We start from the raw sequence: 49179 nt of genomic DNA, 5'->3' as shown, positions 1-49179 counted from the left end.
CGCTCGTCCTGCGGGGACACTCCGCCGTGTCCCCACCCCAACAGCACACTCCCGACCAGGGGCGGGGCCTTGGCCGACGGAAGAGCAGGGGCACTCCACGCTCCCGACCCACTGGGGCGCGCTTTCGGCCGTCGGGGGGAGCGGGGGCACTGCGGGGCGTCCCCGCAGGACGAGCGCGCAACCACGGCTCAGCAGCCGGGATGACCCTCAGTGCGCGAGGACGAGGAGACGCCCCGGAGGGACACCGCGGACCGGCCCGAGGAGCGAAACCCCGCCCGGGGGAACCAACCCAGCCCCGCCGGCGATTGAGGCGCAGGGCGGAGCCGAGGGGCGAGACCCCGCCCGGGGACACCACCCCAGCCCCGCCGGCGATTGAGGCGCGGGGGCCGGGGCCGAGCCTCGGGGAACGGAGGAAGGGCGGGGCGGGGAGAGGCTCCGCGCAGCGGCACCCGGCCCGCTACCGGCCGAGGCCGGTCCAGGCAGGGTGACGGGGATCATCCGCCCGAACCACCGCGTCGGCGGCCGACGCCGGGTCCGTCTCGGCCTCGTAGCGGGCGAACGCCGGCACGGTCCACCGCGCGGACTCCTCGGTACGCCGGGCCAGCGCCCCCGGCGACAGCCGGATGTGGACGCTGAGGTCGAAGGGGAACCAGTGCCCCAGCAGCAGCGGCCCGTGCACGATCAGGACGCCGCCGGGCGGGAGTTCGACGTACGGACTGCGCGTCGCGCGGTCGGTCACCGGGTCCCAGAGGTCGGGCAGCACCCGCCCGCTCCCACCGGGGTCCGTCGGGCCGAACACCTCCCGCCAGAGCGCGGCGGTGTCGTACCAGCCGCCGAGGTACGAATCCACGTCCTCGCGCCCGAACTCGAACCGCAGGGAGGCAGGCCGCAGGAACCCCTCGGCCGGCACCACCAGCGCGGACCGGCTGCGCAGGCGCAGTGCCTCGGCGAGGTGGCCCGCGAGGACACCGGTGTCGGCGGCGGGCGCCCCGTCGATGCCGACCCGCTGCCAACCGTCCCGGTCAGGGGTGTCGTCGAGGTGGCCGGCGAGCCGTTCGGCCATCCGCTGCCAGGTGATCGCTTCCAGCTGCACGAGTCCATTGTCAGCGAGCGTGCCCGCAGCAGACCGCCCGGGTGGCCGCGGGTGGGGGCGGGGTGGGTATGGAGAAGGGTGTGCCCTCGGGGAGCGCGGGGGTCACGTGGAGGACGACCGGTTCGACGCCGAGGTTGTGGCCCAGGTGGATGTGGTGGATGCCGGCCGGTTCGACGAAGGTGGTCCCCGCCGGGTGTACCTCGACCGTGCCGTCGTACAGGACCCGGGTCAGGATTCCCGCCAGGACCACGGCATCGAGCCGGACCCGGTGGAAGTGCCAGCCGGTGCAGCCTCCCGGCGGGATGACGATCTCCCGGCCCGGTGGCCTCGGGGTGGCACGTGGCCGTGCGGTCCTCACCTGCAGTGCGGCCATGTGCCCTCCTCCGTGGCCCGGTTGTGGGCCGCCGCCTCACGGTAGAAGGGCGACACGGGGTCGAGGAAGGCTTGGTGAAACATCAACCTCCGCTCCTTGTCAGGTGATATGAGGGCCCTCAGGCGGTATCACACCTGTATGAGCCTGGTGGTGTTCGAGTCCGCGAAGCAGATCCACTGCGCGGAGTGTCGGCAGGGCCCCCTGCGGCACCTCGTGCGCGAGGCCGGCGTGCCGCGCTGCCTGGATTGCGCGGATCTCGGGCATCTGGTGTACCTGCCGCGCGGGGACGCCGCGCTCACCCGCCGGTCCCGCGAGGCCAGTTCGCTGTCGGCCGTCGTCGTCCGCTTCAACAGGCGCCGCCGCCGCTACGAGCGCCAGGGGCTGTTCGTCGAGGATGCCGCGCTGGCCGACGCGGAGCGCTCCTGCCTCGCGGACGCCGAGGCACGCGCCCGGCGCCGGGAGCGCGACCGGGTGCGGCGCACGGGCGAGGACATCCGGTTCACGGCGGCCTTCGCCGCCGAGATCGTGCGGCTGTTCCCCGGCTGTCCGGCCGACCGGGCCGTCGCGATCGCCACGCACGCCTCGCTCCGCGGCAGCGGCCGGGTGGGCCGCACGGCGGCCGGCCGGGCCCTCGACGAACTGGCGGTCTCCGTCGCGGTGCGGGCGGCCGTACGGCACACGGACACCGAGTACGACGCCCTGCTGATGGCGGGGGTCCCGCGGTTCGCGGCCCGGGCCCGGCTGGCCGCGCGGATCGACGCCATCCTGGACGGGTGGCGTACACCGCCTAGTTGAGGCGGAAGCGACGGTAGAGGAGCACGCCGCCCAGGAGCAGGGCTCCACCGCCGGGCAGCAGGTAGCCGACGCCGTCGGACCCGGTGTGGGCGAGCGCATCGGTGTGCCGGGGCGGAGCGGGCGGGGTCACGGGCGGCTGGGTGGCGGGCGGCTGGGCGGGCTTGCCGGGGCCGGGCGTCGCACCGTTGACGGAGGTGTTGCCGTGGGAGGCGTTGCCGACGCCGACGACGTTCACGGAGTTGCCGCTGACGTTCAGCGGGAGGTCGACGGGGAGCTGGAGGCCGTTGCCGGACAGCACACCGGGTGAATCCTTTCCTCGCCCATCGGCCGAGGCACCCCCGCCGTTTCCGGCCCCGGGTTTCGAAGGATGCGATGGCCTCGGCTCCGGATGCCCGCCCCCGCCCCCGGGCTCCTCGTTGGCACAGCGGTTCCCGGCGGCCGAGTTGAGTACGCCGACCACGCTCACGGTGTTCCCGCACACGTTCACCGGGACGTGCACGGGCAGCTGTACCAGGTTCCCCGACAGCAGCCCGGGCGAGCGTTCGGCCCGACCGCCCGCCTCCGCGTCGGCATGGGCGAAACCGCTCACACCCGCGACCGCCAGCCCACCTCCCGCAACCACCGCCGCGATCAAGCCATTCCGACGACTGTGACGCATCAGTTTCCCTGCCTTCCGGAGGAGTCAGCGGGCGCTGCACCCGCACCGGAGACAACGCTCTGAACCCATTCGGGTTATAGAGCCGGTAGGCATTTCACTCCATCGTGTACTGGGTAGTGCCTATTTCATGACCGATCGCCCTGTGCTCCTCCTCGATGTGGACGGCCCCCTCAACCCGTTCCGGTCGCTCAGTGCCGGCCTGCGCGGATACACGAGCCACCGGATGAGGCCCGACGTCTGGCTGGCCTACCGCGACCCGGATTCCCGCAAGGCCCGCCGCGGCGCGCGGGTCCGCCTCCACCCCACCCACGGGGCGCGGTTGCTGGCCCTGCCCTTCGAACTCGCCTGGGCCACCGCCTGGACCCACCAGGCCAACACCCTCATCGCCCCGCACATCGGACTACCCGGTGATCTGCCCGTAGTCGAATGGCCGGAACTCTTCGCCGACGACCCGGACGGCCTCTCCTGGAAGACCCGCGCCCTCGTCGACTGGGCGGCCGGCCGGCCCTTCGCCTGGGTCGACGACATGATCACACCCCTCGACCGTGCCTGGGTCGCCGCCAACCACCCCGCCCCGGCGCTCCTCCTGCGCATCCACCCCCGCCGCGGCCTGCGCGACCGCGACTTCACCACCTTGACCCACTGGGCCGCCGGGCTCAGCGCAGGAGGGCGGTGACCGGGTCCGGGGCGGGGCGGCCCGTGGGCCACCAGTCCTCGTCCATGAGGCGGGACTCGTAGGGGTACCAGAGAGCGTCGCGGCCGAGGCGGAGTTGGCGGTTGTCGCGGGTGAGGCGGTTGCGGTCGGGGCGGAAGGAGCCCTGGGCGGCGGCGAGGAGGGCCGGGCGGGCGCGGTCGAAGGGGCCGGCCGGGGGGTCCCAAGGTTCTTCGAGGGCGGCGAGGGCGGGGCGGCCGCCCTGCCGCCAGGCCGCGGCGGCCCGTGCGAGGTCGGTGGTGGTCCGGCCGGTGGCGCGGGCCAGGTCCCGGTAGAGGGTGCGGGCGGCCCCCGTGAGGCCGGCCGTGGGGTGCGCGGAGGCGAGGCGGACGGCGTCCTGCCAGAGGGTGAGCCCGGCGATCGGGTCCTCGCCGGTGGTGAGGAGGGCCAGGGCGCGGGCAGCCGCGTCGGAGGCGAGCTGGTCCAGGGCGAGCGGGTCCGGGGCGGCGGGGTCGGCCGGGTAGGCGGGCGGCAGGCCCGCCGCTGCGGGTGCGGCGAGCGGCGCGGGCAGCGGCGGCAGGCCGACCCGTGCGAGCGCCGCGCGGGCCGGGACGCCGGGGAAGTCCGGTGCGGAGTCGGGCTGTTCCCGCGCGGCGTGGGCGGCGCTGCGGCGGCCGAGCTCGTCGAGCAGCTCCCGCTCGCCGCGGCCGCGCAGGAGCAGCAGGACGAACGGGTCCGCGTCCAGGAGGCGGGCCGCCCGGTAGCAGAGGGCCGCCGCGTGCTTGCACGGCGGACGCCCGAAGTCCGGGCACGAGCAGTGCGGGACGAGCTCGCCCGCGCCGGGCAGGACGGAGTCCGCGAGCGACTGCGGAACCTCCCGCTCCAGCAGCGCGGCGAGGGCCGCCGGGTCGGCCGCGACGGCCTCCAGCAGTTCCCTCCACCGCGTGTCGTCGAAGGCGGGCAGGGACAGCTCGGTGCGGTACGGGCGGGCCCTGCTGCCCCGGACGTACGCCACGATCCTGCCCGGGGTCACCGTGACCGCATCGACGTGCCCTTCCTCGGCGTACGTACGGCCCCTGGCCAGTCGGGCCGCGTCGGAGGACGCCCCTTCGAGGGCCGACACCCAGGCCCGGCCCCACCAGCTGACGGCTTCCACGCCGGCGGGCACGGTCTCGAAGGTGCGACGGCGGTCGTCGCGCGCGGTGATCATCCGGGCCTCCGCAGGGAGACGAGGTCGGCGAGCTCCCGGTCGGTCAGCTCGGTCAGCGCCGCCTCGCCGGAGCCGAGGACGGCATCGGCCAGCGCCCGCTTCGCCTCCAGCATTTCGGCGATCCGGTCCTCGACGGTGCCCTCGGCGATGATCCGGTGGACCTGCACGGGCTGGGTCTGCCCGATCCGGTAGGCGCGGTCGGTTGCCTGCTCCTCGACGGCCGGGTTCCACCAGCGGTCGAAGTGGATGACGTGGCCGGCCCGGGTGAGGTTCAGGCCGGTGCCCGCCGCCTTGAGGGAGAGCAGGAAGACCGGGACCTCGCCCGCCTGGAACCGGTCCACGAGCTCCTCGCGGCGCGGCACCGGGGTACCGCCGTGCAGCAGTTGGTGCGAGATCCCCCGGGCCGCCAGGTGCCGCTCGATGAGCCGGGCCATCGTCACGTACTGGGTGAAGACCAGCACCGAACCGCCCTCGGCGAGGATCGTGTCCAACAGCTCGTCGAGCAGGGCGAGCTTGCCCGAGCGGTGCGGGATCCGGGGCTGCTCCTCCTTTAGAAACTGCGCGGGGTGGTTGCAGATCTGCTTGAGCGAGGCCAGCAGCTTCATGATCATGCCGCGTCGTTCCATGCCCTCGCTCGACTCGATCACGGCCATCGCCTCGTCCACCGCGGCCTGGTAGAGCGAGGCCTGCTCGCGGGTGAGCGAGACCGGATGATCGGTCTCCGTCTTCGGCGGCAGCTCGGGCGCGATGCCCGGATCGGACTTCTTCCGGCGCAGCAGGAACGGACGGACCAGCGCCGCGAGCCGGGCGACGGCCGCCTCATTGCCGCCGTCCTCCTCCTGCTGGTGCTCCACGGGGCGGGCGTGGCGGGCCCTGAAGGTGGTGAGCGGCCCCAGCAGCCCCGGCGTGGTCCAGTCGAGCAGCGCCCACAGCTCGGACAGGTTGTTCTCCACCGGGGTACCGGTCAGCGCCACCCGGGCGGGCGCCGGGACCGTGCGCAGCGCCTTCGCCGTCGCCGAATGCGGATTCTTGACGTGCTGGGCCTCATCGGCGACGACCATGCCCCAGCCCTGCTCGGCCAGCAGCGGGGCGCTGGCGCGCATCGTGCCGTACGTGGTGAGCACGAACCCGCCCGCCGGCGCGGTCAGGTCGTCGAGGCTGCGGCTGCCGCCGTGGAAGCGGCGCACGGGCGTGCCCGGGGCGAACCTCTCGATCTCCCGCTGCCAGTTGCCCAGCAGCGAGGCCGGGCACACCACGAGCGTCGGCTCGGGGCGGTCCCGGTGCAGGTGCAGCGCGATCAGCGTGACGGTCTTGCCCAGGCCCATGTCGTCGGCGAGGCAGCCGCCGAGGCCGAGCGAGGTCATCAGGTCCAGCCAGGCCAGGCCGCGCGCCTGGTAGTCGCGCAGGGTGGCCTTGAGCGCCGAGGGCTGCGGCAGCGGAGCCAACTCCCCCGTCAGCCGCTCCCGCAGGGCGGCCAGCGCCCCCACCGGGACGGCCTCCACCGGCTCTCCGTCGACCTCGGCGGTCCCCGTCAGCACGGTGGCCAGCGCGTCCACCGGATCGAGCAGACCCAGCGACCGCTTGCGCGCCTTGCGCACCAGCTCCGGATCGACCCGCACCCACTGGTCCCGCAACCGCACGACCGGCCGGTGCGCCTCGGCGAGGGCGTCCATCTCCCCCGGGGTCAGCCGGTCGCCGCCCAGCGCCAGCTCCCAGGAGAAGTCGAAGAGGTGGTCGGCGTCGAAGAAAGCCGTGCCGTCGGTCGCGGATCCGGGCGCGGTGGACCGTATGACTGCGGTCGCGGACAGCGTACGAGCCAACTCGCGCGGCCAGTGGACCAGGACCCCGGCGCCCGCCAGCCGACTCGCGACCACCCCCAGCAGGTCCTCGAGCTCCGGGTCGGACAGGGCGAGGGCATCGGGAACGGGCTGGTCGAGCAGGCGCAGCAGTGGCGGCCACACGCGGGCGGCCCGGCGCAGCGCGAGCACCGCGTCGATCCGCGCGCGCGGTCCGAACCCGGCGGCCGCCGTGCCCGCCCACAGCTGCGCAGCATCGGTGACCAGCGTCGGATCGGCGAGGCTGTGCACCTGCACGACGGCGGCTCCGGCACGGCGGGTGTCGTCTCCCTCGGCCTCGTCGAAGAGGCTGAAGGAGGACAGGTCGAGCCGGAGCGAGATCCCGACGCCGGTATCGGACCCGGCCGCGACCTGCGCGGCCCACTCCTGCATTCCGGCCACTCGCTGCGGCTCCCGGGCGGCGAACGGCCGGCCCGCGGCCACGGCGGCCGCCGGTGTGCGGGGCAGGCTGTCGGCGACGGCGTCGAGGAGGGCGCGGACCAGTGCCTCCGGCTCGGGAAGCTGGAGCGGGCGGCGGCCGGCCAGCGGTGTCGCGTACCCCTCGTACGGCAGCGCGGCGGCGACCGCACGGAGGTGGTCGACATCGGCGGCATCGAGCGGCCCGGCACGCCAGGCGTCGACGCCCTCGGGGGTCAGCCCCGGCAACAGGCGGCCGCGCGCGGCGAGGGTGAGGGCCTGAGTGGCGGCGGTACCCCAGGCACGGGTGGCGGGATGCGCGGCGGGGCTCCGGGGCGCATACGCGAGGAGCGGCAGGGCGGAGGCCACGGAGAGGGTCACCGCGGGCACCGTCCGGCTGCGGACCCCGTCACCGTGCGGGCGGACGACGGTGAGCGGCATCGGCGCACCCGCGGCGGGCAGCGGGTCCCCATCGGGTGCCCAGAAGGCGAACCGGCCCTCGCGGGGGACGGCGGCGGGCAGGAAGACGGCGGCGTGACGCAACAGCGCCCGCGCGGACGCCTGCGGCTGCGGCTGCGGCTGCGGCTGCGGTGTCACGACGTCCCCCTCCCTGTCGAGCCGGTGTAGAGCAGACCGAGCCATGGCGATCTCTCCTGCCGACGAGTCTAGGCGCGGGCACTGACAACGCCGCTGACCTGCGGATCAGCGCCCCCAGCGGCCCTGTTCCGTCGCGTATCCGTACACCGGCCGACCCGTCGCGGCGCTCGTGCGCAGCGGCCTGCCGCCGCCGTCGTCGATGCGGAGGGTGCCGGAGCCGGACGGGCCGGTCCACCGCAGGTCGAGGGACCAGTCGCAGTCGCAGCCCGTGGTGGTGGCCTCCACCCGCAGGACGACCGGTTCGGCCGCCGAGACCTTCATCGGGAAGGCGGGTGCCGGGACCGGCCCCCCGGCGTCGTTCCCGGCGACGGGCCGCACCAGCGGGCGGGGCGCGTCCAGGTTGACGGCGAACACGGCCGGGGTGAGCCCCCCGCCACAGCCCTGCGACATCTGGTAGACGTTCCAGGCCGGCGGGGTGCGCCGCGCGGCAACCCGCACCTCCAGGTCTTCCAACACCACGGCGCCCATGCCCGCACCCGTGCCGTGCACGGTGACCTCCACGATCTGCGTCCCGGCGTGCACGGCCCGCTGCACCGCCGCCCAGGCGGGCGCGTCCGCCTCCACGGGCGGCGCGGGCACCGCCCCGGGCCCCCGCTCGATGAGGTACGCGTGGTCGCATCCGGCGGCCCACACGTGCGAGCGCACGGCCGCCTTGATCGGCACGGGAGCGGGCGCGGGGGCGCTGGACCCCGGCCGGGAAGCCGGCGGTGACCCCGGGCCCGAAGCGGGTGCGGACGCCTGCGGTGACCCCGACAGGGACCCCGACAGGGACCCCGATCCCGGCGGGGGCTCCGCCATCGACGCCGACGCCGATGGCGACGGCGCCGCCGAGCCCGACGCGGACGCGGATGCCGCCGGCGGCGCCGACACGGCCGGGGCCGCCCCCCACCCGCCCACCGCCACCGCCGCGACGGTCACCGCCAGCGCGGCCGCCGTCGCACCCACCGCCCCGAACACGACGACCCGTCGCCGATACCAAGGGCCCCGCACCCCCGGCCCCGGCTCCGGCTCCGGCTCCGGCTCGGGCACCGACACCGACGCCACGACGACCGTCGCCCCCGGCTCCGCGAGACGCGCCGGCTCGGCGAGGCGCGCCGGCTCCGCCCCCGCCCGCCGCCGCGCGTCCGCCAGCAGCCATGCCCGGTGCAGTTCCACCGCCTCTCGCGCCGACGCCCCGCAGGCCCGCGCGAAGCGGTCCACCACCGCGAACTCCACCGGCAGCGCGTCCCCGTTGCAGTAGCGGTGCAGGGTCGACGTACTCGTATGCAGCCGACGCGCCAGCACCCCGTAACTCAGCCCGGCGCGTTCCTTCAGCTCCCGCATCAGCCGTGCGAAGTTCTCCGCTTCGCCCGTCCCGTGGCTCCGTTCCATGCAAGGGGTGTTCCCCCAGGTTGGGAGCCGTACGGGCATTCCAGTGTCCCGACTTCGCCGCAATCCGTCGCCCCGCCGCCCTCCCGGGGAAGAGCCTCGTACACGAAGAACGAACGAGACACGAAGCACGAGACACCAAGCACGAAGCACCCACGGGGAGACCGCACATGTTTCGAGACAACGCAGTCCGACGCACCGCCGCCGCCCTCGCCGCGGCCGCCGCCCTCCTGCTCACCCCGGCCCTGGCCACCACGGCCGCCACGGCCGCTCCCACCGCACCCCGGTTCATCGACGGCACCGACCTGCCGCCGCACCCCACCTCGCCCTGGTACGCCGACGAGGTCGTCAAGGGGCTGCCCGAGTTCCCGCCGATCTGTCTGGAGGGCGGGCTCCCGGCTGCCGGCAGCCGGCACCGGCGCTTCGGCACCGAGTTCGACACCGGCGCCATGCAGCTCTCCGTACGGTCCGCCACGCCAGCGGCCGCCGCCAAGCTCGTCCGCACCCTGGAGCGGCAGGTCGCGGCCTGCGCCGCCGACTGGCTGCGGGCCACCCCGGGCGGCACCGCCTCCTGGGAGGACTACGGGACGCTCCCCGTCGAGGAGGGGGCGCACGTCTACGGGGTCCACACCTCGCTCCCCGAGTCCGAGCCCGGCGTCCACCTCTTCGGAATCGGACGCGACGGCTCCACCGTGACCGTCGTGCAGTGGGGTCAGATGGGCAACCTGTCCGACGCCCCGGTCGCCGATTTCCGCCGGACGACCACGACGGCCGTGAACAAGCTCAACCCCTGAGGCGGCCCGCGGCACGCCCTCGGTGGGACCATGGAACCGAGAGGCGATGACCATGCGTTCCGGGAACGAGCCGGTGACCGCCCGCAGTCCGTTGCGGCTGCGGCTCTGGTTGAGTGTGTGGGGCCTGATCTGGTCCGCCGCCGGGGCGGCCGCCTTCTCGCTGGCCGGCCGTCCCGGGTGGGCGGCGGCGTGCGCGGCGGTCTTCGTCCTGGCGGCGGTGGACATGGTCGTCGTCGTCCGGCACATCCGCCAGGGGCCGCATTACCAGCCGGGCAGGGACATCCCGCCGTACGAGCCGCCGCACGAGCGCTGATGACCTCGGAGACACCGAGACAGGTCGAGACCGGCCAAGAGGGGCCGAGAGGGGCAGGGACGGGCTCAGTCCTCGAAGCCGGCCGCTTCCAGGTACTCCGGCTGCGGGTCGAGCGCCGCCGCCAGCCGGAAGTGCTTGCGCGCCTGCTCGGGCCGTCCGGAGCGCTCGTGGGTGCGGGCCAGCGCGAAGTGGGCGAAGGCGTTGTCCGGCTCCCGCTCCAACACCAGCTCGAACTCCAGCTCCGCCGGTCGCAGTTGGGCCGCCGCGAAGAAGGCTCGGGCCCGCAGCAGCCGGGCCGCCGTATTCTCCGGGTGGGCGGCTATGACCGAGTCGAGCAGCTTCACCGCACCGCGCGGGTCGCGGGCGGCGAGCAGCTGCTCGGCTGCCCGGTAGTCGATGACGTGGGTCTCGGGACTGGCCGGCGGCGTGGGGCGCGTGGTGTCGGACACGGAGTGTTCCTTCCCTCTACGGGCGCGTTCAACGCGCCGGCCCCTGCCGCTATTCCATGCACACGTCAGGCGGCGCCGTCCGTGCCGGTCTCCGCCCCGGCCCCGGCGGCCGCCGCCGCCCGCGCCATGAGCTCCTCCCACACCTTGCGCACCTGCGGTTCCAGCGCCTCCAGCGGCCCGTCGTTGTCGATCACGAGGGTCGCCACCGCCAGCCGCTGCTCCCGCGTGGCCTGCGCGGCCATCCGGGCCTTGGCCTCCGCCTCCGGCATACCGCGCAGTGCGGTGAGCCGCGCCAGCTGCGTCTGCGGCGCCGCGTCCACGACGACCACCAGGTCGTACAGCGGGGCCAGGCCGTTCTCCGTGAGCAGGGGTACGTCGTGCACCACGATCGCGTCGCCCCCCGCGGCGGCCTCCAGCTCGGCCGACCGGGCCCCGACCAGCGGGTGCACGATCGCGTTCAGCGTCCGGAGCTTCGCCGGGTCCGCGAAGACGACGGAACCGAGCTTCGGCCGGTCCAGTGTCCCCTCGGGGGTCAGCACGGACTCCCCGAAGGCCTCCACGACCGCGGCGAGCCCGGGAGTGCCGGGTTCCACGACCTCCCGCGCGATGCGGTCGGCGTCCACGACGACCGCCCCGTACCCCGCCAGCAGCCGCGAGACCTCGCTCTTGCCGGCACCGATTCCGCCCGTCAGGCCCACTTTCAGCATGCCCGCAGCCTAGACCCCGCCCGTACCGCGGCCACAGCCCCTACGAAGGTCACCCCTCGCCCTCGCGCTCCGCCAGGAACCGCTCGAACTCGCGGCCGATCTCGTCCGCCGACGGGATCTCCGTCGGCTCGGCGATCATGTTTCCCCTGGTCTCGGCCCCGGCGGCCGCGTCGTACTGGTGCTCCAGCCCCTGCACCAGGGTGACGAGCTCCTCGTCGCCCTCGCGGATCTGCCGGTCGATCTCCGTCTGTGTGCGGTGCGCCTCGGTCCGCAGCGCGTGCGCCACCGCCGGCAGGACCAGGCCGGTCGCCGCCGTGATCGCCTCCAGCACCGTCAGCGCGGCGTCCGGGTACGAGGACCGGGCGACGTAGTGCGGTACGTGCGCGGCGACACCCAGCACGTCGTGCCCGGCCTGGGACAGCCGGAACTCGACCAGCGACTCCGCGCTGCCCGGCACCTGCGCCTCGTCGAAGGGGCTGACGTGGCCCGGCATGAGGTCGGTCCGGTTGCCGTGCGGGGTGATGCCGACGGGGCGGGTGTGCGGGACGCCCATCGGGATGCCGTGGAAGTTGACCGAGAGCCGGACCCCGAGGCGCTCGACGATCTGCCGTACTGCGACGGCGAAGCGCTCCCACTCCACATCGGGCTCCGGGCCGGAGAGCAGCAGGAAGGGGGCTCCGGTGGCGTCCTGGACGAGCCGGACCTCCAGCCGGGGCTCCTCGAACTCCGTCCAGTGGTCGCGCTGGAAGGTCAGCAGCGGGCGGCGGGCCCGGTAGTCCACCAGCCGGTCCGCGTCGAAGCGGGCCACCACCTGGTGGGGCAGGGTGTCCAGGAGCCGCTCGACGATCTGCTCCCCCGCCTCACCCGCGTCGATGTACCCCTCGAAGTGGTACAGCATGACCAGCCCGGCCGAGTCCTGGGACAGCGCCAGGTCGGCCACCGCCAGGCCCTTGGCGTCCCATTCGTACAGACCCTGTGGATCAAGCACCGTCACCACTCCTCCCTCGCAGCGTTCTCTCAAAAGGAACGCCCAAGGAGGCCCCACCATTCCCCAGTTGGGCACGCAATGGGCAGGCAATGGGCACGCAATGGAACCCGAGGGGAACGCGACGAGGCCCGCCCCCCGAAGGGGACGGGCCTCACCGTTCAACTCAACCAGCTCGGCTCACGCCCGGAGGCGTGATGCGCGCTGCGATCAGCTCTGGCCGCCGGCCAGCTTCTCGCGGAGCGCGGCCAGGGCCTCGTCCGACGCCAGGGCGCCGGAGGTCTCGTCCGACTCCGAGGAGTACGAACCACCCGAGATGCCCGCACCGGCACCGGCACCCGCGGCCGGGGCGGCAGCGCCCTCGGCAGCAGCGGCCTCGTCGGCCTCGCGGCTCTTGATGACCTGAGCCTGGTGCTGCTCGAAGCGCTGCTGCGCCTCGGCGTACTGGGTCTCCCAGGCCTCGCGCTGCTTCTCGTAGCCCTCGAGCCAGTCGTTGGTCTCGGGGTCGAAGCCCTCGGGGTAGATGTAGTTGCCCTGGTCGTCGTAAGACGCGGCCATGCCGTACAGGGTCGGGTCGAACTCGACCGACGCCGGGTCGGCACCGAAGGACTCGTTGGCCTGCTTCAGCGACAGCGAGATCCGGCGACGCTCGAGGTCGATGTCGATGACCTTGACGAAGATCTCGTCGTTGACCTGGACGACCTGCTCCGGGATCTCCACGTGGCGCTCGGCCAGCTCGGAGATGTGGACCAGACCCTCGATGCCCTCGTCCACGCGGACGAACGCACCGAACGGAACCAGCTTGGTGACCTTACCCGGGACGACCTGACCGATCTGGTGGGTCCGGGCGAACTGCTGCCACGGGTCCTCCTGCGTCGCCTTCAGCGACAGGGAGACACGCTCGCGGTCCATGTCGACGTCGAGGACCTCGACGGTGACTTCCTGGCCGACCTCGACAACCTCGGACGGGTGGTCGATGTGCTTCCAGGACAGCTCGGAGACGTGGACGAGACCGTCGACGCCACCCAGGTCCACGAAGGCACCGAAGTTGACGATCGAGGAAACGACGCCGGAGCGGACCTGACCCTTCTGCAGGGTGGTGAGGAACGTCTGGCGAACCTCGGACTGGGTCTGCTCCAGCCAGGCACGGCGGGACAGGACCACGTTGTTGCGGTTCTTGTCCAGCTCGATGATCTTCGCCTCGAGCTCCTTGCCCACGTAGGGCTGGAGGTCGCGGACGCGGCGCATCTCGACGAGGGAGGCCGGCAGGAAGCCGCGGAGGCCGATGTCGAGGATGAGACCACCCTTGACGACCTCGATGACGGTACCGGTGACGATGCCGTCTTCTTCCTTGATCTTCTCGATCGTGCCCCAGGCACGCTCGTACTGAGCGCGCTTCTTGGACAGGATCAGACGGCCTTCCTTGTCCTCCTTCTGGAGAACCAGGGCCTCGATCTCGTCGCCGACCTTGACGACCTCGTTCGGGTCGACGTCGTGCTTGATCGAGAGCTCACGGCTCGGGATCACGCCTTCGGTCTTGTAACCGATGTCGAGCAGGACCTCGTCCCGGTCGACCTTCACGATGACGCCGTCGACGATGTCGCCGTCGTTGAAGTACTTGATCGTCTCGTCGATCGCGGCGAGGAAGGCTTCCTCGTTACCGATGTCGTTGACCGCTACCTGCGGAGTGGTAGAGGTGGTCTCGGTGCTGCTCGTCATGTGGGAAAGGGCTCCGGTTACGGACAGAAAGTCGTAGGTACTGCTACGCCGGGAGCCCTTATCGGCATCTGCCGAAGAAGCCGGACAGCCAAGGAAGCCCTGATCCGCGAGAAGCGGGAAGGGCCTCGAAAACCGAGGGGACATCAACAGATGCAAGCGCAGCCTGCTAGGTCTGAGGAGCACAGGCTCGCAGCGCAACTTGTAGCATACGGGGGCTGCCGGACAGGGTCAATGCGCGAAGGCGCACACCCCCGGCAGATCGCCGTATATCCGGCACAATTCGTGGGCGGGGAGGGTGTGATGACACTCTCCGACACGTTTTCGCGGACACACGTCCACGTCCGCGCGACCCACGTACATCCACAGACATCCGCACACTACGACGACGGGCCCCATGAACCAAGAGGACTACGCCCCCGAAGACGCGTACGACGCCGATCCGGGATCCGCCGACGACTCCGACCACGGCTCCGACGACGCCGTGGCCACGCGCCGTGAGGCGGGGGAAGCGGAGAGCAGTCGGGCCAGCCGGGGCTGGTGGGACCGCAACGCCGACGAGTACCAGAGCGAGCACGGCGCCTTCCTCGGCGACGACCGCTTCGTGTGGGGGCCGGAAGGACTGGACGAGGCGGACGCGGCCCTGCTCGGCCCCGCAGCCTCCCTCAAGGGCAAGGACGTCCTGGAGATCGGCGCCGGCGCCGCCCAGTGCTCGCGCTGGCTCGCCGCCCAGGGCGCCCGCCCGGTGGCCCTGGACCTCTCCCACCGCCAGCTCCAGCACGCTCTGCGCATCGGCGACGACGTCCCCCTGGTGGAGGCCGACGCGGGCCGGCTGCCCTTCCGCGACGGCTCCTTCGACCTCGCCTGCTCCGCGTACGGGGCCGTCCCCTTCGTCGCCGACCCGGTGAACGTCATGCGCGAGGTCCGCCGCGTGCTGCGCCCGGGCGGCCGCTGGGTCTTCTCCGTCACCCACCCGATCCGCTGGGCGTTCCCGGACGAGCCGGGGCCCGAGGGGCTGTCCGTCTCCGCCTCCTATTTCGACCGGACCCCCTACGTGGAGCAGGACGAGCAGGGCCGCGCGGTGTACGTGGAGCACCACCGGACCCTCGGCGACCGGGTCCGCGACGTGGTGGCCGGCGGCTTCCGCCTGGTCGACCTGGTCGAGCCGGAGTGGCCCGCGTGGAACAGCCAGGAGTGGGGCGGCTGGTCCCCGCTGCGCGGCAACCTGATCCCCGGTACCGCGATCTTCGTCTGCGAGAGGGACTGACCCCTTGAACCGGCAGCCCCGCCCGCTCCGCCAGTCGGTACTCGACTCGCTTCCCGTACGGGAGGCCCTGCCCGCGCTCGCCTCGGCCCTGGACGGCCACGGCGCGGCGGTGCTCTGCGCCCCGCCCGGCACGGGCAAGACCACGCTGGTGCCGCTGGTGCTCGCGGGCCTCGTCGGGGGCGGGCCGGTGCGCCGGGTCGTGGTCGCCGAGCCCCGGCGGATCGCCGCCCGGGCGGCGGCGCGGCGGATGGCGTGGCTGCTGGGCGAGGCCGTCGGCGGATCGGTCGGCTTCACCGTGCGCGGGGAGCGGGTCGTGGGCCGCGGGACGGTGGTGGAGGTGGTCACCACCGGGGTGCTGCTCCAGCGGCTCCAGCGGGACCAGGAGCTGGCGGGCGTGGACGTGGTGGTCCTGGACGAGTGCCACGAGCGGCACCTGGACGCCGACACCGTCGCCGCCTTCCTCGTGGACGTACGGGAGGCCCTGCGCCCGGAGCTGCGGCTCGTGGCGGCCTCGGCGACGACCGACGCGGCCGGATGGGCGCGCGTCCTGGGCGGCGCGCCGGTGGTGGAGGCGGCTGGGGTCTCGTACCCCGTGGAGACAGTGTGGGCGCCGCCGGCCCGGCCGGTGCGGCCGCCGCACGGGATGCGGGTGGATCCGGCGCAGCTCACGCATGTGGCCTCGGTGGTGCGGCGGGCGCTGGCGGAACGTTCCGGCGACGTCCTGTGCTTCCTGCCCGGCGTCGGGGAGATCGCCCGGGTGGCCGGGCAGCTGGGTGGACTGGACGCGGAGGTGCTCCAGCTCCACGGCCGGGCCCCCGCGGCGGTGCAGGAGGCGGCGCTGACCGCCTCGGACCACCGCCGGCTGATCCTCTCCACCGCCGTGGCGGAGTCCAGCCTGACCGTGCCCGGCGTGCGGGTGGTCGTGGACTCCGGGCTGGCGCGCGAGCCCCGCGTGGACCATGCCCGGGGGCTGGGCGCGCTGGCGACCGTACGGGCTTCACGCGCGGCCGGGCGCCAGCGCGCCGGGCGGGCCGGGCGTGAGGCGCCGGGGGCGGTGTACCGCTGCTGGGCGGAGGCCGAGGACGGGCGGCTGCCCTCCTTCCCCGCGCCGGAGATCCGGATCGCCGACCTGACGCAGTTCGCGTTGCAGGCGGCGTGCTGGGGCGACCCGGACGCGACGGGGCTGGCGCTGCCGGACCCGCCGCCGGCCGGGGCGATGGCGGCCGCGCGGGAGGTGCTGGTGGCCGTCGGCGCGGTGGACGAGGCGGGCCGTCCGACCCCGCGCGGCCTGCGCATGGCCCGGCTGGGCCTGCACCCCCGGCTGGCCCGGGCACTGCTGGACGGCTCCGCGGCCCTCGGCTCGCGCCGGGCCGCCGAGGTGGTGGCGCTGCTGAGCGAGGAGCCGCCGCGGGAGTACGGGGACGACCTGGCCGGGGCCTGGCGGGCGGCCCGCCGTGGCGGCGACGGCTACGCGGCCCGCTGGCGCGCGGAGGCGTCCCGCCTGGAACGCGCCGCCCGCCCGGACCCCGCCGAGGCCGCTGCGGATGGCACCCCCGGAGCCGCCGGTGCAGGGGCCGCTGCGCGGGGCTCTTCCCCCACCCCGCCCCTTCCCGAAACCGGGGCTCCGCCCCAGACCCCGTCGGGGCTCCGCCCCGAACCCCGCGCCTCAAACGCCGGCGGGGCTGAATTTGCGGACGGCGGCAGCCGAAATCCAGCCCCTCCGGCGTTTGAGGAGTGGCGTCCGGGGCGGAGCCCCGGCAGCGGCGCTGCACCCGATGATCTGGCCGCCGGGCTCGTCGCCGCACTCGCGTTCCCCGAGCGCGTGGCCCGGGCCAAGAACGAGACGGCCTTCCTCATGGCCAACGGCACCGCGGCCGAGATCACGGACGGCTCGGCGCTCCGCCGCGCACCCTGGCTCGCCGTGGCCGTCGCCGATCGGGCCCCGCACTCCGCATCCGCACGCGTGCGGATGGCCTCGGCCATCGACGAGGCCACCGCCCGGGCCGCGTCCGGCCATCTGCTGGCCCAGGGCGAGGAGGTCCGCTGGGAGGACGGGGACCTCGTCGCCCGCGCTGCCGAGAGGCTCGGCGCCATCGAGCTCTCGGTACGCCCGCTGCGCACCCCCGACCCGGCGCTCGTACGGGCCGCCCTGCTCGACGGTCTGCGCTCAGAGGGGCTCGGCCTGCTGCGCTGGTCCCCCGACGCGCAGGCGCTGCGGGCCCGGCTCGGGTTCCTGCACCGCACGCTGGGCGGCGCGTGGCCCGACGTGGCGGACGACGGCGCCCTGCTGGACCGGGCCGACGACTGGCTGGAGCCCGAGCTGTCCCGGGCCCGGCGCCGCGCCGACCTGGGCCGGATCGACGCCGGGCAGGCCCTGAACCGGCTGCTGCCCTGGGCCACGGGTGAGGCCGCCCGCCTCGACGAGCTGGCTCCGGAGCGGCTGGAGGTGCCCAGCGGATCCCGGATCCGGGTGGACTACTCCGCGGAGCACGGGCAGCCGGTGCTCGCGGTGAAGCTCCAGGAGCTGTTCGGGCTGGCCGAGACCCCGAAGGTGGCCGGCGTGCCGGTGCTCGTGCACCTGCTGTCGCCCGCCGGGCGCCCCGCCGCGGTCACCGCCGACCTCGCCTCGTTCTGGCAGGGCGGCTACCGGGCCGTGCGCGCCGAGCTGCGCGGCCGCTATCCCAAGCACCCCTGGCCGGAGGACCCGGCCACCGCCGAGCCCACCCGCCACACCAACGCCCGACTCAGGCGCTGAGCTCCGCCTCCCGCGCCCGCCGGCCCCGCGCCTCCAGCCACAGCGCGAGCCCGAGCAGCACGAGCCCGCCGGCCGCCAGGCCGATCGGCGCGTAGGTGTGGAGCGCGAGGACCTTCGTACGGTTCGAGGCGACCAGGTCGAGCGTGTACTTGGCGTAGTCCTCGCGCATGGTCACGTGCCCGGCGAAGGCGGTGAGCTTGCCGTCGGGCCCGCCCGCCGCGATGCCGCCGCGCATCTCCTGCTGGATGTCCTGCTCGGCGTTGACGGGTGCCCCGGTGACCGGGTCCACCCAGAACCTGGCCGTGACCGTGTACCAGAGGGTGGTGCCGGTGGCCGCCTCGATCGTGGCGGGGTCGATGCCCTCGATCGGCATCTTCTTCGGCATGGGGACCTTGGTCCACGGGACGGTCTGCTCGAAGAGGTAGACGTCCATGCCGCGGTACGTGCGGGGGCCGACGTAGTGCATCGGCGACGCCTTGCGGGTCTGCGCGTCGAAGTAGAGGTAGTCGCGCGGCTCGGTGAAGAAGGGCCACTTGAACTCGATGCCCTCGCGCTTGACCGGGTCCCCGTCGACCATCTCGCCGGTGGCGTGCACCGGGTCCTGGGTGTGCGCGTCGAAGATGTAGCGCTCGGGGATCTGGGAGACCATCTTCCCGTCCGGCCCGATGATGTAGGACAGCGTGTCCCAGACGACCACGTCCTTGCCGGCGCCGGCCTCGATCTCCTTCGACGCCTCGACGTTGCCCTTGAGGGTCTGGACGATGGTGACCTTGTCGACCTTCTTGGGCTGCATGCCGCCTGTGTAGTCGAGGAGGGTCGCGTCCTTCGCCTCCAGGACCATCTCCTGGTACTGCTCCGGCGGGATCTTGGCGAGCCGCGGGTACGCGTACCAGCGCAGCAGCGGCGCGAGGGCCGCGAAGAAGACGGCTAGGGCCAGCAGGACAAGGCTCGCTCTGCGTCGCACGGCCGGGCCCTCCTCTTACTTTCCGGGCGCGGCGGGCGCGGTGGTGAGCAGGGGCTTGGGTGAGGTCTTTCCTTCGGGCGCCCCGAACGCCGTGATGGCGAGGACGAGGAGCACCGCGAGGACGAGCCCGCTGGCGGCGGCGATGAATGCGCGCATGCCGGGCCTCCGGAATCTGATAGGGCGTCAGGGCGGAGGCACCGTAGCAATGCGGACGCGATATGAGAACCGTCAGGCGCGGGTCCGCCGCCTGGTGGAGCGGCACCGACCCTGCCAAGCTGACGGACCATGACTGCGTACGAAGTGCTGCTGATCGGTGGCGGGTCGGGCGTCGGGAAGTCCACGGTCGGCTGTGAGGTCTCGGAGCTGCTGCGCCGGCGCGGGACGGCGCACTGCTACATGGAGGGCGACTTCCTCGACCAGATCCATCCGGCCCCTGAGGGCGACCCGGACCGTGCCGCGATCACCGAACGCAACCTCGCCTCGATCTGGGCCAACTACACCGCGCTGGGGCAGCGCCGGCTCCTGTACACCAACACCGTGAGCATCCTCGACCTGCCGCTGATCCACCGGGCCATGCGTGGCAACGGCAACGGCAACGGCACCGGCGGCGGGGTGCCGATCCGCACGACGTGCGTGCTGCTCACGGCGCGGGAGGCGACCGTGCGGGAGCGGCTGGCGCGGCGGGAGATCGGCTCGCAGCTGGCGGTGCACATCGAGCGGAGCCTGCAGGCGGCGGCGGTCCTGGACCGGGACGCGCCCGCTGGCACCGTTCGCGTCGCGACGGACGGGCGGTCGGTGACGTGGATCGCGGAGCGGGTGCTGGAGGCGGCGGCCTGGTGAACCGACCGCCGCCGGGGCCTACGGGGTGGGCGACGGGGACGGCCCTGGCTTCGCCGGCACGGTTGCCGTCCTGGTCGGGGCCGCGGTCGGGCCGGCCGTCGGCTTGGGGCTCGGCGTCGGCGTGCGCGTCGGAGTCGGCGTAGGTGTCGGGGTCGGGGTGGGCTTAGGCGTCGGGGTCGGGGTCGGCGTAGGGGTCGGCGTGGGCTTGGGGCTCGGCGTGGGCGTCGGCGTGGGCGTCGGGCTCGGCGTCGGAGTCGGCGTCGGCTTGGGGCTCGGCGTCGGGCTCGGCGTAGGTGTCGGACTCGGCGTGGGTGTCGGCGTCGGCTTGGGGCTCGGCGTGGGGGTCGGCGTAGGCGTAGGCGTAGGCGTAGGCGGTGTCGCCGCCGGGGCGCCGCTGTCCGGGACCTCGTGCGCGCCGTTGAGGTAGTACGTGAACCAGGACCGCACCGTCCGCAGGTACTCCGCGGAGTGGTTGTACGAGAGCACGGCCCGGTCCAGGTCCGCGTCCACCCGCAGGTCCCGCGTGCCCGCACACAGGTAGCGGCCGGCCGCGAGGGCCGCGTCGTGCACGTTGTTCGGGTTGCGGCGTCCGTCGCCGTCCGCGTCCTGGCCCCATGCCGCCCACGTGGACGGGATGAACTGCATCGGCCCGACCGCCCGGTCGTACCGGGCGTCCCCGTCGTGGGCGCCGCCGTCCGTGTCGGCGATGTTCGCGAAGCCGTTGCCGTCGAGCACGGGCCCGAGGATCGGGCGGAGCGTCGTCCCGGCCGCGTCCACCTGGCCGCCGCGCGCCTGCCCGGACTCGACCTTGCCGATCGCCGCGAGGAGTTGCCAGCGCAGCCCGCATCCGGGGTCGCTCTCACCCACGGTCCGCTCGGCCCGCCGGTACGCCGCGAGCACGCTCGCCGGTATCCCGCGCACCCCTTCGGCCGGCCCGGTCACGACCGGCTCCGGTTCCGCCTCGGGCGGCCGCGCCTGCTCCGGCGGCGCGGCCTGCGTCCCGTCCGCCGCCGGCACGGCCGGCGGCTCGGGGCTCACCAGGGGCGGGAGTTCGGTGAAGTAGGCGGAATCGCCGCCGGCCTCCGGGGGCGATTCCGGCGCGGCCGCCGCCGTACGGTCGTCCGGGCTCGCGCCCGCCGGGCCCTGGGAGCCGCTCACCGCGGCGACCACCAACGCTGAGACCAGGGCGGCCACCGCTCCCCTGCGCAGCCTGCGTCCGATTGTTCGAGACGACATGAGCCGGACCCCTCCCCCTCGACGTCCGCGTGACCCTACGTCAACTCCCTGCACGGGGCACGCAAGGTGGGGCAGAATTCACCACATCCCCACGTCGCCGCGCAGGTCACGCATACTGTCCGGGCCCTTCGGGAGCATTGGTCCGAAGTAAGCAACATCCAGGAGAGGTGCCATGCCGTTCACTCTCAGCCATGCGGCCGCCGTACTTCCGGCCATCCGCCGGAACGGGCGTGCGCGCGGCCCCCTCGTCGCCTCGGCGCTGGTCCTCGGTTCCTTCGCGCCGGACACCTTCTACTTCGCGGCCACCGTCGTCCCGAGCGTCAAGCCGTACGGCACCTTCACGCACTCCCTGCCCGGAGTCGTGACCGTCGACGCGGTGCTCACCGCCGTCCTCGTGGGGTGCTGGCTGCTGCTGCGCGAGCCGCTGACCGCGCTGCTCCCCCGTCACCTACGGGGCAGGGTGCACGCCTTCGTGCGGGGCGAGGAGTGGCGCGGGCGGCAACTTCCCCCGCTGGCCCTGTGGTTCTACCTGTCGGCGGTCATCGGCTCCCTCACGCACGTGGCGTGGGACAGCTTCACGCACCTCGACCGCTGGGGATCCAACGCGCTGGACCTGGGCAAGCCGCTCGCCTTCGGCTTCCCCCTCTACTTGTACCTGCAGTACGGCACTTCGGTGCTCGCGGCCTGCGCGGTGCTCTGGTTCACGGTGACCGCGCTGCGCCGGCTGCCGGCCTGCCCGGCGCCCGCGTCCGTGCCGGTGCTGAGCCGGGCCGAGCTGTGGGGTGCGCTCGCGCTGGTCCTCGTGGGCGTGACGGTCGGGATCACGATGCGCGTGCTGCGCTTCTTCACGTTCTTCGACGCGATCCACTCGCCGCTCGACATCATCCCGACGATCTGCTTCGGCTCGGGCGGCGGCCTCGCCGTGGCCCTGCTGCTGTACGGGATCCTCGTACGCCTGCGCCACCGCCGGGCCCGGGACCGTTCGGACGAGGAGACGCGAACGCCCGTCCCCACCGCATAGGCGGGGACGGGCGCTCGGCGGGTCGTACGACGATCAGTGCGCGGCGGACTCCCAGTCGGAGCCGACACCGACCGACACGTCCAGCGGGGCGCGGAGCTCGACGGCGGCGCCCATCTCGCGGCGCACCAGCTCCTCCACCTTCTTCCGCTCGCCCGGGGCGATCTCCAGCACGATTTCGTCGTGGACCTGGAGCAGCATCCGCGACTTCAGCCCGGCCGCGACGATCGCCTTGTCCGCGCGCAGCATCGCGACCTTCACGATGTCGGCGGCGGTGCCCTGGATCGGGGCGTTGAGCGCCATCCGCTCGGCGGCCTCGCGGCGCTGGCGGTTGTCGCTGTTGAGGTCGGGCAGGTAGCGGCGGCGGCCGAAGATCGTGGCCGTGTACCCGGTGGCGCGGGCCTCGTCCACGACGCGGCCCAGGTACTCGCGGACCCCGCCGAACCGCTCGAAGAAGGTCTCCATCAGGCCGCGCGCCTCGGCGGGCTCGATGTTCAGCTGCTGGGCGAGACCGAAGGCGGAGAGCCCGTAGGCGAGGCCGTACGACATGGCCTTGATCTTGCGGCGCATCTCGGCGTCCACCTGTGAGCGCTCCACGCCGAACACCTGGGAGGCGACGGTGGTGTGCAGGTCCTCGCCGGTCGCGAACGCCTCGATCAGGCCCTCGTCCTCGGAGAGGTGGGCCATCACGCGCAGCTCGATCTGGCTGTAGTCGGCCGTCATCAGGGACTCGAAGCCCTCACCGACGACGAACCCGCGGCGGATCGCCCGACCCTCGTCGGTGCGCACCGGCACGTTCTGCAGGTTGGGGTCGGTGGAGGACAGCCGGCCGGTCGCGGCGACGGTCTGGCTGAAGCTGGTGTGCACCCGGCCGTCGGCGGCGATGGTCTTGACCAGGCCCTCGACGGTCACGCGCAGCTTGGCCTGCTCCCGGTGCCGCAGCATGATCACCGGCAGTTCGTGGTCGGTCTGCGTGGCCAGCCAGGCCAGCGCGTCCGCGTCCGTGGTGTAGCCGGTCTTGGTCTTCTTCGTCTTCGGCAGGTCCAGCTCGCCGAAGAAGACCTCCTGGAGCTGCTTGGGCGAGCCGAGGTTGAACTCGTGGCCGACCGCCGCGTGCGCCTCCTTCACGGCCTGCTGCACCGCGCCCGCGAACTGCTGCTCCATGGCCTCCAGGTGGTCGCGGTCGGCGGCGATGCCGGCCCGCTCCATCCGGGCGAGGAGCTCGGACGTCGGCAGCTCCATGTCGTGGAGCAGCTCGACCGCGCCGACCTCGTCGAGCTTGTCGGTGAAGGCGTCGCCCAGGTCCAGGACCGCGCGGGCCTGCGCCATCAGCGCCTCCGCCTCCGCGGTGTCGTCCGCGCCGAAGGCCAGCTGCCCGTCGGCGGCGGCCGGCGCCAGCTCCCGGTGCAGGTACTCCATGGACAGCACGTCCAGGGCGAAGGACCGGCGGCCCGGCTTGACCAGGTAGGCGGCCAGGGCGGTGTCCATGGTGACGCCGTCCAGCGTCCAGCCGTGCTCGGGGAAGACCCGCATCAGGCCCTTGGCGTTGTGCACGACCTTCGGCTTCGCCGCATCGGCGGCCCAGGCCGCGAAGGCCTGCTCGTCGACCCCGTCCAGCTCGGACGGCTCGAACCAGGCGGCGGCGCCCCCGGCCGCGGCCAGCGCGATCTCGCTGATGTTGCCCTGGCCCAGCGCCCAGCTGTCGACGGTCGCCACGCCCAGCGGTCCGCCCGCGTGCGCCGCCAGCCACGGGGCCAGCTCGCCCGCGCCCAGGACGGAGGCGTCGAGCTCCACGCCCGCCGCCACCGGAGCGGGTGCCTGCTCCTCGGCCGCGCCCGGGTCCACCGCGAGCAGCCGCTCGCGCAGCGAGGCGTTGCGGATCTCCAGCACGTCCAGCACGCCGATCATGGCGGCCCGGTCGTAGGGGGCGCGGGTCAGGTCGGCGGGGGTCTTGGGCAGCTCGACGTCCTTGACCATCTCGGTCAGGACCCGGTTCAGCTTGACGGCCTCCAGGTGGTCCCGGAAGTTCTGCCCGGCCTTGCCCTTGACCTCGTCCGCGCGCTCCACCAGCTCCGCGAACGACCCGAACTGGGTGATCCACTTGGCCGCGGTCTTCTCGCCGACGCCCGGGATGCCCGGCAGGTTGTCGGACGGGTCACCGCGCAGCGCCGCGAAGTCCGGGTACTGCTGGGGGGTGAGCCCGTACTTCTCCTCGACCTTCTCCGGGGTGAACCGGGTCAGCTCGGACACGCCCTTGGTCGGGTACAACACGGTGGTGTGCTCGGAGACGAGCTGGAAGGAGTCCCGGTCGCCGGTGACGATCAGCACGTCGAAGCCGAGGGCCTCCGCCTGCGTCGCCAGCGTCGCGATCACGTCGTCGGCCTCGAAGCCGTCGACCGCGAACCGCGGCACCTTCATCGCGTCGAGGAGCTCGCCGATCAGCTCGACCTGCCCCTTGAACTCGTCGGGCGTCTTGGAACGGTTCGCCTTGTACTCGGGGAACTCCGTCGAACGCCACGTCTTGCGCGACACGTCGAACGCCACCGCGAAGTGCGTGGGCGCCTCGTCGCGCAGCGTGTTCGCCAGCATCGACGCGAAGCCGTAGATGGCGTTGGTCGGCTGGCCCGTCGCGGTCGTGAAGTTCTCCGCGGGCAGCGCGAAGAACGCCCGGTACGCCAGGGAGTGCCCGTCCATGAGCATCAGGCGGGGGCGGTCCGCTGCGGTCGTCTGGTCGGTCTTCTTCGATGCTGAATCTGCCACGCCCCCGATCCTAGGCGCCCCCACCGACAAATCCGCCGGCGGCGATGTCCGCGGAGCGTGACAGGATCGGATGTGTACGAGATGAGTACGAGAAGACAGCTCAAAGGGGAGCGACATGGCCACCAAGCCGCCCGCAGGTGATCCGGTCCAGGACGCGCCGCAGGTAGCGCCGCCGCAGCACGCGGCGGCCGGCCTCCCCGCGATCGGGCACACCCTGAAGATCGCGCAGCAGCAGATGGGCCTGGCCCGCACCGCCCGCACCCTGCTCAAGGTCAACCAGAAGAACGGCTTCGACTGCCCGGGCTGCGCCTGGCCCGAGGGCGACAAGCGGCACACCGCCGAATTCTGCGAGAACGGCGCCAAGGCCGTCGCCGAAGAGGCCACGCTGCGCCGGGTCACCCCCGCGTTCTTCGCCGCCCACCCGCTCGCCGACCTCGCGACGCGCTCCGGGTACTGGCTGGGCCAGCAGGGCCGGATCACCGAGCCGATGTACCTCGCGGAGGGCTCCGACCGGTACGAGGCCGTGAGCTGGGAGCGGGCCTTCGGGATCATCGCGGAGGAGCTGACCGCCCTCGACTCCCCCGACGAGGCCCTCTTCTACACCTCCGGCCGCACGAGCAACGAGGCCGCGTTCCTCTTCCAGCTCTTCGCCCGCGAGTTCGGCACCAACAACCTGCCCGACTGCTCCAACATGTGCCACGAGTCCTCGGGCTCCGCACTGAACGAGACCATCGGCATCGGCAAGGGCAGCGTCTCCCTCGAAGACCTCCACCAGGCCGACCTGATCATCGTCGCCGGGCAGAACCCCGGCACCAACCACCCGCGCATGCTCTCCGCCCTGGAGAAGGCCAAGTCCGCCGGCGCGAAGATCATCTCGGTGAACCCGCTGCCCGAGGCCGGCATGGAGCGGTTCAAGAACCCGCAGACCCCCCTCGGCATGCTCAAGGGCACCGCCCTCAACGACCTGTTCCTGCAGATCCGCATCGGCGGCGACCAGGCCCTCTTCCGCCTCCTGAACAAGCTCGTCATCGAGGCGGGCGGCGCCACCGACGAGGAGTTCATCCGCGAACACACCCACGGCTACGAGGAGTTCGCGGCCGCCGCCAAGGAAGCCGACTGGGCCGAGACCCTCACCGCCACCGGCCTGACCCGCCCCGAGATCGAGCGCGCCCTGGCCATGATCCTGGCCTCGAAGCGGACCATTGTCTGCTGGGCGATGGGCCTCACCCAGCACAAGCACGCCGTCGCCACCATCCGCGAGGTGGTCAACCTCCTCCTGCTGCGCGGCAACATCGGCCGCCCCGGCGCCGGCGTCTGCCCCGTCCGCGGCCACTCCAACGTGCAGGGCGACCGCACCATGGGCATCTTCGAGCGACCCGCCCCGGCCTTCCTCGACGCCCTCGACCGCGAATTCCGGATCACCTCGCCGCGCGCGCACGGCTTCGACGTGGTCCGCTCCATCCAGGCCCTGCGCGACGGCGAGGCCAAGGTCCTCTTCGCCATGGGCGGCAACTTCGTCGGCGCCACCCCCGACACCGAGGTCACCGAGGCCGCGATCCGCCGCGCCTCCCTGACCGTGCACGTCTCCACCAAACTCAACCGCTCCCACGCGGTCACCGGCAGGCGCGCCCTGATCCTGCCCACCCTCGGCCGCACCGACAAGGACGTCCAGGCGTCGGGCAAGCAGTTCGTGACCGTCGAGGACTCCATGGGCCTGGTCCACTCCTCCCGCGGCAACCTCGCCCCCGCGAGCCCCCACCTGCTCTCCGAGCCCGCCATCGTCGCCCGCATGGCCCGCGCCGTCCTCGGCGAGACCTCCAAGACCCCGTGGGAGGAGTTCGAGCGCGACTACGCCACCATCCGCGACCGGATCTCCCGCGTCGTCCCCGGCTTCCAGGACTTCAACACCCGCATCGCCCGCCCCGGCGGCTTCCGGCTCCCCCACGCCCCTCGCGACGAGCGCCGCTTCCCCACGAAGACCGGCAAGGCCAACTTCACCGCCGCCCCCGTGGAGTACCCCAGGGTCCCCGAGGGCCGGCTGCTCCTGCAGACCCTGCGCAGCCACGACCAGTACAACACCACCATCTACGGCCTCGACGACCGCTACCGCGGCATCACCGGCGGTCGCCGCGTCGTCATGGTCAACCCCGAGGACGCGGCCGAGCTGGGGCTGGCCGACGGCTCCTACACCGACCTGGTGAGCGAGTGGAAGGACGGCGTCGAGCGGCGCGCGCCCGGCTTCCGCGTCGTGCACTACCCGACCGCCCGGGGCTGCGCCGCCGCCTACTACCCCGAGACGAACGTGCTGGTCCCCCTCGACTCCACCGCGGACACCAGCAACACCCCCGCGAGCAAGTCCGTCGTCATCCGCTTCGAACCGGCCTGAACCGGCCTGATAGAACGACCCCAGGACAATCAGGTTAACGATCGTTGACGAACGGAGCCCGCCCATGGGTCAGGAACACGCTGTGAAGTTCCCGCAGGAGGTACTCGACGAGTACGCGGCCAAGGGCATCGACCTGCCCGCGCTGTTCTCGGCGGGCGCCCTCGGCGAGCGGATGGAGATCCGCGTCCTGGAAGCCTCCGCCGAGCGCGTCGTCGCCACCATGCCGGTCAAGGGCAACACCCAGCCCTACGGACTCCTCCACGGCGGCGCCTCCGCCGTCCTCGCCGAGACCCTGGGCTCGGTCGGCGCCATGATGCACGGCGGCATCGACAAGATCGCCGTCGGCGTCGACCTGAACTGCACCCACCACCGCGGAGTGCGCTCCGGCACCGTCACCGGCGTCGCCACCCCCGTCCACCGCGGCCGCTCCACCACCACCTACGACATCGTCATCAGCGACGAGCAGGACCGCCGGGTCTGCACCGCCCGCCTCACCTGCCTGCTCCGCGACACGGAGTCTTAACAAGACGGCCGATACGAGCAGTTGTGCAGCCACCGGCGCCGGTCTAGCGTTCCCGCATGGGATCGGGACCGGCGCCGCGGCGCGCCACGACCGCCTGCGCGGCGACGGCGCTCCTGGGCGCCGCGCTCCTCGGATGCGCCCCGAACACCCCCGCCTCCGACACCCCCGCCTCCCCCGCCCCGCACACCACCTCGCCCCAGGACCTGTGCACCGCCCTGATCACCCACTGGGCCGGGGTCATCCTCGACGCCGGCGAGGACCGGGACGCCATCGGCCTCGACTACCAGGCCATGGGCCTGTCCGGCGGCCAGAACGAGATCCTGCGCGCCGTCCTCGACGAAGCCAGGGCCGAGCAGCGGACCAAGGGCCCGACGGCCGCCCGCGAGCTCACCGCCCGCGAGGCCGCCCGGCGCTGCGCCGAGCGCTACCGCTCGGGCACCCCGACCGGCGGCCCCTGGTGAGGGGCGGCGGCATCGGCCCGGTCGAACCCGGAGACGGCACCGAGAGCCGCGAGAGCCCGCGTCCCGAGCCCCGTACGCCCCCGGCCGGAGCCGCACGGTGGATCCGCGTCCGGTACGCCCGCCACCGGCGGGCCGTGCTCGCCGCGACGGCCGCGGTCGCGCTGGCCGCCGGCGCCGCCCGCTGGTACGCCACCCGGCCGACGCCGACCGCCGCACCGCCCCCGGCCGCGCCCTCGCAGTCCGTGTCCCTGACCTACCTGGAGCCGCTGGAGCCGCCCCCGGCCGGCAGCGCGTTCGCCCTCACCGTCCGTGTGCGCAACCGCTCCGGGCCCGCCGTCACGGTGGAGCGGATCGACCAGCCGTCGCGGGCGCTGAGCGTCACGACCGGGACACCGCTCCCGGTCACGCTCGGCCCGGGAGAGGCGCGCGACCTCGCGGTGTTGTTCCAGGCCAAAGACTGCGTGCACGCACCACGGAATTCTGGACTCCCTTTCCTGGAGGTAACCCTCAGTAATGGATTTCAGAAAGAGGATCACAGTTACATCCCCGGCGATCGTTATGCCAGGGATCTTTCCGTCGCCCTGACCAGGGCGTGTCCCGAAGATCGAGACACGGCCACCCAGGCGCCGTCATGACCAAAGACCCCCAGAGTCCTGGCAAGACAGCAGCTAAACAGCAGTTTGGTCCTCACCCATCTCACTATGCGGACAAGACGAAACGGCCCGAATTCCCCCGTTCCACCCGCAGACATCCGCTATGCATTACGCCGTGGCATAACAAGAGAGTCACATCATTGGCCTCAGCCCTCCATAACCGACGATCCGCCGCCTAGAGTCACGGCCAGTTACCGCGACCACCGGATTTCCTTCAGTTCGGTTCCCCGCGTTCGACTCGACGCGTCCCACGGGGGACGCGGCGCCAGGAAAGGACTGATCGTGCGTCATCGTCAGCTCATCGCCGTGACCGCCGCCCTCGCTGCAGGCGCCCTCACTCTCACCGCCTGCGGATCGCGCGACGACAAGGGCGGCGCCGCCGAAGGCGGCACCACTACGGTCGTCATCGGCGTCGACGCCCCCCTGACGGGCGACCTCTCCGCCCTCGGCCTCGGCATCAAGAACTCCGCCGACCTCGCGGCCAAGACGGCCAACGAGAAGGGCTACGTCAAGGGCATCACCTTCAAGGTCGAAGCCCTCGACGACCAGGCCCAGGCCTCCTCCGGCCAGCAGAACGCCACCAAGCTCACGGCCAACAAGGACGTCCTCGGCGTCGTCGGCCCGCTGAACTCCTCGGTCTCCGAGGCCATGCAGAAGGTCTTCGACGACGCCAAGCTGGCCCAGATCTCCCCGGCCAACACCAGCCCGTCCCTGACCCAGGGCCCCAAGTGGGCCGAGGGCCAGAAGACCCGCACCTACAAGAGCTACTTCCGCACCGCCACCACGGACGCCATCCAGGGCCCGTTCGCGGCGCAGTACCTCTTCAACAAGGGCGGCAAGAAGAAGGTCTTCATCATCGATGACAAGAAGACCTACGGCGCCGGCCTCGCCGGAACCTTCAAGGGCGAGTTCACCAAGCTCGGCGGCCAGGTCGTCGGCGAGGGCCACATCGACCCGGAGTCCAAGGACTTCTCCGCGATCGTGACCCAGGTCAAGAGCTCCGGCGCCGACGTCGTCTACTACGGCGGCGAGTACCCCGCGGCCGGCCCGCTCAGCAAGCAGATCAAGGCCTCCGGCACCAACATCCCGCTCGTCGGCGGCGACGGCATCTACGACAAGAAGTACGTCGAGCTCGCGGGCGAAGGCGCCACCGGCGACTTCGCGACCTCCGTCGGCGCCCCCGTCGAGAGCCTGCCGTCCGCCAAGGACTTCGTCGCCAACTACCAGAAGGCCGGCTACAAGGACCCGTTCGCGGCCTACGGCGGCTACTCGTACGACTCGGCCTGGGCCGTCATCGAGGCCGTCAAGAAGGTCGTCGACGCCAACAACGGCAAGCTCCCCACCGACGCCCGCGCCAAGGTCCTCGAAGCCGTCCAGAACGTCTCCTTCGACGGCGTGACCGGCAAGGTCTCCTTCGACGAGTACGGCGACGCCACCAACAAGCAGCTCACCGTCTACAAGGTCGAAGGCGGCGACTGGAAGTCCGTCGAGTCCGGCACCTTCGGCGGCTGACCAACCGAGCGGCTAGCACGCTCACCCGCTAGCCCCTCACCCCTCACTTTGCCGCGCGGGGCGCGCACAATGCGCCCCGCGCGGTGTCACATCCGTCGAAAGACTCGGAGGACCTGCGGTGCACGAACTGCCGCAACAGCTGGTCAACGGCCTGCTACTGGGATCCATGTACGGGCTCGTCGCCATCGGCTACACGATGGTCTATGGCATCGTCCAGCTCATCAACTTCGCCCACGGCGAGATCTTCATGACCGGCGGGTTCGGAGCCCTCACGGTCTGGCTGATGCTCCCCGGCGGCACCACCATGTGGGTCGCGCTGCCCCTCATGCTCATAGGCGCGATCATCGTCGCCACCCTCATCGCCGTCGGAGCCGAACGCTTCGCCTACCGGCCACTCCGCAACGCGCCCCGGCTCGCCCCGCTCATCACCGCCATCGGACTCTCCATCGTCCTCCAGCAGGTGGTATGGGCCTGGTACCCCGACGCGAAGTCCTCCGTCGTCTTCCCCGAAATCCCCGGCGGCCCCTTCCACCTCGGCAGCATCACCATCCAGACCGGTGACGTCTTCCTGCTGCTCGCCGCCCCCATCTCCATGGCCTTCCTCGGCTACTTCGTCAAGAAGACCCGCACCGGCCGCGGCATGCAGGCCACCGCGCAGGACCCCGACACCGCCAAGCTCATGGGCATCAACACCGACCGCATCATCACGGTCGCCTTCGCCCTCGGCGCCACCTTCGCCGCCGTCGGAGCCGTCGCCTACGGCCTCAAGTACGGCGAAGTCAACTACCGCATGGGCTTCATCCTCGGCCTCAAGGCCTTCACCGCCGCCGTCCTCGGCGGCATCGGGAACATCTACGGCGCCATGATCGGCGGACTGGTCCTCGGCCTCGCCGAGACCCTCACCACCGCCTACATCGCCGACGTCCCCGGCATGAGCCAGCTCGGCGGCCAGTCCTGGGGCAACACCTGGGCGTTCGTACTCCTCATCCTCGTGCTCCTCTTCCGACCGCAAGGTCTGCTGGGCGAGCGCGTGGCCGACAGGGCGTGAGAACCATGACGACTACCACCACGGACACCACGCCCCAGACGGCGACCGGCCGAGCCGGAATCTCCCTCCCCGAAAAGACGGCCCGCGCCCTCGCCACCGCCGGCGGCGCCCTCACCGTCATCTCCTGCTTCCTCGCCTGGACCTGGACCCCCGCCTTCCCCGGCAACCTCACCGTCTACGGATACCCCGGCGGCCTCCAGTGGCTCGTCCTCGTCGGCGGCGCCCTCACCACCCTCTTCGGACTCGCCTCCTACGGAGTCAAGGGCCTGCGCTGGCTCACCCCCGCAGGAGCCGACGCGGCGATCAAGCTCTCCGCCCTCGGCACTCTCCTCACCATCCTCTACACCGCCTACGCCATCAGCGACACCCTCGGCGGCCTCATCAACCTGGAGCCCGGCGGCTTCATCGCCCTCGCCACCTCCGCCACCGCCTACATCGGCGCCCGCTTCCTCCCCTTCGAACGCCCCGCACTCGAACCCGCGGACCCCGAAGACAGCTGGTGGGAACAGACCAAGCACAACATCGGCAACCGCTGGACGGTCACCAAGGCCGCCCACGCCGGCGGCACCCCCAAGCCGGCCCGCCAGCTCCCGGCCTACGCCGAAATCCTGCTCATCACCGCCCTCCTCGCGGTCGCCCTCGGCGTCTTCACCTTCGGTGTCACCACCGCGTACCAGGAACTCTTCATCGGCTTCCTGATCGCCGCCGGCTTCGGCTTCGGCGCCCTCCTCAAGGCCGGCCTCGTCGCCCGCTTCAGCGCCCTCACCAACAAGCACCGCAACGTCGCCCTCGTCGGCGCCTTCGTCGCGGCCGCCGCCTTCCCCCTCACCCAGACCGACGACCAGTACGCGACCCTCGGCGTCAACATCCTCATCTTCGCCACCGTCGCCCTCGGCCTGAACATCGTCGTCGGCCTCACCGGCCTCCTCGACCTCGGCTACGTCGCCTTCCTCGGCGTCGGCGCCTACACCGCGGCCCTGGTCTCCGGCTCCCCCAACTCGCCGTTCGGCGTGCACTTCCCCTTCTGGGCCGCACTCCTCCTCGGCGCCGCCGCCTCCATGATCTTCGGCGTCCTCATCGGAGCCCCGACCCTGCGCCTGCGCGGCGACTACCTGGCCATCGTCACCCTCGGCTTCGGAGAGATCTTCCGGATCTCGATGAACAACCTCGACGGCGTCTCCGGCCCGGACCTCACCAACGGCCCCAACGGCATCGCCGGCGTCCCCAACATCGACCTCTTCGGATTCGACTTCGGCGCCAGCCACACCCTCGCCGGATTCACCATCGGCCGCTTCGCCAACTACTTCTTCCTGATGCTCCTGATCACGCTCATCGTGGTCCTGGTCTTCCGCCGCAGCGCGGAATCCCGCATCGGACGCGCCTGGGTCGCCATCCGCGAGGACGAGACCGCCGCCGAAGCCATGGGCATCAACGGCTTCCGCGTCAAGCTCATCGCCTTCGCCCTCGGCGCCACCCTCGCCGGCCTCGCCGGCGCCGTACAGGCCCACGTGAACTACACCGTCACCCCGGACCAGTACGTCTTCGCCAACGCGGTTCCCCCGAACTCCGCCTTCCTCCTCGCCGCAGTCGTCCTCGGCGGCATGGGCACCATCGCAGGCCCCCTCGTCGGCGGCGCCCTCCTCTTCCTGATCCCCAACAAGCTTCAGGACTTCGGCGACATCCAGCTCCTCGCCTTCGGCATCGCGCTCGTCATCCTCATGCGCCTGCGCCCCGAAGGCCTCATCCCCAACCGGCGCAACCAGCTCGAACTCCACACGGACCTCGAAGCGCCCACAGTCCTCGGCAAGACAGGGGCCTGATCCATGACCACCACCACGACCGAAACGGTCCTCGACGCCCGCGGCGTCACGATGCGCTTCGGCGGCCTCACCGCCGTCAAGAACGTCGACCTGACCGTCCGCAGCGGCGAGATCGTCGGCCTCATCGGCCCCAACGGCGCCGGCAAGACCACCTTCTTCAACTGCCTCACCGGCCTCTACATCCCCACCGAGGGCGAAGTCCGGTACAAGGGCACGGTCCTGCCCCCCAAGTCCTTCAAGGTCACCGCGGCCGGCATCGCCCGCACCTTCCAGAACATCCGTCTCTTCAACAACATGACGGTCCTGGAAAACGTCCTCGTAGGCCGCCACACCCGCACCAAGGAAGGCCTCTGGTCCGCCCTGCTGCGCCTGCCCAGCTTCGGCCGCGCCGAGGAAGCCAGCCGCCGGCGAGCCATGGAACTCCTGGAGTTCATCGGCCTCGCCCACAAGGCCGAACACCTCGCCCGCAACCTCCCCTACGGCGAACAGCGCAAGCTCGAAATCGCCCGCGCACTCGCCAGCGACCCCGGCCTCATCCTCCTGGACGAGCCCACCGCCGGCATGAACCCGCAGGAAACCCGAGCCGCCGAAGAACTCATCTTCGCCATCCGGGACAAGGGCATCGCCGTCCTCGTCATCGAGCACGACATGCGCTTCATCTTCAACCTCTGCGACCGCGTCGCCTGCCTCGTCCAGGGCGAAAAGCTCATCGAAGGCACCGCCTCCGAAGTCCAGGGCGACGAACGCGTCATCGCCGCCTACCTCGGCGAACCCTTCGAAGGCGCCCCCGGCGCCGAAGAAGTCGCGGAGGTCGAAGCCGCCGAAGCGCACAGCACCACCAGCACGGACGGAGAAGCCAAGTGACCGCACTCCTGGAGGTCGAGGACCTCCGCGTCGCCTACGGCAAGATCGAAGCCGTCAAGGGCATCTCCTTCACCGTCAACGAGGGCGAGATCGTCACCCTCATCGGAACGAACGGCGCCGGCAAGACCACGACCCTGCGCACCCTGTCCGGCCTGATCAAGCCCAAGGGCGGCCAGATCAAGTTCCAGGGCAAGTCGCTGAAGAAGGTCCCCGCGCACGACATCGTCTCGCTCGGGCTCGCCCACTCCCCCGAGGGCCGGCACATCTTCCCGCGCATGACCATCGAGGACAACCTCCTCCTCGGCGCCTTCCTCCGCAACGACAAGGAAGGCATCCAGAAGGACGTCCAGCGCGCCTACGACCTCTTCCCGATCCTGGGAGAGCGCCGCAAGCAGGCCGCCGGCACCCTCTCGGGCGGCGAACAGCAGATGCTCGCCATGGGCCGCGCGCTCATGTCCCAGCCCAAGCTGCTCATGCTCGACGAGCCGTCCATGGGCCTCTCGCCGCTCATGATGCAGAAGATCATGGCGACGATCGCCGAGCTCAAGGCGTCCGGCACGACCATCCTCCTGGTCGAGCAGAACGCCCAGGCCGCGCTGTCCCTGGCCGACCAGGGCCACGTCATGGAGATCGGCAAGGTCGTCCTGTCCGGCGAAGGCCGCGACCTCCTCGTCAACGAGGACGTCCGCAAGGCCTACCTCGGCGAGGACTGACCCAGCCCCGTTGAACACGTGAGGCCCGTCTCCCCTCGGGGGGAGACGGGCCTCACGTATGTCCCGGGGGACCTACTTCCCGCCGTCCTTCTTCTTCGCCTCGGCGTCCTCGATGACCACCTCGGCGACCTGCTGCATGGACATCCGACGGTCCATGGACGACTTCTGGATCCACCGGAACGCGGCGGGCTCGCTCAGCCCGTACTGCGTCTGCAGGATGCTCTTCGCCCGGTCGACCAGCTTGCGGGTCTCCAGCCGCTGGGAGAGGTCCGCGACCTCCTTCTCCAGCGCGCGCAACTCAGCGAAGCGGGAGACGGCCATCTCGATGGCCGGCACGACGTCGCTCTTGCTGAACGGCTTCACGAGGTACGCCATCGCACCGGCGTCGCGGGCCCGCTCGACGAGGTCGCGCTGCGAGAACGCGGTGAGCATGAGCACGGGGGCGATGGACTCCTCCGCGATCTTCTCGGCCGCGGAGATCCCGTCCAGGACGGGCATCTTCACGTCGAGGATGACGAGGTCCGGGCGGTGCTCACGCGCGAGCTCCACGGCCGTCTGCCCGTCACCGGCCTCGCCGACGACGGCGTAGCCCTCCTCCTCCAGCATCTCTTTGAGATCAAGACGGATGAGCGCCTCGTCCTCGGCGATGACGACGCGGGTCGTCAGCGGCGGAACGTGCGACTGGTCGGCGTCGGGCGTGGGCGTCGACTCGTGCTCGGCGGTCACGGGGGCTCCTCTTTGCGGGGCTCTGCTGCTTGGATGAGCCTACCTAGCAGCGCAGCCGCATGGTCACCCGGTACACTCCGACGTGCAACCCTGCCGGGTTGGTGGAATGGCATACACGGATGTCTCAAACACATCTGCCCGTGAGGGCTTGCGGGTTCGAGTCCCGCACCCGGCACTGTCCGAAAAGCGGACGTTCACCTTCGCGTGAACGTCCGCTTTTTGCTGCACAAGGTCATCATTCGTCACGCACAGTGGCGTCATGGAGTTTCACAGCCTCGAAGTACGCCAAACGGCCCTCTCTCTGCTGCGGGGTGGCACAAGAAATGCAGAGGTGGCTCGCCACCTCAATGTGCCGCTCGGCACCGTCGGCTACTGGAAGCACAAGGACCGGGCGAAGCGCGGCGAGTGCCCCGGTGCACACGACCCGGATTGCCCCCGATGTGACGGTAGCCCGCTCGATGCACAGGCGTACGCCTACTTGCTCGGCCTCTATCTGGGCGATGGCCACATAAGCCATTACTCAGGCCACCGCGTACCCAACCTCATGATCACCTGTGACGACCACTGGCCCGGGCTCATGGACGCCGCCGAGGAGGCCATGCGCCGCGTGTTCCCCTTCAACCAGGTCTGCCGGGTCCGCAGGACCGGCTGCCACAACGTGAAGGTCTATTCGAAGCACCTCACGTGCCTGTTCCCCCAGCACGGGGCAGGCAGGAAGCACGAACGCCGGATAGCCCTGGAGGCCTGGCAGCAGGAGATCGTCGACAACCACCCGTGGGAGTTCATCCGTGGGCTCATCCATTCCGACGGATGCCGGATCACCAACTGGACCACCCGAGTGGTCGCCGGAGTGAAGAAGCGGTACGAGTACCCGCGATACCTGTTCACCAACAAGTCGGACGACATCCGTCGGCTCTGCACGGACACGCTCACGAAGGTCGGGGTCCAATGGACGATCCTGGCCCGGGGCAGCGACCCGTACAACGTGTCCATCGCTCGGAAGGAATCCGTCGCCCTCATGGACGCCCACATCGGGCCCAAGTACTAGCCGCGGCGGCTAAGGGAGCTCGCCGGAGCCGCCCAGGTTGGCGACCATGCGGCGCAGGACGTCGATCGTGGCGGCGCGCAGGCCGCCGATGACGAGGGCGGCGGCTTCGCTGCTTCAGTAGCCGATGGGCTGGGCGGCGAGCTGGCCTTGGGGGTATTCCTTGGTCGTCATGTCTTGACCGTAGGACCTGGAGTTAGGTTGAGGTCAAGGTCGATCGAGAAGGGGACGTGTGATGAGCGAGAAGGCCCGGAAGTTGTTCGACGCGCTGGATCTGAACCATGACGGGGAGCTGACCCGTATGGAGGTGATTTCGGCGTTGCGGTCGAAGGGGCCGACGTTGGCCGCGCAGGGGGATCTGCCGTTCTGGGCGTTGGGGGACGCGGATGTGTCGTCGGCGTTGTTCGATGCGGCTGATGCGAATGGGGATGCGGTGTTGACCTTCGAGGAGTTCGAGGCTGTGGTTGATCGCCGGTTCGGCTGGTAGGCCGCTTCGGTGTCGGCGGGGCGGTGACCGCGTCGGGCGGGTGTTCCCGACGCGGTGCGTCTCGTACGTGGGGGTCAGCGGACGGGGTCGCCGATGTGGTGGATGCGGACGAGGTTGGTGGAGCCGGGGACTCCGGGCGGGGAGCCGGCGGTGATGACGACGGTGTCTCCGGGGGCGCAGCGGCCGATGCGGAGGAGTTCTTCTTCGACCTGGGCGACCATGGCGTCGGTGGAGTCGACGTGGGGGCCGAGGAAGGTTTCGACGCCCCAGGTGAGGTTGAGCTGGGAGCGGGTGGCGGGGTCGGGGGTGAAGGCGAGGAGGGGGATGGGTGAGCGGTAGCGGGAGAGTCGGCGGACGGTGTCGCCGCTCTGGGTGAAGGCGACGAGGAATTTGGCGTCGAGGAAGTCGCCCATTTCGGCGGCGGCTCGGGCGACGGCTCCGCCTTGGGTGCGGGGCTTGTTGCGCTCGGTGAGGGGTGGGAGGCCCTTGGCGAGGATGTCCTCTTCGGCGGCTTCGACGATGCGGGACATGGTGCGGACGGTTTCGATGGGGTATTTGCCGACGCTGGTTTCGCCGGAGAGCATGACGGCGTCGGTGCCGTCGATGACGGCGTTGGCGACGTCGGAGGCTTCTGCGCGGGTGGGCCGGGAGTTGTCGATCATCGAGTCGAGCATTTGGGTGGCGACGATGACGGGTTTGGCGTTGCGCTTGGCGAGTTTGACGGCGCGCTTTTGGACGATCGGGACTTGTTCCAGGGGCATTTCGACGCCGAGGTCGCCGCGGGCGACCATGATTCCGTCGAAGGCGGCGACGATGTCGTCGATGTTTTCGACGGCCTGGGGCTTTTCGATCTTGGCGATGACGGGGAGGCGGCGGCCTTCTTCGTCCATGATGCGGTGGACGTCTTCGATGTCGCGGCCGCTGCGGACGAAGGAGAGGGCGATGACGTCGGCGCCGATGCGCAGGGCCCAGCGGAGGTCTTCGATGTCCTTGTCGGAGAGGGCGGGGACGGAGACGGCTACGCCGGGGAGGTTGAGGCCCTTGTTGTCGGAGACCATGCCGCCTTCGATGACGCGGGTGTGGACGCGGGGGCCGTCCACGGCGGTGACTTCGAGGGTGACGCGGCCGTCGTCGACGAGGATGCGTTCGCCGGTGGTGACGTCGGCGGCGAGTCCTTTGTAGGTGGTGCCGCAGGTGTGGCGGTCGCCTTCGTGGTCTTCGACGGTGATGGTGAAGTCGTCGCCGCGTTCAAGGAGTACGGGTCCTTCGCGGAAGCGGCCGAGGCGGATCTTCGGGCCTTGAAGGTCGGCGAGGATGCCGACGCTGCGGCCGGTCTCGTCCGAGGCCTTGCGTACGCGCTGGTAGCGCTCCTCGTGTTCGGCGTAGGTGCCGTGGCTGAGGTTGAAGCGGGCGATGTCCATTCCGGCTTCGACCAGGGCTTTGATCTGGTCGTATGAGTCGGTTGCGGGGCCCAGGGTACATACGATTTTCGCTCGGCGCATGGGTCGAGCGTATTCCCCTACTTAGGAGTAGGTAATCGCTTCCGGGTGTCCACTCAACAACCTTTGAGCAAAAGGTTGTTGACAACTGTTGAATGTGCATGGGGGTGCTCTGATGAGCACCCCCGGGGCATCGTTTTGTGGGTTTTTCAGAGTTGGGGCGGGGTCATGGTGAAGCGGGCGTTCACCTGGGCGTAGACGGTCTGGCGTTGGGGTTCGAGGTCGAGGGGCGGGGGGCCGGCGTCTTCGGCGGCGCTGAAGGCCATGGTGCGCATTCCGGCTCCGGGGGCGGCGGGGAAGGGGGTGGCGTTTTCGGCGCCGAGGTCGGCGAGTTCGACGAGGGCGGCGAGGTTGGCGCCGAGGGCTTCGGCGTATTCGCGGGCGCGTTGGACGGCTTCGAGTACGGCTTGGCGGCGGGCTTGGCCGTGGGCGGGTGAGGTGGGGCGCAGGGCCCACCAGGGGCCGTCGACTTGGGTGAGTTCGAGGTCGGCGAGGCGGGTGGTGAGTTCGCCGAGGGTGGTGAAGTCGCTGAGTTCGGCGGTGATGTGGACGCGGCCGTGGTAGGCGCGGATGCGTTCGGCTCGGCCGTGGCGGGTGAGTTCGGGGGTGATGGAGAAGGAGCCGGTTTCGAGTTTTTCGACGGGTTCGCCGTAGCTCTTGATGAGGTCGAGGACGGTGTTGTTGCGGCGGGTGAGGTCTTCGAGGGCGGTGCGTCGGTCGGTGCCGCGGGCGCTGACGGTGATTCCGATGCGGGCGATCTCGGGGTCGACTTCGAGGCGTGCTTCGCCGCGGACTGCCACGCGGGGGACTTCGGGGGTTCCGTAGGGCTGGTGCGATGCGTCCTGGGTCATGGATTCACTGTCGCACCGGGGCTTGTCGGGGGGTGGTCATCGGATCGAAACCTGGTGGGGGTTTTGCGGCTTGTTGCTCCTGGGTCAGAATCTACGCGCGTTGTTCAGGCCTCAAAAGGGGAGATGGCATGGCGTTCGACCGCAGGACTTTTCTTGGGACCACTGCTGCGACGGGTGCGGTTGTGGCGTTGACGGGGGCCACGAGCACCCCGGCCGCCGCGGCACCGTCGGCGGGCTCGGCCGGGTCGGCCGGGTCGGCTGGTGGGCGTACGTACTCGTTCACGGTGATGGGTACGACCGACTTGCACGGGAATGTCTTCAACTGGGATTACTTCACGGACAAGGAGTTCGACGACAAGGCGCACAACGATGTGGGTCTGGCGAAGATCTCCACGCTGGTGGAGCAGGTGCGGGCGGAGAAGGGGCGGTGCAACACGCTTCTGATCGACGCGGGTGACACGATCCAGGGCACGCAGTTGTCGTACTACTACGCCAAGGTGGATCCGATCACCGCGCGGCGGGGTCCGGTGCATCCGATGGCGCAGGCGATGAACGCGATCGGGTACGACGCGGCGGCGTTGGGGAACCACGAGTTCAATTACGGCATTCCGGTGCTGCGGAAGTTCGAGGAGCAGTGTGATTTCCCGCTGCTGGGGGCGAACGCGTTGGATGCGAAGACGCTGCGGCCGGCGTTCGCGCCGTACAGCATGCACCGGTTGCGGACTCCGCACGGGCGTGATGTGAAGGTGGCGGTGCTGGGGTTGACGAACCCGGGGATCGCGATCTGGGACAAGGCGAACGTGCAGGGGAAGATGACCTTCCCGGGGCTTGAGGAGCAGGCGGCGAAGTATGTGCCGCGGCTGCGTTCGATGGGTGCGGACGTGGTGATCGTGTCGGCGCATTCGGGGTCGAGCGGGACGTCTTCGTACGGGGACCAGTTGCCGTACATCGAGAACGCGGCGGGTCTGGTGGCGGAGCAGGTGCCGGGGATCGACGCGATCTTGGTGGGGCACGCGCACACGGAGATTCCCGAGTACCGGGTGAAGAACAAGGCGACGGGCAAGGACGTGGTGCTGTCGGAGCCGTTGAAGTGGGGGCAGCGGCTGACGCTGTTCGACTTCGAGCTGTCGTGGTCGCGGGGCCGTTGGTCGGTGGAGAAGGTCGCGGCGAAGGTGTTGAACTCGAACACGGTCGCCGAGGACCCGAAGATCGTCGGGCTGCTGGAGGACGAGCACCGCAAGGTCGTGGCGTACGTGAACCAGGTGATCGGTACGTCGACGCAGGCGATGTCCTCGGCGGAGGGGCCGGTGAAGGACGTGCCGATCATCGATCTGATCAACCACGTGCAGGCGGAGACGGTGAAGGCGGCGCTGGCCGGTACGGAGTGGGCGGCGCTGCCGGTGCTGTCGCAGGCCTCGTGTTTCTCGCGGACGGCGGCGATACCGGCCGGGCAGGTGACGATCAGGGACGCGGCGGGTCTGTACCCGTTCGAGAACACGCTGGAGGCCCGGCTGCTGACGGGTGCGCAGCTGAAGGACTACCTGGAGTATTCGGTGAAGTACTTCGTGCGGACGGCGCCGGGTGAGGTGGTGGATCCGGCGAAGCTGACGAACGCGGACGGTACGCCGGACTACAACTATGACGCGGTGTACGGGCTGTCGTACGACATCGACATCGCGCAGCCGGTGGGTTCGCGGATCGCGGGGTTGTCCTTCCAGGGCAAGCCGTTGGATCCGGCGGCGCGGTTCGTGTTGGCGGTGAACAACTACCGGGCTTCGGGTGGTGGGAACTTCCCGCACGTGCCGGGTGCCAAGCAGCTGTGGGCGAACTCGGACGAGATCCGCAACACGATCATCACGTGGGTGAAGGCGAAGGGGGCGGTGGACCCGGCGCAGTTCGCGTCCGTGGACTGGCGGCTGACGCGGGCCGGTACGCCCGTGTTCTAGGCGTGGGTCGTGGGTGTGCGGGGTCGGGGTTCGCGGGTGGCGGGTCCCGGCCCCGTTCGGGTTTCAGGGGGTGGTGCGGACGAGGTGGGTGGGGACGGCGGCGTCGGTCAGGGGTGTTCGACGAGGGGCAGCAGGTCGACGGTGGGTCGTGGCCGGGTGTGTTCGCGTTGTTCGAGGCCGAAGGTGGTGAAGGCGGTGCGGGTGGGCTGGGGGTAGGGCTCTTTGCCGGTGAGGGTGTTGAGGATGGCGGCGCTGCGCCAGGCGGCGAGGCCGAGGTCGGGGGCGCCGACGCCGTGGGTGTGGCGTTCGCCGTTCTGGACGAAGATGCTGCCGGTGACGCTGGGGTCGAGGATCATCCGGTGGCGGTCGTCGATGCGGGGGCGGCCGGAGGAGTCCTTGCGCAGGTAGGGGTCGAGGCCTGCGAGGAGCCGGGTGAGGGGGCGTTCCTGGTAGCCGGTGGCGAGGACGACGGCGTCGGTGGTGAGGCGGGAGCGGGTGCCTTGTTCGATGTGTTCGAGGTGGAGTTCGACTTTGGTGGTGGCGACGCGGCCGGCGGTGCGGACGCTGACGCCGGGGGTGAGGACGGCGTCGGGCCAGCCTCCGTGGAGGGTGCGGCGGTAGAGCTCGTCGTGGATGGCGGCGATGGTGTCGGTGTCGATGCCCTTGTGGAGTTGCCATTGGGCGGGGACGAGTCGGTCGCGTACGGGTTCGGGGAGGGCGTGGAAGTAGCGGGTGTAGTCGGGGGTGAAGTGTTCGAGGCCGAGCTTGGAGTACTCCATGGGGGCGAAGGAGGGGGTGCGGGCGAGCCAGGTGAGGCGTTCGCGGCCGGTGGGGCGGGCGCGGAGGAGGTCGAGGAAGACTTCGGCGCCGGACTGGCCTGATCCGATGATGGTGACGTGGTCGGCGCCGAGGATGCGTTGGCGGTTGTCGAGGTAGTCGGCGCTGTGGATGACGGGGACGGTGGGGGCTTCGGCGAGGGGGCGCAGGGGTTCGGGGACGTAGGGGGCGGTGCCGATGCCGAGGGCGAGGTTGCGGGTGTGGGTGCGGCCGAGGGCTTCGGCTTCGCCGTCGGCGTCGAGTTGGGTGAAGTCGACTTCGAAGAGGTCGCGTTCGGGGTTCCAGCGGACGGCGTCGACTTGGTGGCCGAAGTGGAGTCCGGGGATGCGGCCGGCGACCCAGCGGCAGTAGGCGTCGTATTCGGCGCGTTGGATGTGGAACCGCTCGGCGAAGTAGAAGGGGAAGAGTCGTTCCTTGTGCTTGAGGTAGCTGAGGAAGCTCCAGGGGCTGCTGGGGTCGGCGAGGGTGACGAGATCGGCGAGGAAGGGGACTTGGAGGGTGGCTCCGTCGATGAGGAGTCCGGGGTGCCAGCGGAAGTCGCGGCGTTGGTCGTAGAAGGCGGTGGCGAGTTCGCCGGCTCCTTGGCGGGGGAGGCCGTGGGCGAGGGCGGCGAGGGAGAGGTTGAAGGGTCCGATGCCGATTCCGACGAGGTCGTGGGGTGCATCGAGCTGAGCGGTCATCGGCGGGTGCTGCCTTCCAGGAGGGTGATGAGGGTGTCCAGGTCCCTCGCCGTGGTGTGGGGGTTGAGCAGGGTCGCTTTGAGCCAGAGGCGGCCGTCGGCGTGGGTGCGGCCGAGGACGGCGCGGCCTTCGTGGAGGAGGGTGCGGCGCAGGGTGGCGAGGCCCTCGTCGGTGGCGTGGGTGGGCCGGAAGAGGACGGTGCTGATGGTGGGTGGTGCGTGGAGTTCGAAGCCGGGGTGGGCGTCGATGCGCTCGGCGAGCTGGTGGGCGAGTTCGCAGGTGCGGTCGATGAGGTGGACGAGGCCGTCGCGACCGAGTGCGCGCAGGGTGGTGGCGATCTTGAGGGCGTCGGGGCGGCGGGTGGTGCGCAGGGAGCGGCCGAGGAGGTCGGGTAGGCCGGCTTCGGTGTCGTCGGTGGCGTTGAGGTAGTCGGCCTGGTGGGCGAGGGGGGCGAGCAGGGTGGTGTCGGGGACGACGAGGAGTCCTGCGGCGACGGGCTGCCAGCCGAGTTTGTGGAGGTCGACGGTGAGGGAGTGCGCGCGGCCGAGTCCGGCGAGTTTGTCGCGGTGGCGGGGGCTGAGGGCGAGGGGTCCCCCGTAGGCGGCGTCGATGTGGAGGTCGGCGCCGTAGCGGTCGCAGAGGTCGGCGATGCGTGGGAGGGGGTCGATGAGTCCTGCGTCGGTGGTGCCGGCGGTGGCGGTGACGAGGGTGGGGCCGGGGGTGGCGGCGAGGGCCTCGGCGAGGTGGGCGGGGTCGAGGGTGCCGGTGGGGGTGGGCAGGGCGATGGCGGGTGGGAGTCCGAGGAGCCAGGCGGCGCGGGGGACGGAGTGGTGGGCGTTCGCGCCGTGCAGGACGGTGAGGGAGGGGCCGTGGCGTTCGCGGGCGAGGAGGAGCGCGAGTTGGTTGGCTTCCGTGCCGCCGGTGGTGACGAGGGCGTCGGCGTGGGGGGTGTCGTAGAACTCGGCGGCGAGTGCGCGGGTGAGGAGCGCTTCGATCGCGGAGGCGGCGGGGGCCTGGTCCCAGGAGTCGAGGGAGGGGTTGAGGGCGGCCGCGGCGAGGTCGGCGGCGGTCGCGACGGCGAGGGGCGGGCAGTGCAGGTGGGCGGCGCAGAGGGGGTCGGCGGGGTCGGCGGCGCCGGCGGCGAGGGTGTGGACGAGGTTGCGGAGTGCTTCGTGCGGGCCGGTGCCGTGGTCGGGCAGTACGTCGCCGAGTGCGGCCGTGACGTGGGCGGTGACGGTGTCGGGGCCGCCGGCGGGGAGGGGGCCGCCGCGTTCTTTCGCTCCGCTGTGGAGGGCGGTGAGGACGGTGTCGAGGAGAGGGCGTAGGGCCTCGGCACCGGTGGCTCCGCCGGCGAGCGGTGGTGTTCCGGTTCGTCTGGGTCCGGGCGGCGCGGTCATGTCGGTGTCCTCACGGGAACGGTGGGCGGCGGCGGGGGCCGGCCCTTCGTGGGGGCACCTTGGCGGGGGCGGAGCTGCGGTGGCAGGCGGTGCCCGACGGGTACAACGATCAGACCCGAATGGGGTAACCGCCGGGGTTTTTCCGGATTTTGTTTTCGGGTGGTTGCCGCGCCTGGGCGGGGCCGCGTGGTCGTGGGGGCGGGGTGGGTGGGCCGCTGCGCGGGGCCTCTCCCCCACCCCGCCCCTTCCCGAAACCGGGGCTCCGCCCCGGGCCCCGCTCCTCAAACGCCGGAGGGGCTGGGTGGGGCGAGGCTGGGTGGGTGCGGGCCCGAGGGGGTGGGCTGAGGGTCAGGTGCCGCGGACTCGGAGGGCTCGGGCCAGGTCGTCCAGTTGGTCGATCAGTTTGCGGCGGAGGAGGGGGAGGATGTCCGGGTTTTCGAGGCAGGTGTGGCCGGACTGGAGGTTGGACTCGTCGATGGCGTAGACGGGGAAGGCCCAGCGGCCGGCGGCTTCGGCGATGGCGGGGCCTCGGCGGGCGCCGAGGGCCACGGCGTCGGGGTAGTAGCGGGGTACGTATTCCCGTACGAGGTCGGTCTGTTCGGGCTGCCAGAAGCCTTGGGCGGTGGCGCTGAAGAGGTAGTTGGACAGGGTGTCGTCGTGGAAGAGGCGGTCCCAGGCGGCGGCCTTGGCCTCGGGGGTGGGCAGGGCGGCGCGGCAGCGGGCGGCGCCTTCCTGGCCGGTGGCGCTGGGGTCGGCGGCGAGCGCGGTGTCGATGGCGGTTTCGTCGACGGCGCCGAGTACGGAGAGCCGGGCGAGGATGCGCCAGCGCAGTTCGGGGTCGAGTTCGGGGCCGCCGGGGACGGAGTCGTCGGCGAGCCAGCCGGCGATGGTGTCGGGCTGGGTGGCGCTGTCGACGAGGGTGCGTACGGCGGTCAGCCGCAGGCCCGGTGCCGAGCCGTCCTCGGTGCGGCGCAGCAGGTCGCGGGCGATGCTCGTGAGGGTGGTGAGGGCTGCGGTGCGCTGTTCGGGGGCGAGGTAGCGGACGGCGATCTGGGTGCGGGCGAAGGTGATGACGCCCTGGACGATCGCGAGGTCGTGTTCCTCGGGCAGGTGTGCCTCGGCGGTGGTGAGGTAGTCCTGCGGGTCGAGTTCGCCGTCGCGGACCATGTCGCGCAGGGAGTTCCAGACGACGGCGCGGGTGAGCGGGTCGGGGATGTGGGAGAGGCCGCGCAGGACGGTTTCGACGGAGGTTTCGTCGAGGCGGACCTTGGCGTAGGTGAGGTCGGTGTCGTTGAGGACGAGGAGTGCGGGGCGCGGGCCGCTGACGGAGAGGACCTCGTCGGAGGGGATGTCGAGGTGGAGGAGTTCGGTGCGTTCCAGCATGCGGCCGTCGGCGGGATCGCGGTCGTAGACGCCGACGGCGATGTGGTGGGGGCGGGTGCCGTGGCGGTCGATGGTGAGGGTCCAGCCGGTGGGGGCGCCGGACGTGGTGCGGGGGTCTTCCTCGATCTGGGGGGTGAGGGTGTCGATGCCGGTGGTGCGCAGCCAGATCTCGGCCCAGGCGTGGACGTCGCGTTCGGTGTGGGCGGCGAGGGAGTCGACGAAGTCGGCGAGGGAGGCGTTGGCGAACTTGTGGCGGGCGAAGTGGGTGTTGATGCCGGCGAGGAAGTCCTTCTCGCCGAGCCAGGCGACGAGTTGGCGTAGCGCGGAGGCGCCCTTGGCGTAGGAGATGCCGTCGAAGTTGAGGAGGGCGGAGGCGGTGTCGGGGACGTCGTCGGGGTCGGGGGCGACGGGGTGGGTGGAGGGGCGCTGGTCTGCGTCGTAGCCCCAGGATTTGCGGGTGACGCCGAAGTCGGTCCAGGTGTCGGTGAAGCGGGTGGCTTCGGTGAGGGTCTGGTAGCCCATGTATTCGGCGAAGGACTCGTTGAGCCAGATGTCGTCGAACCAGGCGAGGGTGACGAGGTCGCCGAACCACATGTGGGCCATTTCGTGGGCGATGACCATGGCGCGGGTCTGGCGTTCGGTGTCGGTGACGGCGGAGCGGTAGATGAATTCGTCGCGGAAGGTGACGAGTCCGGGGTTCTCCATGGCTCCGGCGTTGAACTCGGGTACGAAGGCCTGGTCGTAGGAGTCGAAGGGGTAGGGCTCGGTGAACTTCTCCTGGTAGCGGTCGAAGCAGTCCTTGGTGATGGACAGGATCTCTTCGGCGTCGGTGTCCATGTGGGGGGCGAGGGACTGGCGGCAGTGGATGCCGAAGGGCAGGCCCGCGTGCTGGGTGTGGACGCTGTGCCAGGGACCGGCGGCGACCGCGGCGAGGTAGGTGGAGATGAGGGGGGTGGGGGCGGAGTGCCAGATGCCGGCCGCGGGTCGCTCCGCGCCGCCGTCGCCGCCGTCGCCGTGGGCGGCGCGTTCGCCGGTGCGGGTGGTGATTCCGTTGGCGAGGACCGTCCAGTGCTCCGGGGCGGTGACGGTGAACTCGAAGACGGCCTTGAGGTCGGGCTGGTCGAAAGCCGCGAAGACGCGCTGGACGTCGTCCATGAACATCTGGCTGTAGACGTACGTCTCTCCGTCGGCGGGGTCCGTGAAGCGGTGGAGGCCTTCGCCGGTGCGGGAGTAGCGCATGCGGGTGTCGATGCGCAGTTCGTGGGTGCCTTCGGTGAGGCCGGTGAGGGGGAGGCGGTTGTCCTGGAGGGCGGTGACGGGGAGGGGTTCGCCGTCCAGGAGGGCCGATTTCAGGTGTTCGGGCTTGAGCTCGACGAAGGTGTCGCCCGCGGCGCGTGCGGTGAAGCGGATGTCGACGCTGGAGTCGAAGGTTTCGTCGCCGACGGTGAGGTCGAGGGTGACGGCGTAGTGGTGGACGTCGAGGAGCTGGGCTCGGAGTTGCGCTTCGCTGCGCGTCAGTGCGGACATGGGGCCCATGCTGCCGCAGTGGGCAGTCGGACCCCAGTCACCCGCTCGGACGGCGTCTTGCGGCGGCTGCTTGTCGTCTACTTGTCGTCTTCGCCCGCGGCGATGGTCTCGTGGTGGCGGATGACCTCGGCGATGATGAAGTTGAGGAGCTTCTCGGCGAAGGCCGGGTCGAGTTTGGCGTTCTCGGCGAGCTGGCGCAGCCGGGCGATCTGGGCGGCTTCGCGGCCCGGGTCGGCGGGGGGCAGCTGGTGGCGTGCCTTGAGGTGGCCGACCTGCTGGGTGCACTTGAAGCGCTCGGCGAGCATGTGGACCACGGCCGCGTCGATGTTGTCGATGCTGTCGCGCAGGCGGGCGAGTTCGGCGGCGACGCTTTCGTCGATCCCGTTGTCGAAGTCGCTGTCGCTGTCGATGTTGTTCATGGTTCCTGAGAATACGTGGCGGGGGCGATCAAGGCCCGGGGCAGCCGGTTGGTGAGACGGGTCCGTGATCAAAGCGGACAGAGGGGTCACAGGGGCTGCGGAGGTCACAGTGACCGCGGAGGTCACAGGGGCAGGAGCGCGGTGACGAGCCAGCCGCCTTCGGGGTTGGGGCCGGCGGTGAGGGTGCCGCCGAGAGCTTCGGCGCGTTCGGCCATGCCGGCGAGTCCGTAGCCTCCGCCGCGGGCGTTCTCGGAGAGTGTGGCGGGGCGGCCGCCGTCGTCGGCGACCCGGACTTCCAGGCCGGTGGGGACGGTGCGCAGGCCGACTCGGACGGCGGTGGCGGTGGCGGCGTGCTTGCCGATGTTGGTGAGGGCTTCGAGGACGATGCGGTGGGCGGTGGCGGCGACGTGGCCGGGGAGGCGGTTCTCCAGGCCTTTCTCGATGTAGAGGACCACGGGTGGGCCGGTGGTCGAGAAGCGTTCGGCGAGTTCGCGGATGTCGGCGAGGCCGGCGACGGGTGCGGTGGCGGCGGTGGCGGTGGTGGATCCGTCGTTTTCCCGGAGGACCTTGACGAGGCGGCGCATGGAGCCGAGGGCTTCGTCGCCGGCGGTCTCGATGCGGCCGAGGATCTCGGCGGCGTGTTCGGCGTTGACCTTGGTGAAGCGGGCGGCGCGGGCCTCGACGACGATGCCGGTGACGTGGTGGGCGACGAGGTCGTGGAGCTCGCGGGCGAGCTCCAGGCGTTCGGCGGTGCGGACGGCGTGCAGGTCGCGTACGCGCTGGACGGACTGCAGGCGCAGCAGCAGCGAGTAGGTGCTGATGACGACGGTGAGGACGGAGAAGAGGAGGGTGAAGCGGCCGGGGTCGGTGTCGCGGACGGGTACGGCCATGCAGCCGAGGCCGAGGAGGGGGCCGAGGACCGCGGCGGTGCGGGCGGGGGCGCGGAGCAGGACCTGGGAGAGGAGGACGAGGAGGGCGAGGGCCTCGCCGCCGCCCCAGACGACGATGGGGTGGTTGCCGAAGATCAGGGCGAGGGTGGCGGCCCAGGTGACGGCGGCGGCGAACCAGGCGCGGGTGAGGAGGGGGATGGCGGGCCAGGGCGCGGCGCTGAGGCAGACGAGGATGCCGGACACCCAGACGGTGGCGTGCGGGAGGCTGGGCCGGCGGGCGAGGACCACGCCCTCGAAGGTGACGAGGGCGAGGAGGACGAGGGGGAGGGTGAGGCGGATCAGGTCGGCGGTGTGGGGGTGCCTGCGGGTCCAGCGGCGCAGGGGGCTCATTCGGGCCGCCTTCCGTGCCGGGCGCGGGCGGGGGCGGTACGGGGGCCTGTGCGGGCGGGGGCGTGCGGGTACGGGGCGGCTGCGCCGCGGGCTCCTGGGGCTCCGCGGTGTGCCCCGGCGGGAGTACGGGCACCTGCGCGGGTGGACGCGTGCGGGTACGGGGCGGCTGCGCCGCGGGCTCCTGGGGCTCCGCCCCAGACCCCGCGCCTCAAACGCCGGCGGGGCTGGATGTGGTCGGCGCCGCCTGCCCTGTGCGGCTC

Annotated in this window: 42 protein-coding genes and 1 tRNA gene; 21 read left to right on the top strand and 22 right to left on the bottom strand. The window is 71.5% G+C overall.

The window, feature by feature from the left end; genetic code table 11:
- Positions 1-457 precede the first annotated feature (457 nt).
- Positions 458-1093: a uridine kinase gene (locus ACFV9H_RS29760; RefSeq protein WP_385404156.1), complete on the bottom strand. Its 636-nt coding sequence runs from the start codon at positions 1091-1093 to the stop codon at positions 458-460.
- A gap of 10 nt (positions 1094-1103) precedes the next feature.
- Complete coding sequence (locus ACFV9H_RS29755) at positions 1104-1466, bottom strand: cupin domain-containing protein (protein ID WP_385404153.1); 363 nt, start codon at positions 1464-1466, stop codon at positions 1104-1106.
- 138 nt (positions 1467-1604) lie between these two features.
- Between ACFV9H_RS29755 and ACFV9H_RS29750 the strand changes: the two genes are divergently transcribed.
- Positions 1605-2261: a DUF2293 domain-containing protein gene (locus ACFV9H_RS29750; RefSeq protein WP_385404151.1), complete on the top strand. Its 657-nt coding sequence runs from the start codon at positions 1605-1607 to the stop codon at positions 2259-2261.
- Here the strand turns inward: ACFV9H_RS29750 and ACFV9H_RS29745 are convergent.
- The gene (locus ACFV9H_RS29745; protein WP_385404148.1) at positions 2254-2919 is read right to left on the bottom strand and encodes a chaplin; all 666 of its coding nucleotides are present in this window, start codon (positions 2917-2919) and stop codon (positions 2254-2256) included. The genes ACFV9H_RS29750 and ACFV9H_RS29745 overlap by 8 nt on opposite strands.
- Before the next feature lie 127 nt (positions 2920-3046).
- On the opposite strand from ACFV9H_RS29745, the gene ACFV9H_RS29740 reads away from it, so the two are divergent.
- Entirely contained in the window at positions 3047-3595 is a 549-nt protein-coding gene (locus tag ACFV9H_RS29740) for a hypothetical protein (RefSeq protein WP_385404145.1), read from the top strand.
- Here the strand turns inward: ACFV9H_RS29740 and ACFV9H_RS29735 are convergent.
- From ACFV9H_RS29735 to ACFV9H_RS29725, 3 genes are all read right to left on the bottom strand, one after another.
- Positions 3576-4781, bottom strand: coding sequence for an SWIM zinc finger family protein (locus ACFV9H_RS29735; RefSeq protein WP_385404143.1), 1206 nt, complete (start codon positions 4779-4781; stop codon positions 3576-3578). The two genes, ACFV9H_RS29740 and ACFV9H_RS29735, sit on opposite strands and share 20 nt — an antisense overlap.
- Positions 4778-7630, bottom strand: a complete 2853-nt coding sequence (locus tag ACFV9H_RS29730) for an SNF2-related protein (protein WP_385404140.1) — start codon at positions 7628-7630, stop codon at positions 4778-4780. The genes ACFV9H_RS29735 and ACFV9H_RS29730 overlap by 4 nt, the downstream gene beginning before the upstream one ends.
- A gap of 105 nt (positions 7631-7735) precedes the next feature.
- Complete coding sequence (locus ACFV9H_RS29725; RefSeq protein ID WP_385404138.1) at positions 7736-9061, bottom strand: helix-turn-helix domain-containing protein; 1326 nt, start codon at positions 9059-9061, stop codon at positions 7736-7738.
- A gap of 167 nt (positions 9062-9228) precedes the next feature.
- Here ACFV9H_RS29725 and ACFV9H_RS29720 point away from each other — a divergent pair, with 167 nt between their 5' ends.
- Complete coding sequence (locus ACFV9H_RS29720) at positions 9229-9852, top strand: hypothetical protein (protein ID WP_385404136.1); 624 nt, start codon at positions 9229-9231, stop codon at positions 9850-9852.
- Between the two features lie 52 nt (positions 9853-9904).
- Positions 9905-10165, top strand: a complete 261-nt coding sequence (locus ACFV9H_RS29715) for a DUF6343 family protein (protein ID WP_385404160.1) — start codon at positions 9905-9907, stop codon at positions 10163-10165.
- A 65-nt stretch (positions 10166-10230) separates the two neighbouring features.
- Here the strand turns inward: ACFV9H_RS29715 and ACFV9H_RS29710 are convergent, their stop codons facing one another.
- From ACFV9H_RS29710 to rpsA, 4 genes are all read right to left on the bottom strand, one after another.
- The gene (locus ACFV9H_RS29710; protein WP_385404134.1) at positions 10231-10614 is read right to left on the bottom strand and encodes a tetratricopeptide repeat protein; all 384 of its coding nucleotides are present in this window, start codon (positions 10612-10614) and stop codon (positions 10231-10233) included.
- A 65-nt stretch (positions 10615-10679) separates the two neighbouring features.
- Entirely contained in the window at positions 10680-11321 is a 642-nt protein-coding gene (gene coaE, locus ACFV9H_RS29705; RefSeq protein WP_385404132.1) for a dephospho-CoA kinase, read from the bottom strand.
- 49 nt (positions 11322-11370) lie between these two features.
- The gene (locus tag ACFV9H_RS29700; RefSeq protein WP_385404130.1) at positions 11371-12309 is read right to left on the bottom strand and encodes a PAC2 family protein; all 939 of its coding nucleotides are present in this window, start codon (positions 12307-12309) and stop codon (positions 11371-11373) included.
- A gap of 207 nt (positions 12310-12516) precedes the next feature.
- Positions 12517-14025, bottom strand: a complete 1509-nt coding sequence (gene rpsA / locus ACFV9H_RS29695) for a 30S ribosomal protein S1 (protein ID WP_365175668.1) — start codon at positions 14023-14025, stop codon at positions 12517-12519.
- A gap of 394 nt (positions 14026-14419) precedes the next feature.
- Here rpsA and ACFV9H_RS29690 point away from each other — a divergent pair, with 394 nt between their 5' ends.
- Entirely contained in the window at positions 14420-15289 is an 870-nt protein-coding gene (locus ACFV9H_RS29690) for a class I SAM-dependent methyltransferase (protein WP_385404128.1), read from the top strand.
- Positions 15290-15293: 4 nt separating this feature from the next.
- The gene (locus tag ACFV9H_RS29685) at positions 15294-18044 is read left to right on the top strand and encodes an ATP-dependent RNA helicase (protein ID WP_385404126.1); all 2751 of its coding nucleotides are present in this window, start codon (positions 15294-15296) and stop codon (positions 18042-18044) included.
- Here ACFV9H_RS29685 and ACFV9H_RS29680 read toward each other — a convergent pair.
- Positions 18034-19008 carry a DUF3068 domain-containing protein gene (locus tag ACFV9H_RS29680; RefSeq protein WP_385404123.1) on the bottom strand — a complete coding sequence of 325 codons (975 nt, stop codon included), beginning with the start codon at positions 19006-19008 and terminating at the stop codon, positions 18034-18036. The genes ACFV9H_RS29685 and ACFV9H_RS29680 overlap by 11 nt on opposite strands.
- A 15-nt stretch (positions 19009-19023) precedes the next feature.
- Positions 19024-19164 carry an SPW_0924 family protein gene (locus ACFV9H_RS29675; protein ID WP_329386914.1) on the bottom strand — a complete coding sequence of 47 codons (141 nt, stop codon included), beginning with the start codon at positions 19162-19164 and terminating at the stop codon, positions 19024-19026.
- Between the two features lie 129 nt (positions 19165-19293).
- On the opposite strand from ACFV9H_RS29675, the gene ACFV9H_RS29670 reads away from it, so the two are divergent.
- Positions 19294-19848 carry a hypothetical protein gene (locus tag ACFV9H_RS29670; protein WP_385404120.1) on the top strand — a complete coding sequence of 185 codons (555 nt, stop codon included), beginning with the start codon at positions 19294-19296 and terminating at the stop codon, positions 19846-19848.
- 18 nt (positions 19849-19866) lie between these two features.
- Here ACFV9H_RS29670 and ACFV9H_RS29665 read toward each other — a convergent pair whose 3' ends face one another.
- Complete coding sequence (locus ACFV9H_RS29665) at positions 19867-21084, bottom strand: lytic murein transglycosylase (RefSeq protein WP_385404118.1); 1218 nt, start codon at positions 21082-21084, stop codon at positions 19867-19869.
- 172 nt (positions 21085-21256) lie between these two features.
- On the opposite strand from ACFV9H_RS29665, the gene ACFV9H_RS29660 reads away from it, so the two are divergent.
- Positions 21257-22105, top strand: a complete 849-nt coding sequence (locus ACFV9H_RS29660; protein WP_385404116.1) for a DUF4184 family protein — start codon at positions 21257-21259, stop codon at positions 22103-22105.
- 33 nt (positions 22106-22138) lie between these two features.
- On the opposite strand, the gene polA is transcribed toward ACFV9H_RS29660, so the two are convergent.
- Entirely contained in the window at positions 22139-24862 is a 2724-nt protein-coding gene (gene polA, locus ACFV9H_RS29655) for a DNA polymerase I (protein ID WP_385404113.1), read from the bottom strand.
- Between the two features lie 115 nt (positions 24863-24977).
- Between polA and ACFV9H_RS29650 the strand changes: the two genes are divergently transcribed.
- The 9 genes from ACFV9H_RS29650 to ACFV9H_RS29610 all read left to right on the top strand — a co-directional run bounded on the left by ACFV9H_RS29650 (position 24978) and on the right by ACFV9H_RS29610 (position 34842).
- Entirely contained in the window at positions 24978-27248 is a 2271-nt protein-coding gene (locus ACFV9H_RS29650; protein WP_385404111.1) for an FdhF/YdeP family oxidoreductase, read from the top strand.
- 64 nt (positions 27249-27312) lie between these two features.
- A complete protein-coding gene (locus ACFV9H_RS29645) occupies positions 27313-27771 on the top strand; it encodes a PaaI family thioesterase (protein WP_385404109.1) in 459 nt (152 codons plus the stop codon).
- A gap of 56 nt (positions 27772-27827) precedes the next feature.
- Complete coding sequence (locus ACFV9H_RS29640; protein ID WP_385404106.1) at positions 27828-28232, top strand: hypothetical protein; 405 nt, start codon at positions 27828-27830, stop codon at positions 28230-28232.
- 134 nt (positions 28233-28366) lie between these two features.
- Positions 28367-28867: a Tat pathway signal sequence domain protein gene (locus ACFV9H_RS29635; protein ID WP_385404103.1), complete on the top strand. Its 501-nt coding sequence runs from the start codon at positions 28367-28369 to the stop codon at positions 28865-28867.
- A gap of 300 nt (positions 28868-29167) precedes the next feature.
- Positions 29168-30397, top strand: coding sequence for a branched-chain amino acid ABC transporter substrate-binding protein (locus tag ACFV9H_RS29630; protein ID WP_385404100.1), 1230 nt, complete (start codon positions 29168-29170; stop codon positions 30395-30397).
- Positions 30398-30515: 118 nt separating this feature from the next.
- Positions 30516-31445 (top strand): branched-chain amino acid ABC transporter permease, encoded by a 930-nt coding sequence (locus ACFV9H_RS29625; RefSeq protein ID WP_385404097.1) that lies wholly within the window; start codon positions 30516-30518, stop codon positions 31443-31445.
- A gap of 5 nt (positions 31446-31450) precedes the next feature.
- The gene (locus ACFV9H_RS29620) at positions 31451-33265 is read left to right on the top strand and encodes a branched-chain amino acid ABC transporter permease (protein WP_385404094.1); all 1815 of its coding nucleotides are present in this window, start codon (positions 31451-31453) and stop codon (positions 33263-33265) included.
- Positions 33266-33268: 3 nt separating this feature from the next.
- Positions 33269-34129 carry an ABC transporter ATP-binding protein gene (locus ACFV9H_RS29615; protein WP_385404092.1) on the top strand — a complete coding sequence of 287 codons (861 nt, stop codon included), beginning with the start codon at positions 33269-33271 and terminating at the stop codon, positions 34127-34129.
- A complete protein-coding gene (locus ACFV9H_RS29610) occupies positions 34126-34842 on the top strand; it encodes an ABC transporter ATP-binding protein (RefSeq protein ID WP_385404089.1) in 717 nt (238 codons plus the stop codon). Before ACFV9H_RS29615 ends, ACFV9H_RS29610 begins: the two co-directional genes overlap by 4 nt.
- A 72-nt stretch (positions 34843-34914) precedes the next feature.
- Here ACFV9H_RS29610 and ACFV9H_RS29605 read toward each other — a convergent pair whose 3' ends face one another.
- Positions 34915-35568, bottom strand: a complete 654-nt coding sequence (locus ACFV9H_RS29605; RefSeq protein ID WP_385404086.1) for an ANTAR domain-containing response regulator — start codon at positions 35566-35568, stop codon at positions 34915-34917.
- A 92-nt stretch (positions 35569-35660) separates the two neighbouring features.
- On the opposite strand from ACFV9H_RS29605, the gene ACFV9H_RS29600 reads away from it, so the two are divergent.
- The 3 genes from ACFV9H_RS29600 (at position 35661) to ACFV9H_RS29590 (ending at position 37100) form a co-directional block, all read left to right on the top strand.
- A tRNA-Leu gene (locus ACFV9H_RS29600) sits at positions 35661-35743 on the top strand.
- Positions 35744-35827: 84 nt separating this feature from the next.
- Positions 35828-36616 (top strand): helix-turn-helix domain-containing protein, encoded by a 789-nt coding sequence (locus ACFV9H_RS29595; RefSeq protein ID WP_385404084.1) that lies wholly within the window; start codon positions 35828-35830, stop codon positions 36614-36616.
- Between the two features lie 232 nt (positions 36617-36848).
- On the top strand, positions 36849-37100 hold the full coding sequence (locus ACFV9H_RS29590; RefSeq protein WP_385404081.1) for an EF-hand domain-containing protein: 252 nt from the start codon (positions 36849-36851) through the stop codon (positions 37098-37100).
- Positions 37101-37174: 74 nt separating this feature from the next.
- On the opposite strand, the gene pyk is transcribed toward ACFV9H_RS29590, so the two are convergent.
- Both pyk and ACFV9H_RS29580 read right to left on the bottom strand, forming a co-directional pair.
- Positions 37175-38602 (bottom strand): pyruvate kinase, encoded by a 1428-nt coding sequence (pyk, locus tag ACFV9H_RS29585; RefSeq protein WP_385404079.1) that lies wholly within the window; start codon positions 38600-38602, stop codon positions 37175-37177.
- A gap of 146 nt (positions 38603-38748) precedes the next feature.
- Positions 38749-39450 (bottom strand): SIMPL domain-containing protein, encoded by a 702-nt coding sequence (locus ACFV9H_RS29580; protein ID WP_385404077.1) that lies wholly within the window; start codon positions 39448-39450, stop codon positions 38749-38751.
- Between the two features lie 128 nt (positions 39451-39578).
- Here ACFV9H_RS29580 and ACFV9H_RS29575 point away from each other — a divergent pair, with 128 nt between their 5' ends.
- On the top strand, positions 39579-41396 hold the full coding sequence (locus ACFV9H_RS29575) for a bifunctional metallophosphatase/5'-nucleotidase (RefSeq protein ID WP_385404158.1): 1818 nt from the start codon (positions 39579-39581) through the stop codon (positions 41394-41396).
- Between the two features lie 107 nt (positions 41397-41503).
- On the opposite strand, the gene ACFV9H_RS29570 is transcribed toward ACFV9H_RS29575, so the two are convergent.
- The 5 genes from ACFV9H_RS29570 to ACFV9H_RS29550 all read right to left on the bottom strand — a co-directional run bounded on the left by ACFV9H_RS29570 (position 41504) and on the right by ACFV9H_RS29550 (position 48919).
- Positions 41504-42913, bottom strand: a complete 1410-nt coding sequence (locus ACFV9H_RS29570; RefSeq protein WP_385404075.1) for a lysine N(6)-hydroxylase/L-ornithine N(5)-oxygenase family protein — start codon at positions 42911-42913, stop codon at positions 41504-41506.
- Positions 42910-44310: a pyridoxal phosphate-dependent decarboxylase family protein gene (locus ACFV9H_RS29565; protein ID WP_385404073.1), complete on the bottom strand. Its 1401-nt coding sequence runs from the start codon at positions 44308-44310 to the stop codon at positions 42910-42912. The genes ACFV9H_RS29570 and ACFV9H_RS29565 overlap by 4 nt, the downstream gene beginning before the upstream one ends.
- A gap of 348 nt (positions 44311-44658) precedes the next feature.
- Positions 44659-47220 (bottom strand): aminopeptidase N, encoded by a 2562-nt coding sequence (gene pepN, locus ACFV9H_RS29560; protein WP_385404071.1) that lies wholly within the window; start codon positions 47218-47220, stop codon positions 44659-44661.
- 77 nt (positions 47221-47297) lie between these two features.
- Positions 47298-47639 carry a chorismate mutase gene (locus ACFV9H_RS29555; RefSeq protein WP_385404068.1) on the bottom strand — a complete coding sequence of 114 codons (342 nt, stop codon included), beginning with the start codon at positions 47637-47639 and terminating at the stop codon, positions 47298-47300.
- Positions 47640-47761: 122 nt separating this feature from the next.
- Positions 47762-48919 (bottom strand): sensor histidine kinase, encoded by a 1158-nt coding sequence (locus ACFV9H_RS29550; protein WP_385404066.1) that lies wholly within the window; start codon positions 48917-48919, stop codon positions 47762-47764.
- Between the last annotated feature and the right edge of the window lie 260 nt (positions 48920-49179).

It is taken from the genome of Streptomyces sp. NPDC059874 (assembly GCF_042731135.1).
Classification (GTDB): domain Bacteria; phylum Actinomycetota; class Actinomycetes; order Streptomycetales; family Streptomycetaceae; genus Streptomyces.
Note: the sequence above shows the minus strand (reverse complement) of the source record. Positions and strands in the feature narration are given on the sequence as shown.

What these genes read in the sequence shown, in the direction of transcription:
- ACFV9H_RS29750 (WP_385404151.1), top strand. Translation starts at nt 1,605, where the DNA reads ATGAGCCTGGTGGTGTTCGAGTCCGCGAAGCAGATCCACTGCGCGGAG.
- ACFV9H_RS29725 (WP_385404138.1), bottom strand. Translation starts at nt 9,061, where the DNA reads ATGGAACGGAGCCACGGGACGGGCGAAGCGGAGAACTTCGCACGGCTG.
- ACFV9H_RS29735 (WP_385404143.1), bottom strand. Translation starts at nt 4,781, where the DNA reads ATGATCACCGCGCGCGACGACCGCCGTCGCACCTTCGAGACCGTGCCC.
- ACFV9H_RS29675 (WP_329386914.1), bottom strand. Translation starts at nt 19,164, where the DNA reads ATGCGCGCATTCATCGCCGCCGCCAGCGGGCTCGTCCTCGCGGTGCTC.
- ACFV9H_RS29755 (WP_385404153.1), bottom strand. Translation starts at nt 1,466, where the DNA reads ATGGCCGCACTGCAGGTGAGGACCGCACGGCCACGTGCCACCCCGAGG.
- ACFV9H_RS29640 (WP_385404106.1), top strand. Translation starts at nt 27,828, where the DNA reads ATGGGATCGGGACCGGCGCCGCGGCGCGCCACGACCGCCTGCGCGGCG.
- ACFV9H_RS29660 (WP_385404116.1), top strand. Translation starts at nt 21,257, where the DNA reads ATGCCGTTCACTCTCAGCCATGCGGCCGCCGTACTTCCGGCCATCCGC.
- ACFV9H_RS29645 (WP_385404109.1), top strand. Translation starts at nt 27,313, where the DNA reads ATGGGTCAGGAACACGCTGTGAAGTTCCCGCAGGAGGTACTCGACGAG.
- ACFV9H_RS29565 (WP_385404073.1), bottom strand. Translation starts at nt 44,310, where the DNA reads ATGACCGCGCCGCCCGGACCCAGACGAACCGGAACACCACCGCTCGCC.
- ACFV9H_RS29620 (WP_385404094.1), top strand. Translation starts at nt 31,451, where the DNA reads ATGACGACTACCACCACGGACACCACGCCCCAGACGGCGACCGGCCGA.
- pepN (WP_385404071.1), bottom strand. Translation starts at nt 47,220, where the DNA reads ATGTCCGCACTGACGCGCAGCGAAGCGCAACTCCGAGCCCAGCTCCTC.
- ACFV9H_RS29690 (WP_385404128.1), top strand. Translation starts at nt 14,420, where the DNA reads ATGAACCAAGAGGACTACGCCCCCGAAGACGCGTACGACGCCGATCCG.
- ACFV9H_RS29745 (WP_385404148.1), bottom strand. Translation starts at nt 2,919, where the DNA reads ATGCGTCACAGTCGTCGGAATGGCTTGATCGCGGCGGTGGTTGCGGGA.
- ACFV9H_RS29590 (WP_385404081.1), top strand. Translation starts at nt 36,849, where the DNA reads ATGAGCGAGAAGGCCCGGAAGTTGTTCGACGCGCTGGATCTGAACCAT.
- ACFV9H_RS29580 (WP_385404077.1), bottom strand. Translation starts at nt 39,450, where the DNA reads ATGACCCAGGACGCATCGCACCAGCCCTACGGAACCCCCGAAGTCCCC.
- ACFV9H_RS29740 (WP_385404145.1), top strand. Translation starts at nt 3,047, where the DNA reads ATGACCGATCGCCCTGTGCTCCTCCTCGATGTGGACGGCCCCCTCAAC.
- ACFV9H_RS29720 (WP_385404136.1), top strand. Translation starts at nt 9,229, where the DNA reads ATGTTTCGAGACAACGCAGTCCGACGCACCGCCGCCGCCCTCGCCGCG.
- ACFV9H_RS29555 (WP_385404068.1), bottom strand. Translation starts at nt 47,639, where the DNA reads ATGAACAACATCGACAGCGACAGCGACTTCGACAACGGGATCGACGAA.
- ACFV9H_RS29615 (WP_385404092.1), top strand. Translation starts at nt 33,269, where the DNA reads ATGACCACCACCACGACCGAAACGGTCCTCGACGCCCGCGGCGTCACG.
- ACFV9H_RS29670 (WP_385404120.1), top strand. Translation starts at nt 19,294, where the DNA reads ATGACTGCGTACGAAGTGCTGCTGATCGGTGGCGGGTCGGGCGTCGGG.
- ACFV9H_RS29650 (WP_385404111.1), top strand. Translation starts at nt 24,978, where the DNA reads ATGGCCACCAAGCCGCCCGCAGGTGATCCGGTCCAGGACGCGCCGCAG.
- ACFV9H_RS29715 (WP_385404160.1), top strand. Translation starts at nt 9,905, where the DNA reads ATGCGTTCCGGGAACGAGCCGGTGACCGCCCGCAGTCCGTTGCGGCTG.
- rpsA (WP_365175668.1), bottom strand. Translation starts at nt 14,025, where the DNA reads ATGACGAGCAGCACCGAGACCACCTCTACCACTCCGCAGGTAGCGGTC.
- ACFV9H_RS29575 (WP_385404158.1), top strand. Translation starts at nt 39,579, where the DNA reads ATGGCGTTCGACCGCAGGACTTTTCTTGGGACCACTGCTGCGACGGGT.
- ACFV9H_RS29595 (WP_385404084.1), top strand. Translation starts at nt 35,828, where the DNA reads ATGGAGTTTCACAGCCTCGAAGTACGCCAAACGGCCCTCTCTCTGCTG.
- ACFV9H_RS29665 (WP_385404118.1), bottom strand. Translation starts at nt 21,084, where the DNA reads ATGTCGTCTCGAACAATCGGACGCAGGCTGCGCAGGGGAGCGGTGGCC.
- ACFV9H_RS29570 (WP_385404075.1), bottom strand. Translation starts at nt 42,913, where the DNA reads ATGACCGCTCAGCTCGATGCACCCCACGACCTCGTCGGAATCGGCATC.
- pyk (WP_385404079.1), bottom strand. Translation starts at nt 38,602, where the DNA reads ATGCGCCGAGCGAAAATCGTATGTACCCTGGGCCCCGCAACCGACTCA.
- coaE (WP_385404132.1), bottom strand. Translation starts at nt 11,321, where the DNA reads ATGCTGAAAGTGGGCCTGACGGGCGGAATCGGTGCCGGCAAGAGCGAG.
- ACFV9H_RS29550 (WP_385404066.1), bottom strand. Translation starts at nt 48,919, where the DNA reads ATGAGCCCCCTGCGCCGCTGGACCCGCAGGCACCCCCACACCGCCGAC.